Raw genomic sequence first — 55,900 nt, forward strand, 5'->3', positions numbered from 1 at the left:
GTGGCGAGGGAGCTTGCTCCCTCGCCACTACTTACTGGAAGGCGCCTCTGTTCTGCGCGTTACGAATTGAAATCTGATCGTTCAGCGTCCAGAAGTCATACAACACCCCCAGAAAGAACAACCCGCCCGTGACCAGGTACAGCAACCCGCTGATCCACTTCCCCTGATACATCCGGTGTACGCCGAATACCCCAAGGAACGTCAGCAGAATCCACGCGACGTTGTATTCGATGGGGCCGGCGGTAAAGCGCAGGTCTGCTTCACGATCCATGGCCGGAATCAGGAACACGTCGATCAACCAGCCAATACCCAGCAGGCCCAAGGTCAAAAACCAGATCGTCCCGGTCACCGGCTTGCCGTAATAGAAGCGGTGAGCCCCGGTAAAACCGAAAATCCACAGCAGGTAACCGATCACTTTGCTGTGCGTGTCTTGTTGTGAAACGGGTTGTCGATAGGTGTTCATGGATGACCTCGATTCACGCGATAGAGAAATATTCTTGAATTCTTTGTGACTTTTTTACAGGCAGCCGACATACGGCAAATGCTACCTTCACTTCCGTCAAAGCCCTGTACCGCCTGACTTGTGTCAGACAATTGCGTCCTTTTTCCGCTTATTTGGTTCCGTTGACCCCAAGGTTGAATCGACCAACGGCCTCGGAAGGGACAAAAAAGCTGTTATAAAGTTGCGCGCTAACCCATACGAGCCTTGCCTAATGCGTCCATTTTTCAAGACATGGCTAACCATTTGCCTATTATTGCCTCTGGCCGCCCACGCCACCAATCGTGAGCAACGTCTTCCGAACGTTAATGGTTACACCCCAAAATCCCATGTTTCTGCTCCTTCGAGCAAAAACCAACAGACGGTAAAACGCTCCACCCAACTGAGCCGCGCCAACGGCAAGCTGGTTCCGCCGATGGCGACCAAGGAAAGCAGCAACGTGTTGAGCCGCGCGGTAAACGTGCTCGGCACACCTTATCGTTGGGGTGGCAGCAGCCCAAGTAAAGGGTTCGATTGCAGCGGCCTGGTGAAATACGCGTTCAACGACGCGACCTTCGACCTGCCACGCACCTCCAATGCCATGGCCAGCGGTCACGGTGAGAAAGTCGATCGCAACGAACTGAAGCCAGGCGACCTGATCTTCTTCAACATCAAGAGCCGCCGGGTCAACCATGTGGCCATCTACCTGGGCAACGACCGCTTCATCCACGCACCACGCCGTGGCAAGTCGGTAAGCATCGACACCCTGAAGAAGCCGTATTGGGATAACCACTACGTGGTTGCCAAGCGGGTTCTGCCGAAAGAACCGAATCAACTGCGCGTCGTACAGCGCTGATCCGATTGTGGCGAGGGGGCTTGCCCCCGTTGGGCCGCGGAGCGGCCCCAAAACCTGCCACCAAGCGTTACTAGAAAGACCGCGTCGCCCGAGTTTGCGACTGCTTCGCAGCCGAACGGGGGCAAGCCCCCTCGCCACAGGTCGCGCTCCAACCCTCAAAAATTATCCGGCGACCGCGCCTTCTCCCGCGCATGCTCGCGACTGATCACACCCTTGGTCACGAGATCCTTCAGGCACATATCCAGCGTCTGCATCCCCAGCGACCCACCGGTCTGAATCGACGAGTACATCTGCGCCACCTTGTCTTCACGGATCAGGTTACGGATCGCCGAGGTGCCGAGCATGATTTCGTGGGCGGCAATCCGCCCGCCGCCGATTTTCTTGATCAGTGTCTGGGACACCACCGCCAGCAACGACTCGGAGAGCATCGAGCGCACCATCGATTTCTCGTCACCCGGAAACACGTCCACCACCCGGTCGATGGTTTTCGCCGCCGAGGTGGTGTGTAGCGTGCCGAATACCAGGTGGCCGGTCTCGGCGGCGGTCAACGCCAGCCGAATAGTCTCCAGGTCACGCATTTCCCCCACCAGAATCACGTCCGGGTCTTCACGCAGGGCCGAGCGCAGGGCCGTGGCGAAGCTGCGGGTATCGCGATGGACTTCACGCTGATTGATCAGGCATTTGCGCGATTCGTGGACGAACTCGATGGGGTCTTCGATGGTGAGGATGTGGTGATGGCGATGGTTGTTCAGGTAATCGATCATCGCCGCCAGCGTGGTGGACTTGCCGGAGCCGGTCGGGCCGGTCACCAGCACCAGGCCCCGGGGCGCTTCGGTAATCTTGCGAAACACGTCCCCCATGCCCAGATCGTCCATGCTCAGGACCTTCGACGGAATGGTCCGGAACACCGCGCCCGCGCCACGATTCTGGTTGAAGGCATTGACCCGGAAACGCGCCACGCCGGGCACTTCGAAGGAAAAGTCGGTTTCAAGATGCTTCTCGAAGTCCACCCGCTGGAGGTCGTTCATGATGTCGTAGATCAGGTCATGCACTTCCTTGTGGTCCAAGGCCGGCAAGTTGATGCGTCGCACATCGCCATCGACACGGATCATCGGTGGCAGGCCGGCGGACAGGTGCAGGTCGGACGCGCCTTGTTTGGCGCTGAAAGCCAGCAGCTCAGTGATATCCATAGCGCTCCTCAATTCCAGTAGAATGCCGCGAACCTTCAGACCGCTGGCGCCTCTTGATGTCCACGATAGCAGACAACACTCTTCAGGTTAGTTCACGCATCCAGGCAGCAGCCAAAGCCGCCCACCGCGATGAGAACAGCATCCAGCTATTGGCCGTGAGCAAAACCAAGCCCGCCGAGGCCCTGCGTGAAGCCTATGCCGCCGGGATCCGCGACTTTGGCGAAAACTACCTGCAGGAAGCCTTGGGCAAACAGCTCGAATTGGCCGACCTGCCCTTGATCTGGCACTTCATCGGCCCCATTCAATCGAACAAGACTCGTGCTATCGCCGAGCATTTCGACTGGGTGCACTCCGTGGATCGTTTGAAAATCGCACAACGCCTGTCCGAACAGCGCCCTGCCGATTTGCCGCCCTTGAACATCTGCATCCAGGTCAACGTCAGTGGTGAAGCCAGCAAATCCGGCTGCACCCCGGCCGACCTGCCCGGCCTGGCCGATGCCATCAGTGCGCTGCCGCGTTTGAAATTGCGCGGGCTGATGGCGATTCCCGAGCCGACTGAAGATCGCGCCGCCCAGGACGCCGCCTTTGCTGCCGTGCAGAGCCTGCAAGCCAGCCTGAACCTGCCACTCGACACACTTTCCATGGGCATGAGCCACGACCTCGAGTCGGCCATCGCCCAGGGCGCCACTTGGGTCCGTATCGGTACGGCTCTGTTTGGCGCCCGCGATTACAGTCGACCATGAACATGGCTGACTCACCTCTCTATAAGGACCTGACATGAGCAAGACTCGTATTGCCTTTATCGGAGCCGGCAACATGGCCGCCAGCCTGATCGGCGGCCTGCGCGCCAAAGGTCTGGACGCCGCGCAGATCCGCGCCAGCGATCCGGGCGAAGAAACCCGTGCCCGCGTGAAAGCCGAACACGGCATCGAAGTGTTTGCCGACAACGCCCAAGCCATTGAGGGCGTGGACGTGGTCGTGCTGGCGGTCAAGCCACAGGCGATGAAAGCCGTTTGCGAAGCCATTCGCCCAAGCCTCAAGCCGAACCAGCTGGTGGTGTCGATTGCGGCCGGCATCACCTGCGCCAGCATGAACAACTGGCTGGGTGCCCAGCCGATCGTGCGCTGCATGCCCAACACCCCGGCGCTGGTGCGCCAGGGTGTGAGCGGTTTGTACGCCACGGCCCAAGTGAGCGCCGAGCAACGCCAGCAGGCCCAAGAGCTGCTGTCGGCAGTCGGCATCGCTTTGTGGCTGGACGAAGAACAGCAACTGGACGCGGTCACCGCCGTTTCCGGCTCTGGCCCTGCGTATTTCTTCCTGCTGATCGAAGCCATGACCGCCGCTGGCGTGAAGCTCGGCCTGCCACCCGAAATCGCTGCACAACTGACCGTGCAAACCGCGCTGGGCGCTGCACACATGGCAGTCGCCAGCGATGTCGACGCCGCTGAACTGCGTCGCCGCGTGACCTCGCCTGCGGGCACCACCGAAGCGGCGATCAAAGCGTTCCAGGCCGGCGGCTTCGAAGCCCTGGTGGAAAAAGCACTCGGCGCCGCCGCGCACCGCTCGGCCGAGATGGCCGAACAACTGGGCAAATAAGGAGCCTTACATGATTGGATTGAACACTGCGGCGATTTACGTGCTGCAAACCCTCGGCAGTCTGTACCTGCTGATCGTGCTGCTGCGTTTCGTGCTGCAACTGGTGCGCGCAAACTTCTACAACCCGCTGTGCCAGTTCGCCGTGAAAGCCACCCAGCCACTGCTCAAGCCACTGCGCCGGATCATCCCGAGCCTGTTCGGCCTGGACATGTCCTCGCTGGTGTTGGCAATCCTCGTGCAACTGGCGTTGATGGCCCTGACCCTGCTGCTGACCTTCGGCACCACCGGTAACCCGCTGCAATTGCTGATCTGGTCGCTGATCGGCGTAACGGCGCTGTTCCTGAATATCTTCTTCTATGCCCTGATCATCAGCGTGATCCTGTCCTGGGTCGCGCCGGGCAGCCACAACCCCGGCGCCGAGCTGGTGAACCAGATCTGCGAGCCGGCCCTGGCGCCGTTCCGCAAGATTCTGCCAAACCTCGGCGGCCTGGATATCTCGCCGATCCTGGCGTTCATGGTGCTCAAGCTGATCGACATGCTGGTGATCAACAACCTCGCAGCCTTGACCATGATGCCGCAGATCCTGCGCCTGCTGATCTGATCCGGTGAGCTACTTTCGCTGGGACGGTGATGACCTGATTCTGGAATGTCACCTGCAACCTGCGGCCCGCAGCGATGATTTTGCCGGGCTGCACGGTGATCGCCTGAAGATCCGTCTGACGGCGCCGCCGGTCGAGGGCAAGGCCAATGCGTACCTGATGGCGTTTCTGGCCAAGGCGTTCGGGGTTTCCAAGAGCCAGGTCAGCCTGATCAGCGGCGAGTTGAACCGGCAGAAGCGGGTGCGGATCTGTTCGCCGAAGAAGCTGCCGGATTTGCCGGATCTGGTGCGCCCGGCCTGACCTCAATGTGGCGAGGGAAAATCAGGCCCGGCCTTTGCTTGCCGCTAGCCACAGCGGTCTTTAGACTTACGCCTCATTTCAATGAGAGCAGGGTCGATGCCAGCTGCCTTCCCCCCCGATTCTGTTGGTCTGGTGACGCCGCAAGTGGCGCACTTCAGTGAACCCCTGGCCCTGGCCTGCGGTCGTTCGCTGCCCGCTTATGACCTGATCTATGAAACCTATGGCACGCTGAACGCCACGGCGAGCAATGCCGTGCTGATCTGCCATGCCTTGTCCGGTCACCATCACGCCGCCGGCTTCCACAGCCCCGACGACCGCAAACCCGGTTGGTGGGACAGCTGCATCGGCCCCGGCAAACCGATCGACACCCGCAAATTCTTCGTGGTCAGCCTGAACAACCTCGGCGGTTGCAACGGCTCCACCGGCCCCAGCAGCGTCAATCCGGAAACCGGCAAGCCGTTTGGCGCCGACTTCCCGGTACTGACCGTGGAAGACTGGGTGCACAGCCAGGCACGCCTTGCCGACCTGCTCGGCATCGGCCAATGGGCGGCGGTGATCGGCGGCAGTCTGGGCGGCATGCAGGCCTTGCAGTGGACCATCACCTATCCGGATCGCGTGCGGCACTGCCTGGCGATCGCCTCGGCACCGAAACTGTCGGCGCAGAACATCGCGTTCAACGAAGTCGCACGCCAGGCGATTCTTACCGACCCGGAGTTCCACGGCGGTTCATTCCAGGAATACGGGGTGATCCCCAAGCGCGGGCTGATGCTGGCGCGAATGGTCGGGCACATCACGTACCTGTCCGATGACTCCATGGGCGAAAAATTCGGCCGCGGTCTGAAGAGCGAAAAGCTCAACTACGACTTCCACAGTGTCGAGTTCCAGGTCGAAAGCTACCTGCGCTATCAAGGCGAGGAGTTTTCCGGACGTTTCGACGCCAACACCTACCTGCTGATGACCAAGGCGCTGGACTACTTCGATCCTGCGGCGAACTTCGACGATGACCTGGCGAAAACCTTCGAAGGCGCGAAAGCCAAGTTCTGCGTGATGTCCTTCACCACCGACTGGCGTTTCTCCCCTGCCCGCTCGCGGGAGCTGGTGGACGCGCTGATGGCGGCCAGGAAAGACGTCTGCTATCTGGAGATCGACGCTCCGCAAGGCCACGATGCCTTCCTGATTCCGATCCCGCGTTACTTGCAGGCCTTCAGCAATTACATGAACCGCATATCGCTTTGAGGAAGACATGAGAGCCGATCTGGAAATCATCCAGGAATGGATCCCCGCCGGCAGCCGCGTGCTCGACCTCGGCTGCGGTGACGGCGAGCTGCTGACCTGGCTGCGTGACCACAAGCAGGTCACCGGCTATGGCCTGGAAAACGACCCGGACAACATTGCCGAGTGCGTCGCCAAAGGCATCAACGTCATCGAGCAGGACCTGGACAAGGGCCTGGGCAACTTTGCCAGCAACAGTTTCGACATCGTGGTCATGACCCAGGCCCTGCAAGCCGTGCATTACCCGGACAAGATCCTCGACGAAATGCTGCGGGTCGGTCGCCAGTGCATCATCACCTTCCCCAACTTCGGCCACTGGCGCTGCCGCTGGTACCTGGCGAGCAAGGGCCGGATGCCGGTTTCGGAGTTTCTGCCGTACACCTGGTACAACACGCCAAACATTCACTTCTGCACCTTCGAAGACTTTGAAGCGCTGTGTCGCGAACGTGAAGCCAAGGTCATTGATCGACTTGCCGTGGATCAACAGCATCGACACGGGTGGGCCAGTAAGCTATGGCCTAATCTGTTAGGTGAGATCGGCATCTATCGCGTCAGCAGCCCCGGTCTGCCGGACCACAAGGTCGCGGTCTGAATCACGACACTTCGAGGAGAACGATCATGGGTCGTCTAGCGCTGTTTGTACTTACTGCCTGCCTGAGCGTCACCGCCATGGCCGCCGACGTCATCAAAAGCGAACGCCAGGAAACATTTGGCGATGTGACAGTGCACTACAACACCTTCAACTCGACTTATCTGACACCGGACATCGCCAAGGCTGCCGAGCTGATCCGCAGCAAGAACCAGGGCGTGATCAACGTGTCGGTGATCAAGGACGGCAAACCGCAAACCGCACAAGTCAGCGGGACGGTCAAAGACCTGACCAGCCAAAGCGTCCCATTGCAGTTCAAACAGATCACCGAAACCGGCGCGGTCTACTACATCGCCCAGTATCCGGTGCCACAGCAGGAAATCCGCACCTTTGAAATCAAGGTGCAGACCGGTGACAAAATCAACACCATCAATTTCAACCAAGAGCTCTTCCCCGGCGAATGATCAATTTCACGCAACTCGTACTGGCCAGCCATAACGCCGGCAAACTCAAGGAACTCCAGGCCATGCTGGGCGAATCGGTGCACTTGCGCTCGATCGGCGAGTTCAGCAGCGTCGAACCTGAAGAAACCGGCCTGTCGTTCGTCGAAAACGCCATTCTCAAGGCCCGCAATGCCTCGCGTATTTCCGGCCTGCCGGCCTTGGCCGACGATTCGGGGCTGGCAGTGGATTTCCTTGGCGGTGCGCCGGGTATCTATTCGGCCCGTTATGCTGATGGCAAAGGCGATGCGGCGAACAACGCCAAACTGCTCGACGTCATGAAAGACGTGCCGCAAGCCGAGCGCGGCGCGCAATTCGTCTGCGTGTTGGCGCTGGTGCGTCATGCCGACGATCCGTTGCCAATCCTTTGCGAAGGCCTGTGGCATGGGCGCATCCTGACCCAGGCCAGCGGTGAGCACGGTTTTGGCTACGATCCGCTGTTCTGGGTGCCGGAGCGCGAGTGCTCCAGCGCCGAGCTTAAGCCCAGCGACAAGAACCAGATCAGTCACCGCGCCCGTGCAATGGATCTGCTGCGCCAGCGTCTGGGCTTGAAATGACCATTGAATCGTCCGCGTCGCCGCTGATCTTCGGCGGCGCGCATTCGCCTCGGGCCGCTTTGCCTGTGCTGCCGCCCTTGGCGCTGTACATCCACATCCCGTGGTGTGTACGCAAATGCCCTTATTGCGACTTCAACTCCCACACCGCCAGCCCAGTGCTGCCGGAACAAGAGTATGTGGACGCCCTGCTCTCCGACCTCGATCAGGACCTGCATGCGGTCTATGGCCGCGAACTGAGTTCGATCTTCTTTGGTGGCGGTACGCCGAGCCTGTTCAGCGCCGAGGCGTTGGGCCGTTTGCTCAAGGGTGTCGAGCAACGTATTCCGTTTGCCAGCGACATAGAAATCACCCTGGAAGCCAACCCAGGAACGTTCGAGCAGGAGAAATTCCGCGCTTACCGGGCGCTGGGCATCAATCGCCTGTCGATCGGTATCCAGAGCTTTCAGGAAGAAAAACTCAAGGCGCTGGGGCGGATCCACAACGGCGATGAAGCCGTGCGTGCCGCCGACATGGCGCGCCAGGCTGGCTTCGACAACTTCAATCTGGACCTGATGCACGGTTTGCCCGATCAGACGCTGGACGATGCCCTGAGCGACCTGCGCCAGGCCATCGCCCTGAAGCCGACGCACCTGTCCTGGTATCAGCTGACCCTGGAGCCGAACACGGTGTTCTGGAACCAGCCGCCGACGCTGCCGGAAGATGACGCCCTGTGGGACATTCAAGAGGCCGGCCAGGCGCTGTTGGCCGAGCACGGTTACGCGCAGTACGAAGTCTCGGCCTATGCCCAGCCCGGCCGTCCGGCGCGGCATAACCTCAATTACTGGAGTTTCGGCGACTTCATCGGCATCGGCGCCGGTGCCCACGGCAAGCTCAGCCATCCGGACGGGCGCATCGTACGCACCTGGAAGACTCGCCTGCCGAAGGATTACCTCAATCCGGCCAAAAGCTTCAAGGCTGGCGAGAAAGCGCTGACCAACGAAGAACTGCCGTTCGAGTTCCTGATGAACGCCTTGCGCCTGACCGAGGGCGTCGAAGCGCGGTTGTATACGGAGCGCACCGGGCTGCCCCTGGAAAGCCTTGCCGAAGGCCGCCGAGAGGCCGAACAAAGTGGCTTGTTGCAGGTCGAACCGTCACGTCTGGCAGCCACGATGCGCGGACAACTCTTTCTCAATGACTTGCTGCAGACTTTTCTGACATAAGGAAATCGAATGGATCTGGTACTCGACCTGCTCGCCACCGTGTCCCGCTGGAGCCGTAGCAACCTGTCGGAAATCTCTCTGGCACTGGTGGGCTGCCTGCTCGTGCTGTTTGGCGCCGACCTCAAGGGCTGGGTCGACCAACGCCTGGGCAGCATCGCCGGCGCCTTGCGCATCCCGCTGATGGCCCTGCTGTGCATGGTCGGCAGCGGCGTAGCACTGATCTATGCCACGCCATGGATCATCAAAGGCTTGAGCCAGTTCAACAACTACAGCCTGGCGCCGGTGTTGTTGGTGGTGCTGGTGTTGATCGGGGTTGTGGCAGACCGCCGCTGACTTCGAATAACACACAAAAAAATGTGGGAGCGGCGCACCGCCGCTCCCACATTTTGTATTGCGTTACGGCTTAGGACTGCTTTTCGAACTTCAGATCCCACACGCCATGCCCAAGACGTTCGCCGCGGCGTTCGAACTTGGTGATCGGGCGTTCGGCCGGGCGCGGCACGCACTTACCGTCTTCGGCGAGGTTGCGATAGCCCGGGGCGACGTTCATCACTTCCAGCATGTACTCGGCGTACGGTTCCCAGTCGGTGGCCATGTGCAACACACCGCCGACCTTCAACTTGCTACGCACCAGTTCAGCGAACGATGCCTGAACGATACGACGCTTGTGGTGACGGCTCTTGTGCCACGGATCCGGGAAAAACAGCATCAGGCGGTCGAGGCTGTTGTCGGCGATGCAACGGTTGAGCACTTCGATCGCATCGCAATCGTAGACACGCAGGTTGGTCAGGCCCTGAGTCAGCACGCCATTGAGCAGCGCGCCAACACCCGGACGGTGAACTTCAACGCCAATGAAATCCTGCTCCGGCGAGGCCGCGGCCATTTCCAACAGCGAATGGCCCATGCCGAAACCGATTTCCAGCGAGCGCGGCGCCGAACGGCCGAACACCTGGTCGAAATCCACCGGCGCATCGGCCAGAGGCAGCACGAACAGCGGAGCGCCCTGCTCCAGGCCGCGTTGCTGGCCTTCGGTCATGCGCCCGGCGCGCATCACGAAACTCTTGATGCGGCGGTGTTGGCGCTCTTCGCCTTCTTCCTGCTGGATAGGCGTGTCGTTTGATTCAGTCATCAATGGCTCTTACTTGATCAGACCATCCAGCGGCGAGGAGGCGCTGGCATAGAGTTTTTTCGGCATGCGGCCCGCGAGGTAGGCCAGACGACCTGCCACGATGGCGTGTTTCATGGCTTCAGCCATCATGATCGGCTGCTGGGCATGGGCGATGGCCGAGTTCATCAGCACCGCTTCACAGCCCAGCTCCATGGCGATGGTGGCGTCGGAGGCAGTACCGACACCGGCATCCACCAGCACCGGAATTTTCGCCTCTTCGAGGATGATCTGCAGGTTGTACGGGTTGCAGATCCCCAGGCCCGAGCCGATCAGACCAGCCAGCGGCATGACTGCGATACAGCCGATTTCCGCCAGTTGACGGGCAATGATCGGATCATCGCTGGTGTACACCATCACGTCGAAGCCTTCCTTGACCAGCACTTCGGCGGCCTTGAGGGTTTCGATCACGTTGGGGAACAGGGTTTTCTGATCCGCCAGCACTTCCAGCTTCACCAGGTTGTGGCCGTCGAGCAGCTCACGGGCCAGGCGGCAGGTGCGCACGGCTTCAATGGCGTCGTAGCAACCGGCAGTGTTCGGCAGGAAGGTGTAGCGATCCGGCGACAGGACTTCGAGCAGGTTCGGTTCGCCCGGGTTCTGGCCGAGGTTGGTCCGGCGCACGGCGAAGGTGACGATCTCGGCACCCGAAGCCTCGATGGCCAGGCGGGTTTCTTCCATGTCACGGTACTTGCCGGTGCCTACCAGCAAACGCGACTGGTAAGTACGACCGGCCAGGACGAAGGGCTTGTCGCTACGAACGATGCTCATGGGAAATCCTCTGTTGGGGTGAGGTTCTTGCAGAATGATTCTGTGGCCGCTCGGGCCGGGCGGCTAGCCGCCGCCGATGGCGTGTACCACTTCGACCGAGTCGCCGTCGTTCAGCGTGGTTTCAGCGTGCTGGCTGCGCGGGACGATATCCAGATTGAGCTCGACCGCCACCCGGCGCCCGGTCAGTTCCAGACGGGTCAGCAGGGCCGCAACGGTTTCACCGTCGGGCAGTTCAAGGGATTCGCCGTTCAACTGAATGCGCATGCCGAATGCCGCCATCATTTTTAGGGGCTGGCATTCTAGCCCGATCAGACTTGGCGACCCAAGCCATTCGTCACGAAATGGACTGCGTGGTCAGCTCAGCCGCCAGGCGGCTAGCCCCAGGCAAACCCAGCCGACCAGAAACGCGAGACCGCCGAACGGTGTAACGATCCCAAGCTTGCTGACGCCAGTCATCGTCAACAAATACAGGCTGCCGGAAAACAACACAATGCCAATGGCAAACGAGGCGCCGGCCCAGGTAATCAGACGACCGGGAATCTGCGTGGCCAGCAATGCAACACCCAGCAACGCCAGGGTATGCACCAGTTGATAAGTGACGCCCGTGTGGAAAATCGCCAAATACTCAGGCGTCAGGCGGTTTTTCAGGCCGTGGGCGGCGAATGCGCCCAAGGCAACGCCGGTGAAACCGAAGAAAGCGGCTAGCATCAGAAAGCTACGCAGCATGAAGAACTCCAGTCAGACTCGATCAGCAGGGTCTGTATAATGGCCGGCTCAACGGGTTCGGCCAAGCCATCTCTATGCTGCAGTTAATTTTCCGTCGTTTCACAAAGGCCCTGCTCTGGTTCGCGGCCGGCAGTGTTTTGCTGGTTCTGCTGTTTCGGGTGGTGCCGCCACCAGGAACGGCGTTGATGGTCGAGCGCAAGATCGAATCCTGGATCGACGGCGAGCCCATCGATCTGCAACGCACCTGGAAACCCTGGGATGAAATCTCCGACGACCTGAAAGTCGCGGTGATTGCCGGTGAAGACCAGAAGTTTGCCGAGCATTGGGGCTTTGATTTCAGCGCGATTCAGGCGGCGTTTGCACATAACGAGCGCGGCGGCTCGATTCGCGGCGCAAGCACCCTGAGCCAGCAAGTGTCGAAAAACCTGTTTCTGTGGTCTGGCCGCAGCTGGCTGCGTAAAGGCCTGGAAGCCTGGTTTACCGGGCTGATCGAAGTGTTCTGGCCCAAGCAGCGGATTCTTGAGGTATACCTCAATAGCGTCGAGTGGGATGAAGGTGTGTTCGGCGCCGAAGCGGCGGCCCGGCATCACTTTGGCGTGGGCGCTGGTTCGCTGTCCCGGCAGCAGGCAAGTTTGTTGGCCGCGGTACTGCCGAACCCGCGGGTGTGGAGTGCCAGCCATCCGACTTCTTACGTTGCAAGGCGGGCGGGGTGGATTCGCCAGCAGATGAATCAGTTGGGCGGGGACAGCTATCTGGTCGGCCTCAACGATTCCCGCCGGGCGCCATGGGCTCAATGACACCGAAGATCCCACAAAGTCGACGCTAAACCGGAAATTGGGCAGAAACAAAAACGCCCCGATCAATGATCGGGGCGTTTTTTATTGCCTTCGCGCGGGTTACGCAGCGATCGACAACTTGAGCTTGTTCATCGCGCTCTTCTCGAGCTGACGAATACGCTCGGCCGACACGTTGTACTTCTGCGCCAGGTCGTGCAGCGTGGCTTTTTCTTCTGCCAGCCAGCGCTGGTAGAGAATGTCGCGGCTGCGGTCGTCCAGCACTTCAAGCGCTTCGTGCAGGTTGTGGTTGGAGTTGTCGCTCCAGTCGGCATCTTCCAGTTGACGGGCCGGGTCGTACCGGTGGTCTTCCAGGTAGTTGGCCGGCGATTGGAAGGCACTGTCGTCGTCCGCTTCCGCGGCCGGGTCGAAGGCCATGTCATGGCCGGTCAGGCGACTTTCCATCTCGCGCACTTCCCGCGGCTCTACGCCGAGGCTTTCCGCCACACGGTGGACTTCCTCGTTGTTCAGCCAGGCCAGACGTTTCTTCTGGCTGCGCAGGTTGAAGAACAGCTTGCGCTGAGCCTTGGTGGTCGCGACTTTGACGATCCGCCAGTTGCGCAGGATGAACTCGTGGATTTCCGCCTTGATCCAGTGCACCGCAAAGGACACCAGGCGCACACCCATTTCCGGGTTGAAACGCTTGACCGCTTTCATCAGGCCGACGTTGCCTTCCTGGATCAGGTCAGCCTGGGCCAGGCCGTAACCGGAATAGCTACGGGCAATGTGTACGACAAAACGCAGGTGGGCGAGCACCATCTGCCGAGCCGCCCCCAAATCCTGCTCATAATAGAGACTCTCGGCCAGTTCACGCTCCTGCTCCGGCGTCAGCAATGGAATGCTGTTCACCGTGTGCACATAGGCCTCCAGGTTCGCACCCGGGACCAGAGCATATGCAGGTTGCAAAGAATTGGTCATACGAAAAAACCTCCGACTTACATAACTCGTGCAGTTCAGCACTGCGAAAATTGACCGGAAACCAAAAAACAAGTTCCCATAAACGCTGAAAGGTCAATACGAGCAAAATGATATTACTTTGGCGCAAGCTCCCGCAGGTGGCGTGCGACTGCAATCCATGCACCGATATACCCCAACAGCACCGCGCCAAGCAAGAGCGACAGACCGTCGGCAACTGGCACTCCGGCCAGCGCAAAATCACTGCCGTACAAACCGGCCAGTCCAACCACCGCGTCGTTCAGCCAGTTCAGGCCGAACGCCAATACGCCCCAGGAAAGAATCCCCGCACCGAAGCCATATAGCGCGCCCATGTACAGAAAGGGCCTGCGCACATAACTGTCCGTGCCGCCGACGAGTTTAATCACTTCTATCTCTGTGCGGCGGTTTTCAATATGAAGACGAATGGTATTGCCTATCACCAAAAGTAATGCAGAAACCAAAAGCACGGTCAGACCGAAGACAAAACGGTCGCCCAGCTTGAGGATGGCCGCCAGACGCTCGACCCAGACTAGATCAAGTTGCGCCTGTTGTACCTTCGGCAACTCGGAAAGTTTTTGTCGTAATGCTTCAAGCGCAGGCTTGTCGACCTCTTTCGGAGTCACCAGAACCACGCCTGGCAGCGGGTTTTCCGGCAGTTCCTTAAGGGCTTCGCCCAGACCGGACTGCTGCTGGAACTCTTCCAGTGCCTGATCGCGGCCCACGTATTCGGCATCCGCTACCCCCGGCATGCCTTTGATCTGCTCACGCAACGACTCACCCTCGGCAGGGCTGGCCTCAAGTTGCAGGTACAGGGAAATCTGCGCCGCACGCTGCCAGGAGCCACCGAGACGCTCGACGTTATTCAGCAAAAGTGACAGCCCCATCGGCAAGCTCAGGGCCACCGCCATCACCATGCAGGTGAAAAAGCTGCCGATCGGGTGCTTGCCCAAGCGACGCAAGCTGTCCAGCAAACTGGCACGATGACTTTCGATCCAGGCGCGGAACAGCGTGGCGAAATCCGGGCCATCGTCATCGTCGCGTTTTTTCTTCTGCTGTGGTTGCGGGTCGGCGGCCTTCGGGGCCACACGCTCGGAAACCTTGGGGCTACGTGTCGCACTCATACGCCGGCCTCCCCGTCGCCGATCAATCGACCACGCTGCAGGGTCAGCATGCGATGACGCATGCGGGCAATCAGCGCCAGGTCGTGACTGGCGATCAGCACGCTGGTGCCCAGACGGTTGATGTCTTCGAACACGCCCATGATTTCTGCCGCCAGACGCGGGTCGAGGTTACCGGTCGGTTCATCCGCCAGCAGCAAGGCCGGGCGGTGAACGATGGCGCGAGCGATGCCGACGCGCTGTTGCTGGCCGGTAGACAGGTCGCCAGGGTAGAGATCGGTTTTGTCCGAGAGTGCCACGCGCTCCAGGGCCGAGTCCACGCGCTTGACGACCTCGGCCTTGGACAGGCCAAGGATCTGCAACGGCAACGCGACGTTATTGAACACCGTGCGATCGAACAGCAACTGGTGGTTCTGGAACACCACGCCGATCTGTCGGCGCAGGAACGGAATCTGTGCGTTGCTGATGGTGCTCAGGTCTTGCCCGGCCAGCAGCAATTTGCCGGTGGTCGGACGTTCCATGGCCAGCAACAGCCGCAACAAGGTGCTTTTACCGGCGCCGGAATGGCCGGTGACAAACAAGAATTCGCCCCGACGGACTCGAAAGCTCAGCTCATGCAAGCCGACGTGACCGTTCGGGTAGCGTTTACCGACCTGTTCGAAACGAATCATGAACGCTCCCGCTCGGCAAACAATGCCTGGACAAAGGGTTCTGCTTCAAAAGTACGCAAATCGTCGATGCCTTCACCAACGCCGATGTAACGGATCGGCAAGCCAAACTGCTTGGCCAGGGCGAAAATCACCCCACCCTTGGCGGTGCCGTCGAGTTTGGTCAGCGCCAGGCCGGTCAATTCGACGGTCTGGTTGAATTGCTTGGCCTGGTTGATGGCGTTCTGGCCGGTACCGGCGTCGAGCACCAACAGCACCTCATGAGGCGCGTCGGCATCGAGCTTGCCGATCACCCGGCGAACCTTCTTCAACTCTTCCATCAAATTGTCTTTGGTGTGCAGGCGACCGGCGGTGTCGGCGATCAACACATCAATGCCACGGGCCTTGGCGGCCTGCACAGCGTCGAAAATTACCGAAGCCGAGTCGGCGCCGGTGTGCTGGGCGATCACCGGGATCTTGTTGCGCTCGCCCCAGACCTGCAGTTGCTCGACCGCTGCGGCGCGGAAGGTGTCACCGGCGGCGAGCATGACTTTCTTGCCTTCCAGTTGCAGCTTCTTCGCCAGCTTGCCGATGGTGGTGGTTTTGCCGGCACCGTTGACGCCGACCACCAGAATCACGAACGGCTTGTTCTGCGAGGTGATTTTCAGCGGCTGCTCGACCGGTTTGAGCATCGCTGCCAATTCGGCTTGCAGGGATTTGTACAGCGCGTCGGCATCGGCCAGCTCCTTGCGGGCGACTTTCTGAGTCAGGCGCTGAATGATCACCGACGTCGCTTCGACGCCGACATCGGCGGTCAGCAGACGGGTTTCGATGTCTTCGAGCAGTTCGTCATCAATGGTTTTCTTGCCGAGGAACAGGCTGGCCATGCCCTCGCCAATGCTGGCACTGGTCTTGGACAGGCCTTGCTTGAGACGGGCGAAGAAACCGGCTTTGGTCTCTTCGGTACGCACAGGCTCGACTGGAGTTTCGAGGGGCGCAACCGGTGTGGCGGCAACAGGAGCGATGACGGGTGCAGGCGCAGGCGCTGGAGCAACCGGAGCAACCGGAGCAACAAATGCTGGCACTGCCGGCTCTGTAACCACTGGAGCAGGTTCGGCCACGAACACGGGCGCAACGGCTGCCGGTGCAACGACTGCCGGCTCAACCACTGGCGCCCGAACCGGCTCCGGAGCAAACGCAGTCGGGGCCGGAATCGGTGGCGTGATGTGCGGCGCTTGCTCATCTTCAACCAACGCCACCGGCTCTTCCGCTACCGGCAAAGTCAGCCACGGCGTAGCAACTGGCGTCAGCGGCAATGGGGCCGCGACTTCGGTTTCAGGTACGAGCGCGGCCGCAGGTTGCAGCACCGGCTCGGCAATCGGCGCAGGCTTTTGCTCTATAACCGGTGCCGGGGTTGGCACAGAAAGTGGCTGTGGCTGTTCGACAACGGGTTCCTGCGGCTTTTTGCGCAGCCATCCGAACAGGCTTTTCTTCTCACCAGCCGCAGCTGGGGTCTTCTTGTCGTCGTTGGAACCAAACATGGAGGACGGCTATCTCACGGTAGCGACGCGCCAAAAGGCGCCTCGGCAAATAAATAATTCGATGCTGAACAGACTGCGATTCATCCAGCTTGTTCACGCGCAACATTTTGTCGAGGAGCCAACGGCGCCTCAAAGGTCGACTAATACGAAGGACTGGAACGGCATCGTCGGCGAAAACGCAGAGTTTAGCTGACAAACTCAAAGCTTCTGCCGGTAACCCATACAACCTGCAAGCCGATCAAAGGCTTGATAGGCGTGGCCGCCAGTAAAACGGATCAGTATCCTAGCACCCTCTCGCCCGCCGACGCTAAGACCAAGCGGGCAGCCCAACAGGTTTAAAAACGAATGAATGCTCTAGCCCGCCGCGCTGCAGGCCTGCTGCTCAGCACAGTTTGTCTGCCCCTCTCGGCCCTGGCTGCCGATCCACAACCGACCCACGAATTCACCCTCGACAACGGCCTGAAGGTTGTCGTGCGCGAAGACCATCGTGCGCCGGTCGTCGTTTCCCAGATCTGGTACAAGGTCGGCTCCAGCTACGAGACCCCGGGCCAGACCGGGTTGTCCCACGCGCTGGAACACATGATGTTCAAGGGCAGCGAGAAAGTCGGCCCCGGCGAAGCCTCGCTGATCCTGCGCGACCTCGGCGCCGAGGAGAACGCCTTCACCAGCGACGACTTCACCGCGTATTACCAGGTGCTGGCCCGCGACCGTCTGGGCGTGGCCTTCGAACTGGAAGCCGACCGCATGGCCAACCTGCGCCTGCCGGCCGACGAGTTCACCCGCGAAATCGAGGTGATCAAAGAAGAGCGTCGCCTGCGCACCGACGACAAGCCGATGTCCAAGGCCTACGAACGTTTCATGGCCATGGCCTACCCCGCCAGCGGTTACCACACGCCGACCATCGGCTGGATGGCCGACCTCGACCGCATGAAAGTCGAAGAACTGCGCCATTGGTACCAGTCCTGGTATGTGCCGAACAACGCCACTCTGGTGGTGGTCGGCGATGTGACCCCGGACGAAGTCAAAACACTGGCCCAGCGTTACTTCGGCCCGATCGCCAAGCGCGACGTGCCACCGGCGAAAATCCCGCTGGAGCTGGCTGAGCCCGGCGAACGCAAGATCACCCTGCATGTGCAGACCCAATTGCCGAGCCTGATGCTGGCCTTCAACGTGCCGAGCATTGCCACCGCCGAAGACAAACGCTCGGTGAACGCCCTGCGCTTGATTTCCGCCCTGCTTGACGGCGGCTACAGCGGCCGCATCCCGACGCAACTGGAACGCGGCGAAGAGCTGGTGTCCGGCGGGTCGTCGAGCTACGACGCCTATACCCGTGGCGACAGCCTGTTCACCTTGTCGGCTTCGCCGAACACCCAGAAAAATAAAACCATGGCCCAGGCCGAAGCCGGCCTGTGGAAACTGCTCGAACAACTGAAAACCACCGCGCCATCCGCTGAAGAACTGGAGCGGGTACGAGCGCAGGTCATTGCCGGCCTGGTTTTTGAGCGTGACTCGATCACCAGCCAGGCCACCGCCATCGGACAGTTGGAAACCGTCGGCCTGTCCTGGAAACTGATGGACACCGAACTCGCCGACCTGGAAAGCGTGACCCCGCAAGATATCCAGAAGGCCGCCAAGCTGTATTTCACCCGCGAACGTCTCAGCGTCGCCCATGTACTGCCACAGGAGACGACTCATGAGTGAGCGTAAAAAGTCGCGTCTGGCCCTGATTGGCCTGATCGCTGTTGCACTGATCGGGTCTGCCGCCTTCTATCTGTCAAAACCCGACGAGTCCAACGCCAGCGAAGCCCTCGACAAGGCCAAGTCCAGCCAAAAGCTGCAATCGCTGGCCGAACTCGACGGCAAGGCCCCAAGCCATCGCTCGCTGAACGTGCAGACCTGGAATACCGCCGAAGGCGCCAAGGTATTGTTCGTCGAAGCCCGTGAACTGCCGATGTTCGACATGCGCCTGATCTTCGCCGCCGGCAGCAGCCAGGACGGTGATGCACCCGGCCTGGCATTGCTGACCAACGCCATGCTCAACGAAGGTGTGGCCGGCAAAGATGTCGGCGCCATCGCTCAGGGCTTCGAAGGATTGGGGGCTGACTTCAGCAACGGCGCGTACAAGGACATGGCGCTTGCCTCCCTGCGCAGCCTCAGTGCCGTGGACAAACGCGAGCCTGCCTTGAAGCTGTTCGCTGAAGTCGTCGGCAAGCCGACCTTCCCCGCCGACTCGTTTGCGCGCATCAAGAACCAGATGCTCGCCGGCTTCGAATACCAGAAACAGAACCCCGGCAAACTCGCCAGCCTGGAGCTGATGAACCGCTTGTATGGCGATCACCCGTACGCACACTCCAGCGACGGCACAGCCAAGAGTATTCCCCCGATTACCCTGGCGCAGTTGCGAGCCTTCCATCAGAAAGCCTACGCCGCCGGCAACGTGGTGATTGCGCTGGTAGGCGACCTGTCGCGCACCGAGGCCGAGGCAGTTGCCGCCCAGGTGTCCGCCGACCTGCCCAAAGGCTCGGCCCTGGCGAAAATCGAACAACCGACCGACCCCAAGCCCAGCATCGGCCACATCGAGTTTCCGTCCAAACAGACCAACCTGATGATCGCGCAACTGGGTATCGACCGTGACGATCCGGATTACGCAGCGCTGTCCATGGGCAACCAGATTCTTGGCGGCGGCGGTTTCGGCACCCGGCTGATGAGCGAAGTGCGCGAGAAGCGTGGCTTGTCGTATGGCGTGTATTCGGGTTTCAGCCCGATGCAGGCTCGTGGCCCGTTCATGATCAACCTGCAAACCCGCGCCGAGATGAGCGAAGGCACCCTGAAACTGGTGCAGGATGTGCTCGCCGACTACCTTAAGACCGGCCCCACCGAGAAAGAACTCGACGACGCCAAGCGTGAACTGGCCGGCAGCTTCCCACTGTCCACCGCCAGCAACGCCGATATCGTCGGCCAGATCGGTGCCATGGGTTTCTACAACTTGCCTCTGAGTTACCTGGAAGACTTCATGCAACAGTCCCAGAGCCTAACCGTCGAGCAAGTCAAAGCCGCACTGAACAAACACCTGAGCACGGATAAACTGGTCATCGTCAGCGCTGGCCCGACCGTGCCACAAAAGCCGTTGCCGGCCCCAACTGACAAACCCGCCGAGCAACCGCTCGGGGTTCCGGAGCATTAATGGCCACTCGCCCAAAAAAACCTGTCCATAACGTGCATAACGGTGTGAACCAACTGCGCATCATCGGTGGCGAATGGCGCAGCCGAAAGCTGAGCTTCCCGGATGCCCCAGGCCTGCGCCCGACGCCGGACCGGGTGCGTGAAACCCTGTTCAACTGGCTCGCGCCTTACGTCGCCGGGGCCAAGGTACTCGATCCGTTTGCCGGCAGCGGCGCGCTGTTCCTGGAAGCCTTGTCCCGTGGCGCGGCCATGGGCCAGGCGCTGGACGCCAGCAACATCGCGGTGTCCAGCCTGAAAGAACATCTGGGCACCCTGCGCTGCACCAACGGCCAGGTACAGACTGCCGACGCCTTGCGCTATCTGGAAACCCAACCGGCCACGGCGTTCGACCTGGTATTCCTCGACCCGCCGTTCAATCAGAATCTGTTGCCTGTTGTTTGCACTCTGCTCGAAGAACGTCATTGGCTGGCCGACGATGCGTGGGTCTACACTGAAAGCGAAAGCGCACCGTCGATATTGGGTTTGCCAGAAAATTGGCGCCTGCATCGGGAGCAAAAATCGGGACGGGTGTACTACGCGTTGTGGCAACGTATGGCAGGGATCGCCGGCTAGTCCGGCCTGAGAAAACGGTGCGAAGCTCAGTCAGCTAACGCTGCGGGTACGCGCCGCAGCATCGAGAGCAATCGTGTCCCATCTGCCAGAACGTTTCACCCCTGCCTTCACGCCCGCCTACGGCCTGGGTAATCCGCACTTACAAACCTTGTGGGGACCGCTATGGCGCAAAACCACGCATATCGAGCGTGAGCGCGAGCGATTGTGGCTTGAAGATGGCGATTTCCTTGACCTGGACTGGCACGGCCCCCACAGCGCGAATGCACCGTTGGTGCTGGTATTGCACGGCCTGACCGGCTCGTCGAATTCGCCTTATGTGGCCGGCATGCAGAAAGCGCTGGGTGCACAGGGTTGGGCCAGCGTCGCGCTGAACTGGCGAGGTTGCTCCGGCGAGCCCAATCTGTTGCCGCGCAGTTACCATTCCGGGGCCAGTGAAGATTTGGCGGAAACCATCAGGCACCTGCGCACCCAACGCCCCCTCGCGCCGCTGTATGCGGTTGGTTATTCCATGGGCGGTAACGTGTTGCTCAAGCATCTGGGTGAAACCGGCAGCAACAGCGGTGTACTCGGTGCGGTGGCAGTGTCGGTGCCGTTTCGCCTCGATCACTGTGCCGATCGTATCAGCCAGGGTTTTTCCCAGTTCTACCAAGCGCATTTCATGCGAGAGATGGTCGCCTACATCAAGAACAAACAACGCAGATTCCAGCATGAGGGCCATGAGGTTGGCCTGGCGGCATTGGAGGCGCTGGGCTCTTTGGAGAACTTGCGCACCTTCTGGGATTTCGACGGCCGGGTCACCGCGCCGCTCAATGGTTTCGCCGATGCCGCGGATTACTATCGTCGCGCTTCGAGTCGTTATTTCCTTGGAGAGATTCGCACGCCGACCCTGATTATCCAGGCGGCTGACGATCCGTTTGTGTTTCCGCATAGCCTGCCGCAAGCCGACGAATTGTCCGCCAGCACTCAATTCGAGCTGCAGGCCAAGGGCGGGCATGTCGGTTTCGTCGAGGGCTCGTTCAGGCAACCGGGTTACTACCTGGAACGGCGTATTCCCCAATGGCTGGCCGCCACAGGGCGCAAGTAAACAGTGGAAGTCGATCAGGGCGAGTCGATCCACTTCTGGCAAACGGCACCGCTGGCCGGGGTCGAGTTGTTGTCCGCGCGCTACATCGAACACCGTTTCGCCCCGCATGTGCATGACGGCTATGTGATCGGCATGATCATGGCCGGCGCCCAGCGTTATCGCTATCGCGGTGCCGAGCATTTGGCGGGCAGCGGCACGCTGGTGCTGATCAACCCGGATGAACTGCACACTGGCCACAAAGGTACGGAAGACGGTTGGTTGTACCGGGCGTTTTATCCCGACAGCGGGCAAATTCTCTCGCTGCTGGAAGAGCTAGAACTGCCGAGCGACACCTTGCCGGTGTTTGGCGCCACGCTGTACCGCGACCCGGATCTGGTGAGGGGGTTCTGCCAACTGCATCGACTGCTGGAAAGTCCATCCACGGCCCTGCAGCAGCAAACGGTCTGGCGGGAAATGATGTTGTCGCTGTTGCAACGCCACGCAGCTGTTCCGATCGCCGGCAAACCCGGCAAGGAACACCGCGCGGTGACCTTGGCCAAAGAACGGCTGCAATCGCAATTGGCGGCGCCGCCCTCGCTGGAAGAACTGGCGGCGACGGTGAACCTGTCCCCTTTCCACTTCGCCCGGGTGTTCCGCCGCACCACCGGCATGCCGCCGCACGCCTGGCTGATGCAGCAGCGTATCGCTCGGGCACGGGCGTTGTTACAGGACGGCTGTCTGCCGCTGGAAGTCGCGACGCAACTGGGTTTTGCCGACCAGAGTCATCTGAGTCGGCAATTCAAGCAGGTTTATGGCGTTGGACCGGGAGCGTATCGCAGCGCGCGGCAGTTACCCGGTTGATGACAGCAAAGATCCAAATGTGGGAGCAAGCCAGCCCCCACATTGGCTCTGCGCTTACTCGCCGGTGGCGACGCCTCGCGCAGGGTCGTTGATCCACTCGCTCCACGAACCGGCATACAACGCCCCCAACGGATAACCCGCCAGGCACAGGGCGAACAGGTTGTGGCAGGCCGTCACGCCGGAACCGCAATACGCGACCAGCTCCGTCGGCGAACGATCACCGAGCTTCGCGGCAAACCGCTGCTTGAGCTGATCGGCGGGCAGAAAACGTCCGTCGCTGCCCAGGTTTTCGGTGAACGCGGCGCATTGTGCGCCGGGGATGTGCCCGGCAATCGGATCGATCGGTTCCACTTCGCCCTTGAAGCGCGGCATGGCGCGGGCGTCGAGCAAGGTCAACGCGGGCTGGCCGAGACGTTTCTGGAGCTGTTTGGCGCTGAGCACCAGCGAAGCATCCGGCGTCCCGGTGAAGGTGCCGCGATTAATCGACGGCGGATCAAGACTCAGGGGTAATCCGGCGGCATGCCAGGCTTTCAGCCCGCCATCGAGAATGAACACACCGTCGCGCTTGCCCAGCCAGGCCAGCAACCACCAGGCCCGCGCCGCGTAGGCGCCTGGACCGTCATCGTACAAAACCACTTCGCTGTCGGCATTGATGCCCCAGGCTTGCAGGCGCTCGATCAGCTTTTCGGGTTCAGGCAACGGATGACGCCCGGTAACCCCCTTGACCACCGCCCCGCTCAGATCACGCTCGAGATCGGCAAAACTCGACCCGGCAATATGCCCTTCGGCATAACTGCGCTGACCATAATCCGGGTCTTCGAGGGCAAAACGACAATCCAGAATCACCAGCCCCGGGGTCTCCTTTTTCAGGTCCAACGCTTGCGGGCTGATCAGTTGCGCAATGGGCATAACGGGCTCCTGTGATGTTGTCGATCTTGAATCCTAATGCACTTCTTCCAGCGCCTGGGCCAGTGGCACGTAAAATTCGTCGAACAGCGCATTTACCGCGTCGCGCGATTGATCGGTGACGAACCCGGCCTCAAGCACCAACACCTGATACACGCCGCGCTTAATAGCCTGTTCGCTCAAGTGGTTGGAGTTTTCCCGCGTGGTGCACAGAAACCGCACCCACGACGTGAGGATGATCCAGGCGTTCAGCGTCAGGGACTCGATCTGAACCTTATCCATGTTCAGGATGCCAGCGGCGACGAACCCTTCGTAAATGGCGGTGCCCTGGATCAGGCAGCGCTGGGAAAAGCGCCGGTAACGGGCGGCCAGCTCGGGATCGCTGTCGAGCAAGTGCTCGAGGTCGCGATGCAAAAAACGGTAACGCCACATGGCGGCGAGCAATTCCTTGAGGTAGAAGCGCTTGTCTTCGACCGTCGCGGCGCGGCCCTGGGGTGGGCGCAGGAAGCTGTCCACCAGGCTTTCGTACTCACTGAACAGCACAGCGATAATCGCCTGCTTGTTGGGGAAGTGGTAGTACAGGTTGCCCGGAGAAATCTCCATGTGGGCAGCAATGTGGTTGGTGCTGATGCTGCGCTCGCCCTGCTGATTGAACAGCTCCAGGCTGTTCTGCACGATGCGCTCGCTGGTTTTGATCCGAGGGGCCATGGCTTGAGCTTTAATTCAGAGTGCGGTGACGGGCATCTTACGACCTATCCGTGGGTGGATAAAACAAAGCTGCGTCAGGATGTCATTTGACTTTTTAGAGCATGGACTCTAAAAATCCCCTCATTACAATAAATCCGGAGCCGACCATGCCTGCTGACATCGCCTACCTGAAGAACTTGCAGCAGCCTCTGGACGAGCTCCAAACCCTGTTCGATGCTCAACGCGCCGCGTATGCAGGCAACCCGATGCCGCCGGCAGCTCAGCGCCAACAATGGCTAAAGGCACTGCGGGACCTGTTGAGCAATGAGCGCCAGGCCTTGATCGACGCCATCAGCCAGGATTTCAGCCACCGCAGCGCCGACGAAACCTTGCTCGCCGAATTGATGCCCAGTCTGCAGGGTATTCACTACGCCAGCCAACACCTCAAAAGCTGGATGAAGGCCTCGCGGCGTAAAGTCGGCATCGCCTTTCAACCCGCGTCGGCCAAAGTCGTTTATCAACCGCTGGGCGTAGTCGGGGTGATCGTGCCGTGGAACTACCCGTTGTATCTGGCCATCGGGCCACTGGTGGGGGCGCTGTCGGCGGGTAACCGGGTGATGCTCAAACTCAGCGAATCGACCCCCGCCACCGGTTTGCTGCTCAAGGAATTGCTGGGGCGGATATTCCCTCAAGACCTGGTTTGCGTGGTGCTCGGCGAGGCCGACATCGGCGTGGCGTTCTCCCGGTTGCGCTTCGATCACCTGCTGTTCACCGGCGCCACCAGCATCGGCAAACACGTGATGCGCGCCGCCGCCGAGAACCTGACTCCAGTGACCCTCGAACTGGGCGGCAAGTCCCCGGCCATCGTTTCCCGCGATGTGCCGCTCAAGGATGCCGCCGAACGCATCGCTTTCGGCAAGACCCTCAACGCCGGGCAAACCTGTGTCGCCCCGGACTACGTGCTGGTGCCCGAAGACCGCGTCGGCTCTTTCGTCGAAGCCTATCGCCAGGCAGTTCGCGGGTTTTATCCGACCCTGGCCGACAATCCGGACTACACCGCCATCATCAATGACCGACAACTGGCGCGGCTCAACGGCTACCTCAGCGACGCCACCAGCAAGGGCGCGCTGCTGATTCCGCTGTTCGATCAGGGCCAGGGCCGGCGCATGGGTCATAGCCTGCTGCTCAACGTCAGTGACGATATGACGGTGATGCAGGACGAAATCTTCGGCCCGCTGCTGCCAATCGTGCCGTACAAGGACCTCGATGAAGCGTTTGCCTACATCAACCAACGGCCTCGTCCGCTGGCGCTGTATTACTTCGGCTACGACAAGCGCGAGCAAAACCGCGTTCTCCAGGAAACCCATTCCGGCGGCGTATGCCTCAATGACACCTTGCTGCACGTTGCCCAGGACGACATGCCGTTCGGCGGCATCGGTGCCTCGGGCATGGGCCACTACCACGGCCATGAGGGCTTCCTGACCTTCAGCAAGGCCAAGGGTGTGCTGATCAAACAGCGCTTCAACGCGGCGAAGCTGATCTATCCACCGTATGGCAAAGCCATTCAGAAACTGATCCAGAAGCTGTTTGTCCGCTAACGATCAACACCGCCGGGTAATAACAATAATGAGCCCAAGCCTGTCCGACACACCCGCGCTGTCACGGCGCAGCCTGCTTAAATTCAGCCTGGGCGCCAGCGCCTTTCTGGCCACGGCCGGATTAGGCGCCAGCCTCAGCGGCTGCTCGTCGAGCACGGCGGCCAACGGTTTCGCGACTCTGCGCAGCGGTGACCTGTTGTTTCTGCGGGCACTGATCCCGGTAATGCTCGACGGCGCCGTGATCGTCGAGAAGATGCCGGCCGCCGTCGAAGGCACCCTCAAAAGCCTGGATTACAGCCTCGATCACCTGTCTGCGGAAATGCTCAAGCTGACCCGGCAATTGTTCGATGTGCTGGGGATGGGCATCACCCGCGGCCCACTGACCGGGATCTGGGGCAGCTGGGAAAACGCCAGCGGCGAAGATATCCGACACTTTCTCGACCGTTGGGAAAACAGCTCGCTGAGCTTGCTGCGCATGGGCCATAGCTCGTTGCTGCAAATGGTGATGATGGCGTGGTACAGCCGAGCGGAATCTTGGGTGCATTGTGGGTATCCGGGGCCGCCTACGGTCTGAAACCGTGGCGTCCCTTTCGCGGGCAAGCCGCCTCACCATCGCACCCAAAACATAACAACAAGAGACCCCGAACATGCCCGTACCCGATCCGTTTCGCGAAGGCCTGGCCCGTGGCTGGAAAACCTATAACGGTTCGCAATTGCCCCAGGACCTGACCCTCGAAGCGGATGTGGCGATCATCGGCAGCGGTGCCGGCGGCGGAACCACCGCCGAAATTCTCAGCGCAGCAGGCTACAAGGTCTTGCTCATCGAAGAAGGCCCACTCAAGACCAGCAGCGACTTCAAGATGCTCGAAGATCAGGCCTACACCAGCCTCTATCAGGAAGGCATCGGGCGCATGAGCAAGGATGGTGCGATCACCATCCTCCAGGGCCGGGCGGTGGGCGGTACCACACTGATCAACTGGACTTCGAGCTTTCGCACCCCGGATCCGACGCTCGAACACTGGGCCAAAGAACATGACGTCGTAGGCCACACACCGGCCGAGATGGCGCCCTGGTTCGAGAAAATGGAACAACGCCTGGGCGTCGCCCCGTGGCGGGTGCCGCCCAACGCCAACAACGACGTCATCCGCAAAGGCTGCGAAAAACTCGGCTACGCCTGGCATGTGATCCCGCGCAACGTGCGCGGCTGCTGGAACCTCGGCTACTGCGGCATGGGTTGCCCGACCAACGCCAAGCAATCGATGCTGGTCACGACCATCCCGGCGACCCTGGAAAAAGGTGGCGAGCTGCTCTATCTGGCCCGCGCTGAAAAGCTGTCGATCAAGGACGATAGGGTCACGGGTCTGCACTGTGTGGCGATGGATGAGCGTTGCGTTGCCCCTACCGGACGCACAATCACGGTCAAGGCACGGCATTACGTGCTGGCCGGCGGCGGAATCAACAGCCCGGCGCTGCTATTGCGTTCAGAGGCGCCGGATCCGCATGGGCGACTGGGAAAACGGACGTTCCTGCATTTGGTCAACATGTCCGCCGGGCTGTTCGACGAGGTGATCAACCCGTTCTACGGCGCGCCGCAGTCGATTTATTCCGACCATTTCCAGTGGCAGGACGGCATCACCGGCAAGATGTCCTACAAATTGGAGGTCCCACCGCTGCACCCGGCGCTGGCCACCACCCTGCTCGGTGGCTTCGGCACGGAAAACGCCCGGCACATGGAGAATCTGCCACATACCCACGCGATGCTGGCGTTGCTGCGAGACGGTTTTCACCCGGACAGCCCCGGCGGCAATGTCGAATTGCGCAGTGACGGCACGCCGGTGCTCGACTATCAGGTTTCACTGTATGCCTGGGACGGGTTGCGCCGGGCGTTCCATAGCATGGCCGAGATCCAGTTCGCCGGTGGCGCCAACGCCATGATGCCGATGCATGCCGACGCCCGTTACGTCAGAACCCTCACCGAAGCGCGTGCCTTGATCGATGGATTGAGCCTTGAGCTGTATCGCACGCGTCTGGGCAGTGCTCATGTAATGGGCGGTTGTGCCATGGGTGAAGACCCGAAAAACGCCGTGACCGATAGCCTCGGCCGACATCACCAACTGCACAATCTATCGATTCACGACGGCTCGCTATTCCCCACCAGCATTGGTGCAAATCCACAATTGTCGGTCTACGGACTGACGGCACAACTGGCGAATTCACTGGCCCAGCGTTTGAAAAACCCATGAAAACGAGGAATATTCCCATCGTCTATAGTGCTTTCTTACCCAACAGGCGACTTGGCCGACCGGGAAGGCTGCGATACCATCCGACTCCCCAACGGACTCCCGCCAGGACGACGCGATGAACCGAGTGTTGTACCCAGGTACCTTCGACCCTATTACCAAGGGCCATGGCGATCTGGTCGAACGCGCCTCGCGCCTGTTCGATCACGTGATCATCGCCGTCGCCGCCAGCCCGAAGAAAAACCCGCTGTTTCCCTTGGAACAACGTGTGGAGCTGGCCCGCGAGGTCACCAAACATTTGCCGAACGTTGAAGTCGTCGGCTTCTCGACGCTGCTCGCGCATTTCGCCAAAGAGCAGAACGCCAATGTATTCCTGCGTGGTTTGCGCGCGGTGTCGGACTTCGAATATGAATTCCAGCTGGCCAATATGAACCGCCAACTGGCACCGGATGTGGAAAGCCTGTTTCTTACCCCGTCCGAGCGTTATTCGTTCATTTCCTCGACACTGGTCCGTGAAATCGCGGCCCTGGGCGGCGATATCACCAAGTTCGTCCACCCGGTGGTGGCCGACGCCCTCACCGAACGCTTCAAAAAGTAGGCGCTGCCGAAGGCTGCGATCTGCTGCACTTGATCGCGCCCGCGTGCACTGCGGGCGCCAATGCGGCACAATTGTGCGCATTGGTTTATTGCGCCAGGGCCTGCCGCCCCGGCTGGAGTTAGCATGTCCCTGATCATCACCGACGATTGCATCAACTGCGACGTCTGCGAACCCGAGTGCCCGAACGCCGCTATTTCCCAGGGCGAAGAGATCTACGTGATCGACCCGAACCTGTGCACGCAATGTGTCGGCCACTATGACGAACCGCAATGCCAGCAGGTCTGCCCTGTGGATTGCATTCCACTGGACGAGGCCCATCCGGAAACTGAAGAACAGTTGATGGAGAAGTACCGGAAGATTACCGGTAAGGCTTGAAAGCCTGGAAAGATCGTCCGAAGGCGGCCCGAACCTTCGGACGATCTTTTTTATGCCTCACTCCCGCTGCTCAAACCCTTCCCCGACGCACCCCAGACACCGCACAAACGCCGCTTTCGCCGGGTCGACCACCAGCGCCTGCCCTGCATCGCCAATGCCGCCGCCCAACGCGGTAAATGGCAGCGACACCACAAACGCCCCGGCACCGATCACTGTCGCCACCACCAGCAACGGTCGGGCAATCAGCAGATCGCCAAGCATGGCGTAGGCCGGTGGATTCTGGATGGTGTAACGCGGGTCGCCGCTGCCGTTCTCAGTAGCCAGCGTGGGCGCAGCGATGCTCAGCAGCAGCGTGACGACAAAGGTTCGAAACAGATTCATGGCACGGTCCTTCGGCTAGGCAGTGAGAACACTGACTATAGACCGTAGCCGATATCAGCTCTGACAGCGCGGACAAAAGACACTGGCGCGCTGCCCGAGTTTGACTTCCCGCAGCCCCGTGCCACAGACCTTGCAGTGTTCACCACCACGGCCGTATACGAACAGCTCCTGCTGGAAGTACCCCGGCTGGCCGTCGCCGCCGATAAAGTCCCGCAACGTGGTGCCGCCCCGTTCGATGGCGAGCGCCAGGATGCGCTTGATCTCGATCGCCAGCTTCAAATAACGCCCCCGGGAAATGCTCTTGGCCTCGCGGCGCGGGTCGATGCCGGCAGCAAACAGCGCTTCGGTCGCGTAGATATTGCCGACGCCAACCACCACCGCGTTGTCCATGATGAACGGCTTGACCGCCATGGATCGCCCGCGGGACAGCTGGAACAGACGTTCGCCATCGAACAGATCGGTCAACGGCTCCGGCCCCAGACGAACCAGCAGTTCGTGATTCAGCGGGTCCAGACTCCAGAGCATCGCCCCGAACCGACGCGGGTCTGTGTAACGCAGGGCCAGGCCCGATTCCAGCTCGATGTCCACATGCTCATGCTTGGCCGCCGGCAAGCCGGCTTCCACCAGCCGCAGATTCCCCGACATGCCCAAATGGCTGATCAACGTGCCGACTTCGGCATTGATCAGTAAATACTTGGCCCGCCGTTCCACCAGCATGATGCGCTGGCCCGACAGCCGCACATCCAGGTCTTCGGGGATCGGCCAGCGCAGACGGCGCTCACGCACGATCACCCGGCTGACGCGCTGGCCTTCCAGGTGCGGTGCAATTCCGCGGCGGGTGGTTTCGACTTCCGGCAGTTCTGGCATGGGGCTCTCGAATCAGGCGAGGTTCGACACTCAACGTGTGGCGAGGTCGCGAATTTCTTGTTTCTGGGTTTCGAAATCGTATTCCGATAGACCGATGTAATCGAGCACCAGATGCCCGACATTGTTCCATTCGTGGTCTTCAGACTGGTTGCCCAGCACCCGATAGGAAGCACAAATGTGCTCGGCCATCTTCAGGATTGCCAGCAGGTTCTTCAGCGGCGTATTGCGGCACGACTCATCGCTGAAAATGGCCAGGGCATTGTGATGGTTGGCAATGGCCTGGGTGACATGTTCCGGCAGACGCCAGGACTTGGCGGTGTAATACCCGACCACGGCGTGGTTGGTGTTGTATTGCTTGTTCTCGGTATCCACCACGCGGCATTCGGCGCTGGCGTTGGCATAGGCCTGTTCCAGCACTTTCATGTAATCGGGGAATTTCTTGAGCATCAGCGGAATGCCGCAATCGTGGAACAGGCCCAGCGCATAAGCTTCATCGCCGGCCTGGACACCGACGCGCTTGGCCAGGCTCAGGCAGGTCATCGCCACGTCCTGCGCCGTGTCCCAGAAACGGTTGAGGGTGACGATGGTCTCGTCGTTCAGCTCGCCCTTGATCGACTGCGCGTTGATCAGGTTGATGATCGAACGACTGCCCAACAGGTTTACTGCACGCTGGATCGCGGTGATCTTGTTACTCAAGCCGTAGTACGGCGAATTGACGATTTTCAACAAAGCGCCCGAAAGGCCTGGGTCCTGGGAGATCAGTTTGGCGATCACCTCCAGGTCCGGGTCGGGCATATATTGCTCCATCTGCAGATCCACCATGATCTGCGGCTGGGCCGGCACACTGATGCCTTGCAGGGACTGTTGAATCTGTTCAGAAGACAGCTCTTGGGACATAAGTACGCACTCCGGGTCAGGCGGGGATTCTAACCCTTAAAAAGATCGATCCGACAGCCAGTCAAACTCAATCCATATGTGTGCGGGCCCGCGATGGCGCCATGCGCGTTTCATCGTCCGTCAAACCCGCCACTCCCTCAACACGCTATACTCCCGCTCTTTTTTCCGGAGCGACGTCATGTCCCTGCCTAGCCTGCGCCTCAAAGCCAACGCCGACCGACGCCTGCGCAACGGTCACCTGTGGGTCTACAGCAACGAAATCGATGTAGCCGCCACCCCATTGCACGGCTTCAAGGCTGGCGATCAGGCGATCCTCGAAGCCGCCGGCGGCAAGCCGCTTGGCATCGTTGCCATGAGCCCGAACAATCTGATCTGCGCCCGCCTGCTGTCGCGCGACATCAAGTTGCCGCTGGACAAATCGCTGCTGGTGCATCGCCTGAACGTCGCCCTGTCGCTGCGCGATCGCCTGTTCGACAAGCCGTTCTATCGTCTGGTCTATGGCGACTCCGACCTGCTGCCAGGCCTGGTGGTCGACCGTTTCGGCGACATCCTGGTGGTCCAGATCGCTTCGGCGACCATGGAAGCTCACAAAGATGACGTGATCGCGGCCCTGACCCAAGTGCTCAAGCCAAGCGGCATCCTGTTCAAGAACGACTCCGCAGCCCGTGACGCCGAAGGCCTCAACCGTTACGTCGAAACCGTGTTCGGCCTGGTGCCGGAGTGGGTGGCGCTGGAAGAAAACGGCGTGAAGTTCGAAGCGCCGGTCATCCAGGGCCAGAAAACCGGCTGGTTCTATGACCACCGCATGAACCGCGCGCGTCTGGCACCTTATGCCAAAGGTAAACGCGTACTGGACTTGTACAGCTACATTGGTGGCTGGGGCGTGCAAGCGGCCGCCTTCGGCGCCAGTGAAGTGTTCTGCGTCGATGCGTCGGCCTTCGCCCTCGACGGCGTCGAGCGCAACGCCGCACTGAACGGTTTCGCCGAAAAAATGACCTGCATTGAAGGCGACGTGTTCGAAGCCCTCAAAGAGCTGAAAGCCAGCGAAGAACGTTTCGACGTCATCGTGGCCGACCCTCCTGCATTCATCAAACGCAAGAAAGATATGAAAAACGGTGAAGGTGCCTACCGTCGCCTGAACGAACAAGCCATGCGCCTGCTCAGCAAGGACGGCATCCTGGTCAGCGCATCGTGCTCGATGCACCTGCCGGAAGACGATTTGCAGAACATCCTGCTGACCAGCGCCCGTCACCTGGACCGCAATATCCAGATGCTGGAGCGCGGCGGACAAGGCCCGGATCACCCGGTTCACCCAGCCATTGCCGAAACCCGCTACATCAAGAGCATTACCTGCCGTCTGCTGCCAAACAGCTGAGTACGCCGGTTTGACGGGGAGCCGACAGGCTCTCCGTCAGCCATTCTGACGCTGCGACATCTCCTCTCCCGCCCCATCGTCTTACTCTTGCAGTCCTACAAACTTGCAGGACGTTTCCCTGCACATTTGATTTGAAAGAATATAACTTACAAACTTTCTCCAACCCCAAGACTGCTCCGACAAAATTACTGGAATATTCCTACTTGATCTCCCCTTGATAAGAGTCCATTAAAGCCTATGATTGAGTTGTCACCTCGAAGTGACACTCACTATCAAATGACAAGGAGTCAACAACATGAAAGCAATTACTCTGGAAGCTAACAAAATCGCCAACCTGGCTTTTCTGGTTGCACCAAAAGCCCGCTAAGTAAATGAGACGCTGGGGAGTGCCGGCTACCCAGCGTGTTCTATGGCACCCGTCCAGAGCGAACCGCCCACCATGCAGATAAACCCATATCTATTCATACTTCCTCGCACGCCCGGCCAAATAGTCTGGGATTACAAAAATCACAAACAATTTGAACTAAGTCTTGAATACTCAAGCAGACTTACGCAACTAATCAACAACCCCGAACTTTATAACGACAGCAACATAGTTGACACTCAACTCCTGAACGCAGGAATACTGACAACATCAATACAAGGTACTGTTGAATGGGGCTGGGATGAACTGTCGAAGATATTCCATATCGGTACCAAAAACATCCCCTGCAAACATGTCCCTCAGGATATTCATGAATGGTCCAGACACTACCTGGACCACTGCACCGAAGTGCTGGCCGCTCCTGCGCCGAGCAACCGGCCCACAGAACGCCAGGCGCGGGAGCTGATTGGCCTGCCAAAGCCTTCCTGCCTGCCGGAAGGGTCTCTTGCCAACGTCCTGATCGGCCGAAAAACCTGCCGCACCTTCACGGACGCAGCAGTTTCACTGGAAGCTATCGGCACGCTGCTTTACCTGTCCCTTGGCTACTTGCATGAGCGCGAAAACGATGTCGACGAAACCCTTGTCGAAGGTCTCGATGCCCGGCGCAGCAGCCCATCCGGTGGCGGGCTGAATGCCTGCGAAGGCTTTCTTCATGTACACAACGTCAGCGGCCTGAAACCCGGGCTCTACGCCTATCATCCCACCGACCACGCCTTGAGTTTCGTCAACCCGACACCTGACTCACCACTGGGGCAGTTGCTGTGTGGACAGCACTTCATCAACAACCTGCCCGTGGGCCTGTTCATCACCAGTCGGTTCGACAAGCTGTGGTGGAAATATGAACACTCGCGAGCCTACCGAATGGCCTTCGTGGAAGCAGGGCATATCTCGCAAACATTCCAACTGGTGGCCACTGCACTGGGGTTGAACACCTGGCTGACGGGGGCGCTGGCCGATGATCAGGTCGAGGTCTTGCTGGGGATCGAGAACAGCGCGGAACAACCTTTGTTTTTTGTCGGCTGTGGCTACAGCGACGGACAAGTGATGTGCAAGGAATTGAAAGATCTTCTGAGCAGTCGGGAGCCGCAACAATGACCACTCCCATCATTGCCCCGTTGGAGCAGCCCGTGTCCTGGGCTCATCGTTACACCCTGGGCGACTGGAATACCCGTGCGTCAGTGCGCACCAGCGAACACGACTATCTATTACCACCAGACCTGGAACAGCAACTGGAAACGCGCCACTGGTTTCCTCCAGGCTTCCTGGCTTACCTGACTCACCCGGCCATCCAGGCGGCAGGTCAAACCGTCATCCATCGGTTGTCGGCCAATCATCTGGTGTACTTCCTCGACTACACCACCTTGCTTGAGCACCGCATCGTCAACCGCTCCGTGGAAACCATCATCCATGATGAACTGAACGTCCACATTCCCGCACGAATGAAGACCGCCGCGCTTCAGCTTTATACCGACGAGGGTTATCACGCCCTGTTTTCCAACAGCCTTGCCGAGCAAGTAGCCAGTTTCTACGGGATCAGCCGACGTCCGGTCATGCCCCACCGCATCATGCGATTGAACGCCCTGCTTGACGGCGCCCCGGAAAGATACAGGGCGCTGGCCTGGTTCCTCGTCGGGTTCGTGTCGGAGACGATCATTGCCAAGGAGCTGCTCGATGTCTGCCGTAACGACCTGGTTTCCAGCGTCCAGGCAATGCTCAGGGATCATCTGGCGGACGAGGCGCGCCATAGTCGCTATTTCTCTGAAGTGTTCCATTACCTGTGGCTGACGCTGAACAGCCCTCAACGCACGTTTGTCGCCAAAGCGCTGCTGGACATCATCCGGATGTTCTTCGAAGCCGATGAGCGATGGATGCGCGAAAGCCTGCTCAGCGCGGGTCTTGGCGAGACCACCATCACGGAAATTCTTGGCGGACTGACCAGCCCCCAAGCCACCCATCAACGGGCGCGATCCGGTGCTGGCGCAACGCTTCAGGCGTTAACAAAGGCTGGTTTCTTCGACTTGCCCTCCAACCAGCAACTGTTCATGAAGGCAGGGCTTATCGATGGCTGAAGGACAATCCGCGGCGACCGTCAAACAACGTCGGGGGGCGGTCAGCCTGTTGTTGGCCATGGTGCTGCTTGGCGTGTTCCCGCTGGATGTCCTGCTGCCCTCTTTCCCGGCGCTCGCCGAACACTTTCGCAGCACGCCCGCCGACATTGCGCTGTCGATCAGTCTGTTTGCCGTCGGCATAGCGGTCTCCCAACTGCTGATCGGGCCGCTGTCGGATGTGATCGGGCGCAAAGGGCTGTTGCTTGCCGGAATAACCGTTTCGATGCTGGGCGCAGTGGGCTGCACACTGACCACGGACTATGTTCACTTCCTGTTGTTCCGTGTGATTCAGGCACTCGGCTGCGGGTGTTTCGTGCTGTCACAAGCATTGATCCAGGACCTGTTCGAGGGCGAGGAGCGTGACCGGTTGCGGATCCTGATGGTGACTGCCACCGGCGTTTTCATCTCGGTCTCACCGTTGGCCGGCACGTTCCTGCAAGCCACGCTGGGCTGGCAGGGCAGCTTTGTGGTGTTTATCGCACTGGCTGGAATAGTACTGCTCAAGGCCTGTTTTTTTCTCGAAAACACTCGGCCTGCGGCAACCAGGGCGCTATCGAATATCTTCCAGCCCTACCGCCGGGTCTTGTGCGATGTCGACTTTCTGTCCTACTGGCTGATTTCAGCCTTTGCTTTCGCCTGCCATTTTTCCTTCATCGTGATTTCGCCGCTGATTTTCATGGATCGACTGCAGCTATCGGCCTATGACTTCTCCCTGGTCCTGCTGGCATACGGCGGCGCCTACATTATCGGCGGCATGGTTGCGACGCTGCTGGGTAAACGTCTCAGTCCCGGCCATCAAGTCATCAGCGGGCTGAGCCTGATCCTGCTGTCCGGCCTGATCATGCTTTACCTCTCAAGCCACTTTGCGTTGTCCCCGATCACCGTCCTGGTACCGATGCTCATCTGTACCGCCGGCACCACCATTGCCCGACCGGCCGCCACGTCCAAAGCCATGAGCCTGTTCCCTGAAAATGCGGGAACTTCGGCGTCGGCCGGCAGTACGGTGATTTTCATCTGTGGCGGGTTGATCAGTGCGCTCATCAGCCTGAGTCCGGCCAACCTGCAATCCACGCTGGGATACAGCTTTATCATCCTGAGCAGCGTGGCGCTGGTACTCAACAGTCGTATCCATAGCCGAGCCAAGAGCCCGGGAGCCAGCCCAAGCGTCGAATAATCCTGCCAGTCGTCATCCCACACGCCCCGTCAGCACTGGATCAACGTTTTCCGGCATTCCCTCCTGACGCCAGCGGTGTAGAATCGCGAGATTCATCGCCAGTCATCCCCCGGCGGGTTTATGAGCTCAAGCTGAAGCGCGCGGCGATCCCGCAAAGTTATCGGCAACTTCCGGACACACGGCCATTTCTGAGTGTTCCAGACGTCAATAGAAGCTCACTTCCCTTTTGATACCTGATTTGCCGCCCGGAGTGCTCCATGCCTGATTACCGCTCGAAAACATCCACCCACGGTCGCAACATGGCCGGTGCTCGCGCACTGTGGCGCGCCACGGGGATGAAAGATGACGACTTCAAGAAGCCGATCATCGCTATTGCCAACTCCTTTACCCAATTCGTACCGGGCCATGTGCACCTGAAGGATCTGGGTCAACTGGTCGCACGTGAAATCGAACGGGCCGGCGGCGTAGCCAAAGAATTCAACACCATCGCCGTGGATGACGGCATCGCCATGGGCCACGACGGCATGCTCTATTCGCTGCCGAGCCGCGAGATCATCGCCGACTCCGTCGAATACATGGTCAACGCCCACTGCGCCGACGCCATTGTCTGCATTTCCAACTGCGACAAGATCACCCCTGGCATGCTGATGGCCGCCTTGCGCCTGAACATCCCGGTAATCTTCGTGTCCGGCGGCCCGATGGAAGCCGGCAAGACCAAACTGGCCAGCCACGGTCTCGACCTGGTCGACGCCATGGTGATCGCCGCCGACTCCAGCGCCTCTGACGAGAAGGTCGCCGAGTACGAGCGTAGCGCCTGCCCTACTTGCGGTTCCTGCTCCGGCATGTTCACCGCCAACTCGATGAACTGCCTGACCGAAGCCCTTGGTCTCGCATTGCCGGGCAACGGTTCGACCCTGGCCACCCACAGCGACCGCGAACAGCTGTTCCTGCAAGCCGGCCGCACCATCGTCGAGCTGTGCAAGCGTTACTACGGCGAGAACGACGAGTCGGTGTTGCCGCGCAACATCGCCAACTTCAAGGCGTTCGAAAACGCCATGACCCTGGACATCGCCATGGGCGGTTCCACCAACACCATCCTGCACTTGCTGGCCGCGGCCCAGGAAGCCGAGATCGATTTCGACCTGCGCGACATCGACCGCCTCTCCCGCCATGTACCGCAACTGTGCAAGGTCGCGCCGAACATCCAGAAGTACCACATGGAAGACGTGCACCGCGCCGGCGGGATCTTCAGCATCCTCGGCTCCCTGGCCCGTGGCGGCCTGTTGCACACCGACCTGCCGACCGTACACAGCAAGACCATGGCCGAAGGTATCGCCAAGTGGGACATCACCCAGACCAACGACGAAGCGGTGCATCACTTCTTCAAGGCTGGCCCTGCGGGCATCCCGACGCAAACCGCGTTCAGCCAGTCGACCCGCTGGGAAACCCTGGACGACGACCGTGAAAACGGCTGCATCCGCAGTGTCGAACACGCTTACTCGAAAGAAGGCGGCCTGGCCGTTCTGTACGGCAACATCGCGCTGGACGGTTGCGTGGTGAAAACCGCCGGTGTCGACGAGTCGATCCACGTCTTCGAAGGCAACGCGAAGATCTTCGAAAGCCAGGACAGCGCCGTACGCGGCATCCTCGCCGACGAAGTGAAGGCTGGCGACATCGTGATCATTCGTTACGAAGGCCCGAAAGGCGGCCCGGGCATGCAGGAAATGCTCTACCCGACCTCTTACCTGAAATCCAAAGGCCTGGGCAAAGCCTGCGCCCTGCTGACCGACGGCCGTTTCTCCGGCGGCACTTCGGGCCTGTCCATCGGCCACGCTTCGCCAGAAGCCGCTGCCGGTGGCGCGATCGGTCTGGTGCAGGACGGCGACAAGGTCCTGATCGACATTCCGAACCGCTCGATCAACCTGTTGGTCAGCGACGAAGAACTGGCCGCGCGCCGGGTCGAGCAGGACAAGAAAGGCTGGAAGCCGGTGGAAAAGCGTCCACGTAAAGTGACCACCGCTCTGAAAGCCTATGCCCTGTTGGCGACCAGCGCCGACAAGGGTGCCGTGCGTAACAAAGCGATGCTCGACGGGCTGTAATACTTAACCGTCGAACAAAAAAATGCCCCGCCAAGTGCGGGGCATTTTTTTGATCGTTCCCACGCAGAGCGTGGGAACGAGATCACAGCGCTTACTGAATCTCTTCCGGTTTGACGATCACCCAGTTCTTGTCCGCCGTCACCGCCAACCCTTCTTTCGCCTGGGCCGCTGCGTGCTTGGCCATCATGCCGTTAATCTGGGTCATGTACTTGTCTTTGCGGTTGACCCACAAATGGATGCCGCCCTTGGACACGTCGACGCTGTGGAACAGCATGTAACCGTCGCTGCTCGGCGTATCACCACCCACCAGGACCGGTTTTTTCCATTCATCGATGTAGGTCAGGATCGCCGCTTGCTTGCCGGCCATCCAGGTTGCCGGAGTCCACAGGTACGGGGTCAACTCGAGGCCAAGGTTGGCCTTCTCGTCATACTTGCCCGCAGTGATCTGCTTACGCGCCGTGGTCAGTTCACCAGTCTTGCGGTCCTTGAGCATCGTGGTCACACCGATCACGTTCTGCGGTTTGACGTTGTAGCCGTACTTCGGATCGGCAGCGACCATGCGCACCAATTCTTCGGAGGCAGCGGTCATCACGTAGACCTCAATGCCATTTTCCATCAGCTTGTTGTAGAGCTCGGCCTGGCCGGTGAAGACTTTCGGCGGCTGGACGTCGATGGTCTTGACCACATCGCCGTCGTAATAAGTGCTCGGCACCGGTTTGCCAGACGCCATCAGCTCATCGACGTAGCCCTTGAGCTCTTGAAGCGTGAAGCCGGAAAACACTTGGGCGACCCATGGATAGCAGACCATGTCGTCGATTTCGCAGAGACGATAGTAGTAGCTGAACAGGCTCTCCTTGTGGTCGGCGGTGTCTTTGAACGGGATCAGTTTCAGCGAGGGGTCGAGGCTCTCGCGGGTGATCAGGCCCTTGTTTTCCATGAACGGCAACAATGACTCTTCGAGGTCGTAGCGGTAACTGGTGTTGTCCATGTCGAACACCGCGAAGTTACCCTTGTTGGCATTGGCCGCGATCATCGCGTCCAGCGCCTTGGCCTGATCCGCTGGCCAGTGCTTCAGGTCGGTAGCGAACGCCTGGCCGGCAAGGCCAAGACTCAAACCCAATCCAAGTGCAGCAGCAAGAAATTTCGGTGCAAGCTTCATCGGCGTTTCTCCCCGGTTCAAAGAAATCGACGCTAACAAATAAGTGTGACAGTCCTCGCCTGCCCGCGACCGCTTGCATCCTGATTCCGTCAGCGGCATTCCTTATAGCGGCATTGGCTTATTCCAAAAACGACAGTTGACCGCTGTTTTTGATATTAAATCATTACATATCAAGCTGTTAGGCTTCCCGGTTCGCAGTCACACACGAAGGTGGCTGGCACAAGTCTATGGAGCCTCTATGAATCTGCCGCTGATTCTCAATCTGCTGGTGTTCCTCGCCTTGCTCTTTGGCCTGGCGCAAACCCGTCACACCACCTGGAGCCTGGCGAAAAAGGTGTTGCTGGCGCTGGTGCTGGGCGTGGTATTCGGTATCGCCCTGCACACGATTTATGGTGCGGGCAACCCGGTGTTGAAAGCTTCGATCGGTTGGTTCGATCTGGTGGGCAACGGTTACGTGCAGTTGCTGCAGATGATCGTGATCCCGCTGGTGTTCGCCTCGATCCTCAGTGCCGTGGCCCGTCTGCACAACGCTTCGTCGCTGGGCAAGATCAGCTTCCTGACCATCGGCACGCTGCTGTTCACCACCGCCATCGCGGCGCTGATCGGTATCGGTCTGACCAACCTGTTCGGCCTCACCGCCGAAGGTCTGGTCGCCGGCACCCAGGAAATGGCTCGTCTGCAAACCATCCAGACCGACTATGCGGGCAAGGTCGCCGACCTGAATGTGCCGCAACTGTTGTTGTCGTTCATCCCGCAGAACCCGTTCGCCGACCTCGCTCGCGCCAAACCGACGTCGATCATCAGTGTGGTGATCTTCGCCGCATTCCTTGGGGTCGCGGCGCTGCAACTGCTCAAGGATGATGTCGAGAAAGGTCAGAAAGTGATCAACGCCATCGACACCCTGCAAGCCTGGGTGATGCGTCTGGTGCGCCTGGTGATGAAGCTGACCCCATACGGCGTGTTGGCGCTGATGACCAAAGTGGTCGCCGGCTCCAACCTGCAAGACATCATCAAGCTCGGCAGTTTCGTGGTGGTGTCGTACATCGGCCTGGGCCTGATGTTTGTGATCCATGGCGTGCTGGTGTCGGCCGCCGGGATCAACCCGTTGCGCTTCTTCCGCAAGATCTGGCCAGTGCTGACGTTCGCCTTCACCAGCCGCTCCAGCGCCGCCACCATTCCGCTGAGCATCGAAGCCCAGACCAGCCGTTTGGGTATTCCACAGTCCATCGCCAGTTTCGCTGCCTCGTTTGGCGCGACCATTGGCCAGAACGGCTGTGCCGGTCTGTACCCGGCAATGCTGGCGGTGATGGTTGCGCCAACCGTGGGCATCAACCCGCTGGCCCCGTTGTGGATCGCGACGTTGGTGGCGATTGTGACGCTGAGTTCGGCCGGGGTGGCCGGGGTTGGTGGCGGTGCAACCTTCGCCGCGCTGATCGTGTTGCCGGCCATGGGTTTGCCGGTGTCACTGGTGGCGTTGCTGATTTCCGTTGAACCGCTGATCGACATGGGTCGCACGGCGTTGAACGTCAGTGGCTCGATCACCGCTGGGGCGATCACCAGCCAGATCATGCAGCAGACGGATAAAGCGCTGTTGGACGCAGATGAGCATGGGGCGTTGGCTCAGGCTTGATTGGCGCCTGATGGATCGCTATCGCGGGCTTGCCCGCGATGCGCTCAGGCCTTCTCCCAAACCTCAAAGCTATACGCCGGTTTGTCGCCTTCTGCCGGATTCGGAACATTCGACACCAGCTTCCACTGGTTCACATCAAACTCCGGAAACCACGCGTCCCCTTCCGGGCTCAGCGCCACGCGCGTCAGGTATAGCCGATCGGCCTGCTCCAGACCTTGCGCATACAACTGCGCACCACCAATCAACATCAACTCATTGGCACCCTGCTCCAGCGCCCATTCCTCGGCGCGAACCACGGCCGCCTCCAGTGACGGATAAACCTCCGCGCCTTCCAGCTGCAGATCCGCCTGGCGACTGACCACGATGTTCAACCGGCCCGGCAGCGGACGACCGAGGGAATCCCAGGTCTTGCGCCCCATGATAATCGGCTTGCCGAGGGTGGTGGCCTTGAAGTATTTGAAGTCCCCCGGCAAGTGCCAGGGCATGCTGTTGTCGACGCCGATCACACGGTTTTCACCGAGGGCTGCGATCAGGCTGAGGGGGAGTGATTTAGTCATGCCGGCGAGGATACCAGAGCCTCCCTTACCCCGATAAGCGTCACAGCGGTTATGCTCATCGCTCAATGAAGCGACGGGATGCCGCGTGACTGAACTGACGCCCCTGCAAAACCTCTGGCTGAGCGAAACCATACGCCTGCGTGAAGAACACGCCGGGCCCCTGGATGATCTGGAAGCCAACCGAGTCGCCCGTAGCGCCGGCGGCGACCTGCCGACGCGCATTCAATGCCGCGCCCGGTGGCTGGCCGAGCGCGACGGGCAGACCCGCGCCCTCAAACACTGGCTGCAAGGCGCGCGACTGGCGTTGATCGTGCTCGCCGTGCTGGCCGTGATCAGTGGCGCCGGCCTGGCGTTTGCCGCGCTGGGCGACGGCCAGTCCCCGGTCAATGTGTTCTGGGCCTTGGGCAGCCTGCTGGGGCTGAACCTGATTCTGCTATTGAGCTGGGCCCTGGGCCTGGTGTTCGCCGGCGAACAGGGCGCCGCTCTCGGACGCTTGTGGTTGTGGCTCAGTGAAAAACTCGCCCGCGATGCCAACGCCGCGCAACTGGCGCCGGCCCTGCTGCTGTTGCTGCAACGGCAGAAACTCAATCGGTGGGCGTTGGGTGTGCTGGTCAACGGCTTGTGGTTGTTGGCGATGCTCAGTGCCTTGGTGATGCTGCTGACGCTGATGGCGACCCGGCGCTATGGCTTCGTCTGGGAGACCACCATTCTCGGCGCCGACACCTTCGTCGCCATGACCCAGGCCCTCGGCGCCCTGCCGGCCTTGCTCGGTTTCAGTGTGCCCAGCGTGGAGATGATCCGCGCCAGCGGCGATGCCGCGCTGAACATCGAAAGCGCCCGCCAGGCCTGGGCGGCGTGGCTGGTGGGCGTGCTGCTGGTGTACGGCGTGTTACCGCGTTTGCTGCTCGCATTGTTCTGCCGGTGGCGCTGGAAAACCGGCCAGGCAGCCTTGCATCTGGACTTGAACCTGCCAGGTTACGCCCAACTGCGCGAACGGCTGATGCCCACCAGCGAACGCCTGGGTATTAGCGATGCCGCGCCTGAGCAACTTCACCGGGTTGAAAACGCGGCCAGCGATCTGCAAAGCGATGGCGCACTGTTGGTGGCCATCGAGCTGGACGATCAACGCCCCTGGCCACCGCAGCTGCCGAAAAGCGTCAACGACGCCGGCATCCTCGACAGCCGCGAATCCCGGCACAAACTGCTTGAACAACTGAGTCGCTTTCCCCCGGCCCGGCTGGCCATCGCCTGCGATCCACGGCGTTCGCCGGACCGTGGCAGCCTGGCACTGATTGCCGAACTGGCTCGCAGCGCCACCGCCACCCGCGTGTGGTTGCTGCAAGCGCCGCCCGGCGAAGCGCTGGATGCCGAACGCCTGGGCGACTGGCACGTTGCGCTGCAACAACTGGACTTGCCATTCGCCGATTGCGCGCCGTTGAGCTGGCTGGAGACGGGTCATGACTGATGCCTGGAAACGGCCATTGAAACTCGCCGTGGTCGGCCACACCAACGTCGGCAAAACCTCGTTGCTGCGAACGCTGACGCGGGATGTCGGCTTCGGTGAAGTCTCCCATCGCCCCAGCACCACGCGCCACGTCGAAGGCGCGCGATTGTCGGTAGACGGCGAGCCGTTGCTCGATCTGTTCGACACGCCGGGCCTGGAAGATGCCATCGCCCTGCTCGACTACCTCGAGCGCCTGGAGCGACCCGGTGAACGCCTCGACGGCCCGGCGCGGCTGGCGCGCTTCCTTGAGGGCAGCGAAGCCCGGCAGCGCTTCGAACAGGAAGCCAAGGTGTTGCGACAATTGCTCGCCTCCGACGCCGGCCTCTATGTGATCGACGCTCGGGAGCCAGTGCTGGCCAAGTACCGCGACGAACTGCAAGTGCTGGCCAGTTGCGGCAAACCGCTGCTGCCAGTGCTGAATTTTGTCAGCAGCGCCCAGCAGCGCGAACCGGATTGGCGTGAAGCCCTGGCGCGGTTGGGCTTGCATGCCTTGGTGCGGTTCGACAGCGTCGCGCCGCCGGAAGATGGCGAACGCCGACTGTATGAAAGCCTCGCGCTGCTGCTGGAAAACTCCCGCGAACAACTGGAACGCCTGATCGCCGATCAGCAGGCCCAACGCCTGGCCCGTCAGCAGAGTGCAGCGCAGTTGATTGCCGATTTATTGATCGATTGCGCCGCCTGCCGCCGCAGTGTCGCCAGCGAGGCGGAGCAGGAACAGCAAGCGATCAGCGAACTGCGCAAAGCGGTGCGTCAGCGTGAACAACGTTGCGTCGAAGCCTTGCTCAAGCTCTACGCCTTCCGCCCACAGGACGCGGCGGCCAGTGACCTGCCGCTGCTCGATGGTCGCTGGGGCGATGACCTGTTCAACCCGGAAACCCTGAAACAACTCGGTGTACGGGTCGGCGGTGGCATCGCGGCTGGCGCGGCGGCCGGGGCCGGCGTCGATTTGCTGGTGGGCGGCCTGACCCTCGGCGCGGCGGCACTGGCCGGAGCGATTGCCGGCGGCGCCCTGCAAACCGCCCGCAGTTACGGCAGCCGCCTGCTGGGCAAGATCAAGGGCCAGCGAGAACTGACTGTCGACGACAGCGTGCTGCGGTTGTTGGCCCTGCGTCAGCGACAACTGTTGCAAGCCCTGAACCAGCGCGGGCACGCGGCGATGGACAGCATTCAGGTCGCCACACCACAGGACAAAACCTGGCGCGAAGGCAAACTGCCGGAAGCGCTGAACAAGGCTCGAGCACATCCGCAGTGGTCGTCGCTCAATCCTCATTCGAAGGTGAATCAGGCGGAGCGGCAGGAGCAGGTTGAGGTGTTGGCGCAGCAGCTCTAACCAACGATCGTCAGCGCCAATCCAGTTTCAGAAACTCTTTGGCCAATGCCTTCACACGGCTACGATCGGTCCTGTTCGCTCGCCCGTCATTGTCCACATCCGAGCTCAACACCCACTCAAAAACCCCATCGTTATCCAGATCGCGGACCGCAGCCTTGTAGGCAATCCTCGGTCCGTCATGAAAATGCAGTCGTACCGTCTCAGGCGTACCGTCAGCGGATGGATTCTGCGAGAAGATGCGCAAGTGCCGCTCCTCAGCTTCATCCGCGTTATACCAGGCGCATTTCAAGTACGTTTTGCCAAACGACTTGAGCTGTTGACGATCCGCGTCCGTCGCCTCGCGCTGCAACTGTTCACCTTCAAAGAACTGGAAAACGACGGTATCTGCCGAGCCCTTCCCGCTTCGATCCTGTGCAATAACTTTCAAAAAATGCATCCATGCGCTCCTTTGCGAAAAGGCCAGATTGATGCTTCGACGCGCGTTGATCCATAAACCGATTCCCTATCGTGTGTCAGACAACTCAGCGCAGAACGCCGGACAACAGGCCCGCAGCCTTGCGTTTCAAGACGTCGAGGTCCATCACCGGCACGTCCATGTCCTTGGCGCGCTCATCCCACTGACGCATCCGCAGACTGACCTCGCACAATGGATCGCGCTCAAAAGCCTCAGCCTCTTCAGCGCTCATCACCCCGCCCTGATACTCCAGCGTCCGCCGACTGGCTTCACTCAAACGCTCGTAGTACCCAGGCTCTCTGAGCGTCAGATAACGCTTGGCCTGCACGTGATATTCCACCAGCCGCGCCATGCGTTCGCTGAAACCGGCCCGACGCAAATAATCAGCGCCCAAACGCTCATGGCTGACCACCCCGAAGCCACCCATGCTCTCGACCCCCTCGGCACAGAGATGCCCGATGTCGTGAAAGAACGCCGCCAGCACCACTTCATCATCGAAGCCCTCGGCCATCGCCAGTTCGGCCGCTTGCGACATGTGCTCGATCTGCGACACCGGTTCACCGATGTAGTCGATATCGCCAAACCGTTCGTACAGACCGAACACCTCGGCGATCACTTGCTGATGTCGGTCCATCACCTGTCTCCCAATAAGCTGGCGACATTACGTTCCGCCAACGCCGGCCCGACGCTCATGCCGACACCGGTGTGCATCAGCGCCACGCTCACACCCGGCATCGGCCGCAGAAAGGAGAACGGGCCAGGACCGCGTGAACCGTAAACACCCTGCCAGCGCTCGACCACTTGGACCTTGCAGCCCAACGTCTGCTCGGCCAGTTCGAGCATCCAGTCGTCCACCTGTTCGGCATTGAACGGTGATGAATCGCTGCCGTAATGGTGGGAGTCGCCGATGATCAACTCACCGTACGGTGTCGGGCTGATCAGCAGGTGAATGCCGTTTTCATACAGATGAGGAGTGTCGCGCAAAATCTGCGCCTGTACCGCCGCGGCTTCCGGCAGATCGGCGAAGGCGCCGTAGTGCACGCAACTCAGACCGGTGAGCAGTGCGTGTTGCAGGTTGAGGTTGATCTGCGGCCGGGCGCGGAGCATTTGCAGGCGGCAGATTTGCGGGTTGAGTTCGGCAATCGGCTCGGCCAGCAAAGTTTGATAATCGTGGCCGGAGCAAACGATGATCTGCTCGGCGCTGAAGGTGCCGGCGGTGCTGTGCAAGCGGCCCGGCTCGATGTCGCGCACCAGGGTGGTAAAGTGAAACTCGACGCCCAACTCACGGCGCAGGTAGTCGATCAATGCCGGAATCGCCTCGCGGGAATACAGCTGTTGGTCGTCCATGCCGTGCAACGCGACGCGGTGATGGCTGAACTGACCGCCGTATAAATCCCGCAATGGGTTGCCGCGCAACAGCTCGACACGGTAACCGTGCTCCACGGCACGCCCGGCGCAGAAGGCTTCCAGCAGGTGTTCTTCCGCTTCGGTACGCGCGAACAGGTACGAGCCGTTGCGCTTGAGGTGCAGGCCGGCAAGTTCTGCCCATCGGCCCCAGATGTCGCGGCTGGCCTTGGCCAGTTCCAGCATTGGTCCCGGTGGTTGGCCGGTGACCAGTGCCTGGCCGAAGTTGCGCACCGAAGCGCCCAATGGTGTGGCGCTGCGTTCGAAGACTTTGACCTTGAGGCCGCGCCTGGCGGCGGCATAGGCGTGGGACAGGCCGAGAATGCCGGCGCCGACGATCAGCATGTCGCTGTGGTGTGTCATGAAGATAATCCCGCTTTTTGTGGCGAAGAAGCTTGCTCCCGCTGGGGCGCGTAGCGCCCCCCCTCTCTATCTGAAAAGAAGGGGCCTGCTGCGCAGTCCAGCGGGAGCAAGCTCCCTCGCCACAAGGTGTGAGTCCGTTACTTGGCAGCCACTTTCTCGGACTTGCCGTCATAGCGCTTGCGCCATTCAGTCAGGATCTCGTCGCGATTCTTCGAGGCCCAGGCAAAGTCGTTCTTGATCAGGCGCTGCTCATAGTCCGCCGGCAATTCGGTCTGTGGCTTGGCGATACCCGGTTGTGCGAGCACTGCGAAGTTCTCTTTATAAAGCTCCATCGCCGCCGGGCTTGCAGAGAAGTCGGCCAGTTTCTTCGCTGCTTCTTCATGCGCGGTGCCTTTGATCACGGCAGTCGCTTCGATCTCCCAGCCCAGGCCTTCTTTCGGCAGGATGATGTCCAGCGGCGCGCCTTGGCGCTTCAGTTGAACAGCCGGGTATTCGAAGGAAATACCGATCGGGAATTCACCGGCAGCGGCGAGCTTGCACGGCTTGGAACCGGAGTGAACGTACTGGCCGATGTTCTGGTGCAGGTCGTCCATGTACTGCCAGCCCTGCTTCTCGCCGAAGGTTTGCAGCCAGGCGCTGACGTCGAGGAAACCGGTGCCGGACGAGGCCGGGTTGGGCATGACGATCTTGCCTTTGTACTCAGGCTTGGTCAGGTCCTGCCAGCTCACGGGTTTGCTCAGCCCCTGCTTTTCGGCTTCGACAGTGTTGAAACAAATGGTCGCCGCCCACACGTCCATGCCGACCCAGGCCGGTGGGTTGGCGGCGTCGCGGTAGTTGCCGCCGATTTTTCCCAGGTCCTTCGGCGCGTAGCTTTGCAGCATGCCTTGCTGATCGAGGATCGCCAGGCTCGATGCCGCCAGGCCCCACACTGCGTCGGCTTGCGGACGGGCTTTTTCGGCCAGTAGCTTGGCGGTGATGATGCCGGTGGAGTCGCGCACCCACTTGATCTCGACGTCCGGGTTGGCCTTCTCGAAGGCTTCTTTGTAGGTCTTCAGTTGTTCGGCTTCGAGGGCGGTGTACACCGTCAACTCGGTTTTCGCAGCGAAGGCGTTCAGGCTGAAAGCGGTGAGGACAGCAGCGGCCAGGGCCAAGGGCTTGAACATGGTGCAATTCCTGTGTGAGTTGAAGGTGTGAATCAAAGACCGGGCGCGGTCTGCCGCCAGGCCTGGGAGCGGCGCAATAAACCGCGCGAGGCCCAGGCCAGCAGCAGGGACACGCCCGCCGAGGTGAACAGAATCAGGGTCGACATCGCCGCCGCGCCGCCGACGTTGCCGGCGTCGTCCATGTTCAGCACCGCCACCGCCGCGAGGATGGTGTCAGGGCTGTAGAGGAAGATTGCCGCCGAAACGGTGGTCATGGCCGAGACGAACAGGTAGCGCACGATGTCCAGCAACGCCGGCAGGCAGATCGGCACGGTGACTCGCAGGTAATGCCGATACAGCGGCGCCTTGAGTGACAGCGCGGCGGCTTCGAACTCGGCGTCGAGCTGGCGCAGCGCGGTGGTCGCGGTCATTTGCGCAGTGGTCAAATAGTGAGCAATGGTGCAAACCACCAGCAGCGTCATGCTGCCGTAGAGCACATGCAGCGGATTGCCGCTGAGGTTGAAGAAGAAGACGTAACCCAGGCCCAGCACCAGCCCCGGCACCGCCATCGGTACGAAACTGAGCATGCGCAGTGTCAGATTCAGCCCGCGCTGGCCACGGGTTTTCTCCATCAGGTAGGCGCCGGTGAAGATCAGCACGCTGCCGATCAACGCCGTGCACAACGCCATCTTCACGCTGTTGCCATAGGCCAGCCAGCCGCCGCCCGCGGTGTCGTTGAACTGGTAATGGTTGAGCGACAGCGACAGGTTGTACGGCCAAAATTTCACCAGCGATGAGTACACCGCCATGCCGAACACCAGCAGCAACACCGCGCAGATCAGCAGCACGATGGCCAGATAACAACCGTCGCGCAGCCTCGACGGCATTGGCTGAAAGACTTGCGCCCGACCACTCATGGAATCGCCATGACGCCGACGCAGCCAGGCGTCGACACCAAAGCTGAACAGCGCCGGCAGCAGCAGAACCATGCCGATCAGTGCGCCGCGACCGAATTGTTGCTGGCCGACCACCGCTTTGTAGGCTTCCAGCGCCAATACCTGATAGTCGCCACCGACCACCACGGGCACACCGAAGTCGGTGATGGTCAGGGTGAACACCAGACAGAACGCTGCGAACACCGCCTGACGCGTCGCCGGCCAAGTGATGCTGCGAAAGGCTTTCGCCGGGCTCGCGCCCATGCTGGAGGCGGCATCGAACAGTCGCGCATCCGCCAGGGACAGCGCTGACAGCAAAATCATCAAGGCGTGCGGGAAGGTGTAGATGACCTCGCCGAGCACAATGCCCCAGAAGCCGTAGATGTTGTCCGAAAACAGACCGCGCAACAGGCCCTGATTGCCGAACAGATAAACCAGCGCAATCCCCGGCAACATCGACGGCGCCATCAACGGCAGCAGCGATGTACCGCGCCAGATGCCTTTGCCAGGAATCAACGTGCGTTGCAGGGCGTAGGCAAACAGGTAGGCCAACGGTACGACCATCGCCGCCACGCTGAGGGAAACCTTCAGGCTGTTACCCAGCAACCAATGGAAATTCGCACTGGTCAGCAATTCACCGGCAGCCACCAGACCACCGCCCTGCCCGGCCTGCGAACTGAACCCGCGCCAGAAGATCGCCAGTAACGGCATCAACACTGCCACACAGAGCAACACCAACAACAGCAGCTTGCCGCCGACCACGAACAGCCGGTCGCCGATCTCGGCACGGGAGGCCTGCCGAACCTGCTTGTGCGGTATCGGCAGCGCGACGTTCGCGCTCATCAGGCGAACACCTGCAGGCTACGCGGCGGCAAGGCGACCATGATCTGCTGCGCACCGAGACGCGGCATCGCTTCCGGCGCCAGTTCCGCCAGCAATGCATGACCCGGCAGCTGATCGAGTTCGAAGCTCATGCGGCAACGATTGCCGAGGAAAGTGATTTCGCGAACCTTGGCCGGGAACAGGTTTTCTTCATGCACCAGCGGGTTGACGTTGATCGCCTCGGGGCGGCAGAACAAGCGGCCCGACGCGGTTTTCGCACTGCCTTCGGCCAGGCGCATGTGCATCCCGCCGACCAGGGCATGACTGTCGCTGCTACGGCGGAACGGCAGCCAGTTGCCCTGACCGACGAACTCCGCCACAAACGGTGTGGCCGGGCGGTCGTAGATGTCCTGCGGTGTGGCGTACTGCTCGACCTTGCCGTTGTTCATCACGGCGATGCGGTCGGCCATCAGCATGGCTTCGTCCTGATTGTGCGTGACCATCAGGGTGGTGATGCCGAGGTTGCGCTGCAATTGGCGCAACTCGGTGCACAGATGCTCGCGGACCCGGGCATCGAGCGCCGACATCGGTTCGTCCAGCAGCAACAAGGAAGGGGCCGGCGCCAGAGCCCGGGCCAGCGCTACGCGTTGCTGCTGACCGCCGGACAACTGGCCGGGGTATTTTTTCTCGCTGCCGGTGAGGCCAACCAGCTCCAGCATCTGACCGACACGCTTGCGCACCTCATCGCGACCGCTGCCGGCGAGGCCGTAGGCGATGTTCGCTTCGACGGTGAGATTGGGAAACAGCGCGTAGGACTGGAAGAGAATGCCGTAGTCCCGGGCCTGAGGCGCCAGGTGGGAAACGTCGCGATCACCGAGGTATAACTCGCCGCTGTCCTGGCGCTCAAGGCCGGCGATGCAACGCAGCAAGGTGGTCTTGCCACAGCCCGACGGCCCCAGCAGACACACCAGTTCACCGGCTGCCACGTCGAGGGAAACGTTATCCAGCGCGGTGAACGCGCCGAAGCGTTTCTGCACGCCGCGCACTTTCATCGGCGCACCGGGGTTGGTCAGGGCAGTTGCGATCGAGTGGTTCATGGACAGGCCTCATCAAGCAGATGAGGGCCATCCTAGGTTTGCAATGCGTCCGTCATGTGGCAACGAGGCAAAAACGGCCGATAGTGGTATTCGGGGATTTTAGTTGGATGGAACGAACAGTGAATAACCTGTGGCGAGGGAGCTTGCTCCCGCTGGGTTGCGAAGCGGCCCCAGAAAATGGGCCTGCTGCGCAGTCCAGCGGGAGCAAGCTCCCTCGCCACAGGGATCTACGCGGGGGCCATTTCCTGCGCCAGTCCGAGAAACGCCGCCGGCAGCCGGGCGCCTTTTCGCTCCTTGAGGCAGTACAGGTACTCGGGAATCTGCGGCGCATTCTCGAGGGTCAGCACCCGCAATTGCGGATCGTGCGGCACTTCCTGCCGCGCGATGATGCTGATGCCGATGTTGCGCAGCACCGCTTCACGAATCGACTCGCGGCTGCCAATCTCCAGCAGCGGCCCGAAACTCACCCCGGCACTGGCCAGCAACTCTTCGGTCAAGCGCCGGGTGGTCGAGCCCGACTCGCGCATCAACAAGGTGTGCCCCGCCAGCGCACTGAGCGGCACATGGTCATGCACCGCCAGAGGATGATTACGATGCACCGCCAACACCAGTGGATCACTGCCTAGCACCCGGCGGATCAGCCGCGCATCGTCGAGCAACTGCGAGGACGCGGCAACATCGACCCGGTAATCCTCCAGCGCTTCGAGCACCTGCTGGGAGTTGCCGATTTCCACCGACACCTCCACCTGCGGCAAGCGCTCGCGAAAGGTCTTCACCAGATCGAGGATGTAATACGGCGCCGTGGCGGCGATGCGCAACGTGCCCTGGACCTGACCGCTGTTACGCAGGAAGAACTCGATATCGGCTTCCTGCTGCAGCAGTGCCTTGACCATCGGCAACAGCCGCGCACCTTCGTCGCTGACGCTGAGGCGGCGGCCGCCACGGTAGAACAGCTCAACCGAATACTGGCTTTCCAGGTGCCGGATCTGGGTCGTCACCGTCGGTTGGCTCAGGCCGAGCTTTTTCGCCGCCAGGGTAATGCTGCCCAGCCGGGCCACCATGTAAAACGCCTTCAGCTCGGCACTCAGCACACCCGTCCCTCATCTTCTATTTGCGCAACAGGCGCAAACCGTTGAACACCACCAACAGGCTCACGCCCATGTCGGCGAACACCGCCATCCACATGGTGGCGATCCCGGCGAAGGTTACCCCAAGAAAGATCGCTTTGATGACCAATGCCAGGGCAATGTTCTGTTTGAGGATATTGGAGGTCTGCCGCGACAGGCTGATGAAGGCCGGGATCTTGCGCAGATCGTCGTCCATCAGGGCGACATCGGCGGTTTCGATGGCGGTGTCGGTCCCGGCGGCCGCCATGGCGAAACCGATCTCGGCCCGCGCCAGTGCAGGAGCGTCGTTGATGCCGTCGCCGACCATCCCCACGCGATAGCCCTGGGCATACAGCGTTTCGATGGCCTGCAGCTTCTCGCTCGGCAACAGATCGCCTTGCGCCTGATCGATGCCCACATGGGCGGCGATGACCTCAGCGGTGTGAACGTTGTCACCGGTCAGCATCAGGGTTTTGATGCCCAGTTCATGCAACTGCTGGATCGCTTCGCGACTGGTCGCTTTCACGGTGTCCGCGACGGCAAACAAGGCCAGCGGACCCGACTTGTCGAGCAACAGCACCACCGACTTGCCCTGTTTCTCCAGCGCAAACAGCTGCTCTTCCAACGCTGGAGAACACAGCCCCAGATCTTCCACCAGACGGTGATTGCCCAAGTGGTAGAGCTCACCATTGATCTCGCCGCGCACACCTCGCCCCTCCAGGGCGTGGAAGTTATCCACAGTCAGCGGCGCGCGCTGGTTATCCACAACTGCCGCGTTGGCGATGGCCAGCGACACCGGGTGATCCGAGCGACCAGCCAGCGCCGCCGCAAGGGCCGGGGCTGTTTGATCGGCGGTCGGGTCGAGGGACAAATAGTCGGTCTGCACCGGTTTGCCATGCGTGAGGGTGCCGGTCTTGTCGAGGGCCAGGTAGTCGAGTTTGTAGCCGTGCTCCAGGTAGACGCCGCCCTTGACCAGAATCCCTTTGCGCGCCGCTGCCGCGAGGCCGCTGACGATGGTCACCGGGGTGGAAATCACCAAGGCGCATGGGCAGGCGACCACCAGCAACACCAGCGCCCGATAGATCCAGTCGAACCACAGCGCATCCATGAACAGCGGCGGGATCACCGCCACGGCGAGGGCCAGGATGAACACCGCCGGTGTGTAGATTTTCGAAAAGCTGTCGACGAAACGCTGGGTCGGCGCCCGCGCGCCCTGGGCCTGTTCGACGGCGTGGATGATCCGCGCGAGGGTCGAGTGGTCGGCCGCTGCGGTCACGGTGTATTCCAGTGAACCGGACTGGTTGATGGTGCCGGCGAACACTTTGTCGCCGATGGTTTTTTCGACCGGCAGGCTTTCACCGGTGATCGGCGCCTGGTTGATGGTCGAGCTGCCAGACAACACTTCGCCGTCCAGACCGATCCGCTCACCGGGACGCACCCGCACCCGTGCACCCAGTTCGATGCTTTTCACCGGTTGTGCGACCCAACTGCCGTCGGCTTGCTGCACCGTGGCTTGCTCAGGCGCCATCTGCATCAGTCCGCCGATGGCGTTGCGCGCCCGGTCCAGGGACCTGGCTTCGATCAACTCGGCGACGGTGAACAGGAACATCACCATCGCCGCTTCCGGCCACTGGCCGATCAGGACCGCACCGGTCACCGCGATGCTCATCAGCGCGTTGATGTTCAGATTGAGGTTTTTCAGGGCGATCCAGCCCTTTTTATAGGTACCCAGGCCGCCACTGAGGATTGAGATCAGCGCAATCACCGCCACCACCCAAGTGGGCGCCGCGTTAGTGAAGTGGATCACTTCAGCCGCCAACGCACCAACGCCGGACAGCGCCAATGGCCACCAAGGTTTTTTCTCTGGCACAGGTATTGGCGCTTCGACGCCTTGCTCCAGCGGCTCGGCGTGCATGCCGAGGGACTTGATCGCCTCGATGATCGGCGCGGTGCCTGGCAGGTCATGGGTCACGCCCAACACCCGGTTGATCAGGTTGAACTCCAGTTGCTGCACGCCCGCAAGCTTGCCGAGTTTGTTCTGGATCAGCGTCTGCTCGGTCGGGCAGTCCATGGCCTCGATGCGGAAGCTGCTCAGCCGCGCGCCGGCGGTCGGTGTCTCGCTCAACTTGATCAGCGATGGCGCCTCTTTGGAGGAACAGCAGGCATCGCCGTGGCCGCCATGATCATGGCTACCATGGGCATGCTGGGGCGCAGGCTGCAGCTTGTGGCTGTGATCGTGATCGTGATCGTGATCGTGATCGTGATCGTGATCGTGATCGTGATCAGCCTCGGGTTTGTGGGTGTGAAGAGAATCGCTCATTGGTCGCGTCCATGAAGGTGCCTGTTGCCAAGTAAAGACCCTGTAGCCACTATAGGGTCAAGCACCCTTTTGGAGATCGACGCGATGAAAATAGGAGAACTGGCGAAACTCACCGACTGCGCCGTAGAAACCATCCGCTACTACGAGCGCGAAAACCTGCTGCCGGAACCGGCCCGCAGCGACGGCAATTACCGCGTCTACACCCAGGCCCACGCCGAACGCCTGACTTTCATCCGCAATTGCCGCACCCTCGACATGACCCTGGAGGAAATCCGCAGCCTGCTGGCCCTGCGCGACAGCCCGCAGGATCAATGCGAAAACGTCAACGCGTTGATCGACGAACATATCCATCATGTGAAGGCACGAATCGACGGTTTGCTGGCCTTGCAGACACAACTGCTCGACCTGCGCCAACGCTGCAGCGAAGGGCCGGATATCGATCAGTGCGGGATTTTGCAGCGGCTGGAGGTGAGTGGCGGGGTTGTGGCGACGGAGGTTGAGCATTCCCATGTCGGCCGAAGCCATGGGCATTAAGAATGCCTTCGCGGGCAAGCCTCGCTCCTACAGGTATCGTGTGAACCTGTAGGAGCGAGGCTTGCCCGCGAACACCGCGAAGCGGTGCCAGACTCAGACCGCCATCGGCGCCGTCATCGGAGCGTGGTGCTCGTAGCCTTCGAGCGAGAAATCACTTGGCTCGATCAGCTCCAGCCACTCCGGCTGGTACACACCGGTCTTGGCGAACTCCGGCACGCGATCGGAGATCTTCAGCTTCGGCATGGCGAATGGCTCGCGCTTGAGCTGTTCGTTGAGCATGTCCAGGTGGTTTTCGTAGACGTGGGCATCGCCAATGAAATAGGTGAACCAGCGCGGCGTGTAACCGGTCAGGCGGCCGATCAGGCTCAGCAGCGCAGCGCCTTCGGTGAGGTTGAACGGCGTGCCCAGGCCCAGGTCGTTGGAGCGGATGTAGAGGGTCAGGGAGATTTCCCTGGTCTCGACATTCGGGTGGAATTGGTACAGCAAGTGGCACGGCGGCAGGGCCATCTCATCGAGCTGCGCAACGTTCCAGCCGTGGAACAGGATGCGACGGCTGCCCGGGTCCTTGATGATGGTGTCGACGCACTGGCGGATCTGGTCGATCGCCTTGTACAACACCACATACGCCTGGCCATCTTCTTCGCCTTCAGCAATCTGCCGATAACCCTGGCTCAGGGTCTGCTCGATGGCGGCCTGGTTGCTGACCGGGATTTGCTTATACGCCGGCCATTTGCGCCATTGCACGCCGTAGATCTCGCCGAGGTCGTCTTCGCCCTGACGGAACGGGTTGGCCAGCCACTGGGCGTTTTCGTTGGCGTTCTGGTCCCAGACCTTGCAACCCAGCGCACGGAATTCAGCGGCGTTGTTCACCCCGCGCAGAAAACCGCACATCTCGCCGATGGCCGACTTGAAGGCCATCTTGCGGGTGGTGATCGCCGGGAAACCTTCCTGCAAATCGAAGCGCAGCATCGCACCCGGAAAGCTGATGGTGTTCACGCCGGTGCGGTTGGCCTGTTTGGTGCCGTTCTTGATGACGTGGGCGACCAGATCGAGATATTGCTTCATGAATTACCTGTGTCCTTGAACCCGGAGCCGTCGCCCCGGGGTTCGATTTTTTTGCGCCTGCTGCTTATGCAGCTGCTGCGGGGGCCACCGGGGCGCGTCGATAAGCCAGCCAGATCAGGAATAGACCGCCGACGATCATCGGTACGCACAGCACTTGGCC

Annotated in this window: 58 protein-coding genes (1 of these 58 running past the window's edge); 31 read left to right on the plus strand and 27 right to left on the minus strand. The window is 60.6% G+C overall.

The features are described from left to right. Positions 1-31: 31 nt before the first annotated feature. Positions 32-463: a TM2 domain-containing protein gene (locus tag F475_RS01070; protein ID WP_018928709.1), complete on the minus strand. Its 432-nt coding sequence runs from the start codon at positions 461-463 to the stop codon at positions 32-34. A 250-nt stretch (positions 464-713) separates the two neighbouring features. On the opposite strand from F475_RS01070, the gene F475_RS01075 reads away from it, so the two are divergent. Beyond that, positions 714-1,334, plus strand: a complete 621-nt coding sequence (locus tag F475_RS01075) for a C40 family peptidase (protein WP_018928708.1) — start codon at positions 714-716, stop codon at positions 1,332-1,334. Between the two features lie 155 nt (positions 1,335-1,489). Here the strand turns inward: F475_RS01075 and F475_RS01080 are convergent, their stop codons facing one another. Next, on the minus strand, positions 1,490-2,524 hold the full coding sequence (locus F475_RS01080; protein WP_018928707.1) for a type IV pilus twitching motility protein PilT: 1,035 nt from the start codon (positions 2,522-2,524) through the stop codon (positions 1,490-1,492). A gap of 56 nt (positions 2,525-2,580) precedes the next feature. On the opposite strand from F475_RS01080, the gene F475_RS01085 reads away from it, so the two are divergent. From F475_RS01085 to F475_RS01130, 10 genes are all read left to right on the plus strand, one after another. Next, positions 2,581-3,267, plus strand: a complete 687-nt coding sequence (locus F475_RS01085) for a YggS family pyridoxal phosphate-dependent enzyme (RefSeq protein WP_111452977.1) — start codon at positions 2,581-2,583, stop codon at positions 3,265-3,267. 34 nt (positions 3,268-3,301) lie between these two features. Beyond that, positions 3,302-4,120, plus strand: coding sequence for a pyrroline-5-carboxylate reductase (proC, locus tag F475_RS01090; RefSeq protein ID WP_018928705.1), 819 nt, complete (start codon positions 3,302-3,304; stop codon positions 4,118-4,120). Positions 4,121-4,130: 10 nt separating this feature from the next. Further along, complete coding sequence (locus F475_RS01095) at positions 4,131-4,721, plus strand: YggT family protein (RefSeq protein WP_019580613.1); 591 nt, start codon at positions 4,131-4,133, stop codon at positions 4,719-4,721. 4 nt (positions 4,722-4,725) lie between these two features. Further along, positions 4,726-5,019, plus strand: a complete 294-nt coding sequence (locus tag F475_RS01100) for a DUF167 domain-containing protein (protein WP_007987815.1) — start codon at positions 4,726-4,728, stop codon at positions 5,017-5,019. Positions 5,020-5,115: 96 nt separating this feature from the next. Further along, complete coding sequence (locus F475_RS01105; RefSeq protein WP_018928702.1) at positions 5,116-6,255, plus strand: homoserine O-acetyltransferase; 1,140 nt, start codon at positions 5,116-5,118, stop codon at positions 6,253-6,255. A 7-nt stretch (positions 6,256-6,262) separates the two neighbouring features. Beyond that, a complete protein-coding gene (gene metW / locus F475_RS01110; protein ID WP_007939351.1) occupies positions 6,263-6,883 on the plus strand; it encodes a methionine biosynthesis protein MetW in 621 nt (206 codons plus the stop codon). A 26-nt stretch (positions 6,884-6,909) separates the two neighbouring features. Further along, positions 6,910-7,344: a DUF4426 domain-containing protein gene (locus F475_RS01115; protein ID WP_018928701.1), complete on the plus strand. Its 435-nt coding sequence runs from the start codon at positions 6,910-6,912 to the stop codon at positions 7,342-7,344. After that, positions 7,341-7,937, plus strand: coding sequence for an RdgB/HAM1 family non-canonical purine NTP pyrophosphatase (gene rdgB / locus F475_RS01120; RefSeq protein ID WP_007939349.1), 597 nt, complete (start codon positions 7,341-7,343; stop codon positions 7,935-7,937). Before F475_RS01115 ends, rdgB begins: the two co-directional genes overlap by 4 nt. Further along, on the plus strand, positions 7,934-9,136 hold the full coding sequence (hemW, locus tag F475_RS01125; protein ID WP_064620952.1) for a radical SAM family heme chaperone HemW: 1,203 nt from the start codon (positions 7,934-7,936) through the stop codon (positions 9,134-9,136). The genes rdgB and hemW overlap by 4 nt, the downstream gene beginning before the upstream one ends. A 9-nt stretch (positions 9,137-9,145) precedes the next feature. Then, positions 9,146-9,469, plus strand: coding sequence for a DUF3392 domain-containing protein (locus F475_RS01130; protein ID WP_018928699.1), 324 nt, complete (start codon positions 9,146-9,148; stop codon positions 9,467-9,469). Between the two features lie 70 nt (positions 9,470-9,539). Here F475_RS01130 and trmB read toward each other — a convergent pair whose 3' ends face one another. From trmB to F475_RS01150, 4 genes are all read right to left on the minus strand, one after another. After that, positions 9,540-10,265 (minus strand): tRNA (guanosine(46)-N7)-methyltransferase TrmB, encoded by a 726-nt coding sequence (trmB, locus tag F475_RS01135; RefSeq protein WP_018928698.1) that lies wholly within the window; start codon positions 10,263-10,265, stop codon positions 9,540-9,542. A gap of 9 nt (positions 10,266-10,274) precedes the next feature. Next, the gene (locus F475_RS01140; RefSeq protein ID WP_007939343.1) at positions 10,275-11,069 is read right to left on the minus strand and encodes a thiazole synthase; all 795 of its coding nucleotides are present in this window, start codon (positions 11,067-11,069) and stop codon (positions 10,275-10,277) included. A gap of 63 nt (positions 11,070-11,132) precedes the next feature. Next, a complete protein-coding gene (gene thiS, locus F475_RS01145) occupies positions 11,133-11,333 on the minus strand; it encodes a sulfur carrier protein ThiS (protein ID WP_007897898.1) in 201 nt (66 codons plus the stop codon). Between the two features lie 90 nt (positions 11,334-11,423). Continuing rightward, positions 11,424-11,795 carry a DUF423 domain-containing protein gene (locus tag F475_RS01150; protein WP_111452978.1) on the minus strand — a complete coding sequence of 124 codons (372 nt, stop codon included), beginning with the start codon at positions 11,793-11,795 and terminating at the stop codon, positions 11,424-11,426. A 74-nt stretch (positions 11,796-11,869) separates the two neighbouring features. Between F475_RS01150 and mtgA the strand changes: the two genes are divergently transcribed. After that, the gene (gene mtgA / locus F475_RS01155; RefSeq protein WP_111452979.1) at positions 11,870-12,592 is read left to right on the plus strand and encodes a monofunctional biosynthetic peptidoglycan transglycosylase; all 723 of its coding nucleotides are present in this window, start codon (positions 11,870-11,872) and stop codon (positions 12,590-12,592) included. A gap of 99 nt (positions 12,593-12,691) precedes the next feature. Here the strand turns inward: mtgA and rpoH are convergent, their stop codons facing one another. The 4 genes from rpoH to ftsY form a co-directional block, all read right to left on the minus strand. Beyond that, complete coding sequence (gene rpoH, locus F475_RS01160) at positions 12,692-13,546, minus strand: RNA polymerase sigma factor RpoH (RefSeq protein ID WP_007897890.1); 855 nt, start codon at positions 13,544-13,546, stop codon at positions 12,692-12,694. Positions 13,547-13,659: 113 nt separating this feature from the next. After that, positions 13,660-14,685 carry a permease-like cell division protein FtsX gene (gene ftsX / locus F475_RS01165; protein ID WP_018928695.1) on the minus strand — a complete coding sequence of 342 codons (1,026 nt, stop codon included), beginning with the start codon at positions 14,683-14,685 and terminating at the stop codon, positions 13,660-13,662. Further along, positions 14,682-15,353 (minus strand): cell division ATP-binding protein FtsE, encoded by a 672-nt coding sequence (gene ftsE, locus F475_RS01170; protein WP_018928694.1) that lies wholly within the window; start codon positions 15,351-15,353, stop codon positions 14,682-14,684. Before ftsE ends, ftsX begins: the two co-directional genes overlap by 4 nt. Continuing rightward, on the minus strand, positions 15,350-16,870 hold the full coding sequence (gene ftsY / locus F475_RS01175; protein WP_111452980.1) for a signal recognition particle-docking protein FtsY: 1,521 nt from the start codon (positions 16,868-16,870) through the stop codon (positions 15,350-15,352). Before ftsY ends, ftsE begins: the two co-directional genes overlap by 4 nt. Positions 16,871-17,215: 345 nt before the next feature. On the opposite strand from ftsY, the gene F475_RS01185 reads away from it, so the two are divergent. From F475_RS01185 to F475_RS01205, 5 genes are all read left to right on the plus strand, one after another. Beyond that, a complete protein-coding gene (locus tag F475_RS01185) occupies positions 17,216-18,571 on the plus strand; it encodes a pitrilysin family protein (RefSeq protein WP_018928691.1) in 1,356 nt (451 codons plus the stop codon). Next, complete coding sequence (locus tag F475_RS01190) at positions 18,564-20,054, plus strand: pitrilysin family protein (RefSeq protein ID WP_111452981.1); 1,491 nt, start codon at positions 18,564-18,566, stop codon at positions 20,052-20,054. Before F475_RS01185 ends, F475_RS01190 begins: the two co-directional genes overlap by 8 nt. Beyond that, on the plus strand, positions 20,054-20,665 hold the full coding sequence (gene rsmD / locus F475_RS01195; protein WP_018928689.1) for a 16S rRNA (guanine(966)-N(2))-methyltransferase RsmD: 612 nt from the start codon (positions 20,054-20,056) through the stop codon (positions 20,663-20,665). The genes F475_RS01190 and rsmD overlap by 1 nt, the downstream gene beginning before the upstream one ends. 73 nt (positions 20,666-20,738) lie before the next feature. Next, positions 20,739-21,749, plus strand: a complete 1,011-nt coding sequence (locus F475_RS01200) for a hydrolase (protein WP_111452982.1) — start codon at positions 20,739-20,741, stop codon at positions 21,747-21,749. 3 nt (positions 21,750-21,752) lie between these two features. Next, positions 21,753-22,589, plus strand: a complete 837-nt coding sequence (locus tag F475_RS01205; RefSeq protein WP_111452983.1) for an AraC family transcriptional regulator — start codon at positions 21,753-21,755, stop codon at positions 22,587-22,589. Between the two features lie 54 nt (positions 22,590-22,643). Here the strand turns inward: F475_RS01205 and F475_RS01210 are convergent, their stop codons facing one another. After that, positions 22,644-23,498, minus strand: coding sequence for a sulfurtransferase (locus F475_RS01210; RefSeq protein WP_111452984.1), 855 nt, complete (start codon positions 23,496-23,498; stop codon positions 22,644-22,646). 33 nt (positions 23,499-23,531) lie between these two features. Then, positions 23,532-24,203 carry a TetR/AcrR family transcriptional regulator gene (locus F475_RS01215; protein ID WP_018928685.1) on the minus strand — a complete coding sequence of 224 codons (672 nt, stop codon included), beginning with the start codon at positions 24,201-24,203 and terminating at the stop codon, positions 23,532-23,534. A gap of 146 nt (positions 24,204-24,349) precedes the next feature. Here F475_RS01215 and F475_RS01220 point away from each other — a divergent pair, with 146 nt between their 5' ends. The 5 genes from F475_RS01220 to F475_RS01245 all read left to right on the plus strand — a co-directional run bounded on the left by F475_RS01220 (position 24,350) and on the right by F475_RS01245 (position 28,993). Then, positions 24,350-25,780: a coniferyl aldehyde dehydrogenase gene (locus F475_RS01220; protein ID WP_111452985.1), complete on the plus strand. Its 1,431-nt coding sequence runs from the start codon at positions 24,350-24,352 to the stop codon at positions 25,778-25,780. Positions 25,781-25,808: 28 nt separating this feature from the next. Further along, complete coding sequence (locus F475_RS01225) at positions 25,809-26,354, plus strand: twin-arginine translocation pathway signal protein (RefSeq protein WP_111452986.1); 546 nt, start codon at positions 25,809-25,811, stop codon at positions 26,352-26,354. 73 nt (positions 26,355-26,427) lie between these two features. Beyond that, complete coding sequence (locus F475_RS01230; protein ID WP_111452987.1) at positions 26,428-28,023, plus strand: GMC family oxidoreductase; 1,596 nt, start codon at positions 26,428-26,430, stop codon at positions 28,021-28,023. Between the two features lie 115 nt (positions 28,024-28,138). Continuing rightward, positions 28,139-28,618 (plus strand): pantetheine-phosphate adenylyltransferase, encoded by a 480-nt coding sequence (gene coaD / locus F475_RS01235; protein WP_007939322.1) that lies wholly within the window; start codon positions 28,139-28,141, stop codon positions 28,616-28,618. A 123-nt stretch (positions 28,619-28,741) separates the two neighbouring features. Next, positions 28,742-28,993 carry a YfhL family 4Fe-4S dicluster ferredoxin gene (locus F475_RS01245; protein WP_003195146.1) on the plus strand — a complete coding sequence of 84 codons (252 nt, stop codon included), beginning with the start codon at positions 28,742-28,744 and terminating at the stop codon, positions 28,991-28,993. A 57-nt stretch (positions 28,994-29,050) separates the two neighbouring features. Here the strand turns inward: F475_RS01245 and F475_RS01250 are convergent, their stop codons facing one another. From F475_RS01250 to F475_RS01260, 3 genes are read right to left on the minus strand one after another with little or no spacing between them, the layout of a single operon-like run. Next, positions 29,051-29,374, minus strand: coding sequence for a multidrug transporter (locus F475_RS01250; protein ID WP_018928681.1), 324 nt, complete (start codon positions 29,372-29,374; stop codon positions 29,051-29,053). Between the two features lie 54 nt (positions 29,375-29,428). Next, the gene (gene mutM / locus F475_RS01255) at positions 29,429-30,241 is read right to left on the minus strand and encodes a bifunctional DNA-formamidopyrimidine glycosylase/DNA-(apurinic or apyrimidinic site) lyase (RefSeq protein WP_111452989.1); all 813 of its coding nucleotides are present in this window, start codon (positions 30,239-30,241) and stop codon (positions 29,429-29,431) included. Between the two features lie 30 nt (positions 30,242-30,271). Beyond that, positions 30,272-31,084 carry an HDOD domain-containing protein gene (locus tag F475_RS01260; protein ID WP_172901221.1) on the minus strand — a complete coding sequence of 271 codons (813 nt, stop codon included), beginning with the start codon at positions 31,082-31,084 and terminating at the stop codon, positions 30,272-30,274. A 232-nt stretch (positions 31,085-31,316) separates the two neighbouring features. On the opposite strand from F475_RS01260, the gene F475_RS01265 reads away from it, so the two are divergent. From F475_RS01265 to ilvD, 5 genes are all read left to right on the plus strand, one after another. Beyond that, entirely contained in the window at positions 31,317-32,513 is a 1,197-nt protein-coding gene (locus F475_RS01265; RefSeq protein WP_017341306.1) for a class I SAM-dependent rRNA methyltransferase, read from the plus strand. A gap of 439 nt (positions 32,514-32,952) precedes the next feature. Next, positions 32,953-34,032, plus strand: a complete 1,080-nt coding sequence (locus F475_RS01270; protein ID WP_064621366.1) for a SagB family peptide dehydrogenase — start codon at positions 32,953-32,955, stop codon at positions 34,030-34,032. Beyond that, complete coding sequence (locus F475_RS01275) at positions 34,029-35,006, plus strand: diiron oxygenase (protein WP_111452990.1); 978 nt, start codon at positions 34,029-34,031, stop codon at positions 35,004-35,006. Before F475_RS01270 ends, F475_RS01275 begins: the two co-directional genes overlap by 4 nt. After that, on the plus strand, positions 34,999-36,219 hold the full coding sequence (locus F475_RS01280; RefSeq protein ID WP_111452991.1) for an MFS transporter: 1,221 nt from the start codon (positions 34,999-35,001) through the stop codon (positions 36,217-36,219). Before F475_RS01275 ends, F475_RS01280 begins: the two co-directional genes overlap by 8 nt. A 257-nt stretch (positions 36,220-36,476) precedes the next feature. Next, on the plus strand, positions 36,477-38,318 hold the full coding sequence (gene ilvD, locus F475_RS01285) for a dihydroxy-acid dehydratase (protein WP_018928674.1): 1,842 nt from the start codon (positions 36,477-36,479) through the stop codon (positions 38,316-38,318). Between the two features lie 91 nt (positions 38,319-38,409). Here ilvD and F475_RS01290 read toward each other — a convergent pair whose 3' ends face one another. Then, positions 38,410-39,477, minus strand: coding sequence for a hypothetical protein (locus F475_RS01290; RefSeq protein ID WP_018928673.1), 1,068 nt, complete (start codon positions 39,475-39,477; stop codon positions 38,410-38,412). Positions 39,478-39,715: 238 nt separating this feature from the next. Between F475_RS01290 and F475_RS01295 the strand changes: the two genes are divergently transcribed. Continuing rightward, complete coding sequence (locus tag F475_RS01295) at positions 39,716-41,107, plus strand: L-cystine transporter (RefSeq protein ID WP_111452992.1); 1,392 nt, start codon at positions 39,716-39,718, stop codon at positions 41,105-41,107. A gap of 44 nt (positions 41,108-41,151) precedes the next feature. On the opposite strand, the gene F475_RS01300 is transcribed toward F475_RS01295, so the two are convergent. Next, positions 41,152-41,664 (minus strand): dihydrofolate reductase, encoded by a 513-nt coding sequence (locus F475_RS01300; protein WP_111452993.1) that lies wholly within the window; start codon positions 41,662-41,664, stop codon positions 41,152-41,154. 85 nt (positions 41,665-41,749) lie between these two features. On the opposite strand from F475_RS01300, the gene F475_RS01305 reads away from it, so the two are divergent. Together F475_RS01305 and F475_RS01310 are read left to right on the plus strand one after the other, a co-directional pair. Then, positions 41,750-43,129 carry a DUF2868 domain-containing protein gene (locus F475_RS01305; protein WP_111452994.1) on the plus strand — a complete coding sequence of 460 codons (1,380 nt, stop codon included), beginning with the start codon at positions 41,750-41,752 and terminating at the stop codon, positions 43,127-43,129. Next, positions 43,122-44,498 (plus strand): GTPase/DUF3482 domain-containing protein, encoded by a 1,377-nt coding sequence (locus F475_RS01310; RefSeq protein ID WP_096479415.1) that lies wholly within the window; start codon positions 43,122-43,124, stop codon positions 44,496-44,498. Before F475_RS01305 ends, F475_RS01310 begins: the two co-directional genes overlap by 8 nt. Before the next feature lie 10 nt (positions 44,499-44,508). Here F475_RS01310 and F475_RS01315 read toward each other — a convergent pair whose 3' ends face one another. From F475_RS01315 to F475_RS01350, 8 genes are all read right to left on the minus strand, one after another. Then, complete coding sequence (locus F475_RS01315) at positions 44,509-44,934, minus strand: hypothetical protein (RefSeq protein ID WP_064620988.1); 426 nt, start codon at positions 44,932-44,934, stop codon at positions 44,509-44,511. An 85-nt stretch (positions 44,935-45,019) separates the two neighbouring features. After that, the gene (locus tag F475_RS01320; RefSeq protein WP_111452995.1) at positions 45,020-45,586 is read right to left on the minus strand and encodes a phosphonate degradation HD-domain oxygenase; all 567 of its coding nucleotides are present in this window, start codon (positions 45,584-45,586) and stop codon (positions 45,020-45,022) included. Beyond that, positions 45,586-46,719 (minus strand): TIGR03364 family FAD-dependent oxidoreductase, encoded by a 1,134-nt coding sequence (locus F475_RS01325; protein WP_111452996.1) that lies wholly within the window; start codon positions 46,717-46,719, stop codon positions 45,586-45,588. The genes F475_RS01320 and F475_RS01325 overlap by 1 nt, the downstream gene beginning before the upstream one ends. 137 nt (positions 46,720-46,856) lie before the next feature. Continuing rightward, positions 46,857-47,882: a putative 2-aminoethylphosphonate ABC transporter substrate-binding protein gene (locus F475_RS01330; RefSeq protein ID WP_064620991.1), complete on the minus strand. Its 1,026-nt coding sequence runs from the start codon at positions 47,880-47,882 to the stop codon at positions 46,857-46,859. 32 nt (positions 47,883-47,914) lie between these two features. Continuing rightward, on the minus strand, positions 47,915-49,639 hold the full coding sequence (locus tag F475_RS01335; RefSeq protein WP_111452997.1) for a putative 2-aminoethylphosphonate ABC transporter permease subunit: 1,725 nt from the start codon (positions 49,637-49,639) through the stop codon (positions 47,915-47,917). Continuing rightward, complete coding sequence (locus F475_RS01340; RefSeq protein ID WP_064620994.1) at positions 49,639-50,715, minus strand: putative 2-aminoethylphosphonate ABC transporter ATP-binding protein; 1,077 nt, start codon at positions 50,713-50,715, stop codon at positions 49,639-49,641. The genes F475_RS01335 and F475_RS01340 overlap by 1 nt, the downstream gene beginning before the upstream one ends. Positions 50,716-50,942: 227 nt before the next feature. Next, positions 50,943-51,806, minus strand: a complete 864-nt coding sequence (locus tag F475_RS01345) for a LysR family transcriptional regulator (protein ID WP_018928662.1) — start codon at positions 51,804-51,806, stop codon at positions 50,943-50,945. Positions 51,807-51,822: 16 nt separating this feature from the next. Beyond that, the gene (locus F475_RS01350; RefSeq protein ID WP_111452998.1) at positions 51,823-54,141 is read right to left on the minus strand and encodes a heavy metal translocating P-type ATPase; all 2,319 of its coding nucleotides are present in this window, start codon (positions 54,139-54,141) and stop codon (positions 51,823-51,825) included. Between the two features lie 84 nt (positions 54,142-54,225). Here F475_RS01350 and cadR point away from each other — a divergent pair, with 84 nt between their 5' ends. Next, complete coding sequence (gene cadR / locus F475_RS01355; RefSeq protein WP_007897786.1) at positions 54,226-54,675, plus strand: Cd(II)/Pb(II)-responsive transcriptional regulator; 450 nt, start codon at positions 54,226-54,228, stop codon at positions 54,673-54,675. A gap of 93 nt (positions 54,676-54,768) precedes the next feature. Here cadR and F475_RS01360 read toward each other — a convergent pair whose 3' ends face one another. Then, a complete protein-coding gene (locus tag F475_RS01360) occupies positions 54,769-55,740 on the minus strand; it encodes a thymidylate synthase (protein WP_064621000.1) in 972 nt (323 codons plus the stop codon). Between the two features lie 64 nt (positions 55,741-55,804). Beyond that, positions 55,805-55,900, minus strand: the 3' portion of a protein-coding gene (gene lgt, locus F475_RS01365) for a prolipoprotein diacylglyceryl transferase (RefSeq protein ID WP_111452999.1). The gene runs 717 nt beyond the window's last position; 96 of the gene's 813 nt are visible here — the last part of the coding sequence; its start codon lies beyond the right edge, outside the window — the gene reads right to left on this strand; the stop codon is at positions 55,805-55,807.

This window comes from Pseudomonas sp. URMO17WK12:I6, assembly GCF_003253625.1.
Taxonomy (GTDB): Bacteria; Pseudomonadota; Gammaproteobacteria; order Pseudomonadales; family Pseudomonadaceae; genus Aquipseudomonas.

Excerpts from the sequence above, each read along its gene's own strand:
- F475_RS01070 (WP_018928709.1), bottom strand. The coding sequence starts at position 463 with ATGAACACCTATCGACAACCCGTTTCACAACAAGACACGCACAGCAAA.
- F475_RS01075 (WP_018928708.1), top strand. The coding sequence starts at position 714 with ATGCGTCCATTTTTCAAGACATGGCTAACCATTTGCCTATTATTGCCT.
- F475_RS01080 (WP_018928707.1), bottom strand. The coding sequence starts at position 2,524 with ATGGATATCACTGAGCTGCTGGCTTTCAGCGCCAAACAAGGCGCGTCC.
- F475_RS01085 (WP_111452977.1), top strand. The coding sequence starts at position 2,581 with ATGTCCACGATAGCAGACAACACTCTTCAGGTTAGTTCACGCATCCAG.
- proC (WP_018928705.1), top strand. The coding sequence starts at position 3,302 with ATGAGCAAGACTCGTATTGCCTTTATCGGAGCCGGCAACATGGCCGCC.
- F475_RS01095 (WP_019580613.1), top strand. The coding sequence starts at position 4,131 with ATGATTGGATTGAACACTGCGGCGATTTACGTGCTGCAAACCCTCGGC.
- F475_RS01105 (WP_018928702.1), top strand. The coding sequence starts at position 5,116 with ATGCCAGCTGCCTTCCCCCCCGATTCTGTTGGTCTGGTGACGCCGCAA.
- metW (WP_007939351.1), top strand. The coding sequence starts at position 6,263 with ATGAGAGCCGATCTGGAAATCATCCAGGAATGGATCCCCGCCGGCAGC.
- F475_RS01115 (WP_018928701.1), top strand. The coding sequence starts at position 6,910 with ATGGGTCGTCTAGCGCTGTTTGTACTTACTGCCTGCCTGAGCGTCACC.
- rdgB (WP_007939349.1), top strand. The coding sequence starts at position 7,341 with ATGATCAATTTCACGCAACTCGTACTGGCCAGCCATAACGCCGGCAAA.
- hemW (WP_064620952.1), top strand. The coding sequence starts at position 7,934 with ATGACCATTGAATCGTCCGCGTCGCCGCTGATCTTCGGCGGCGCGCAT.
- F475_RS01130 (WP_018928699.1), top strand. The coding sequence starts at position 9,146 with ATGGATCTGGTACTCGACCTGCTCGCCACCGTGTCCCGCTGGAGCCGT.
- trmB (WP_018928698.1), bottom strand. The coding sequence starts at position 10,265 with ATGACTGAATCAAACGACACGCCTATCCAGCAGGAAGAAGGCGAAGAG.
- F475_RS01140 (WP_007939343.1), bottom strand. The coding sequence starts at position 11,069 with ATGAGCATCGTTCGTAGCGACAAGCCCTTCGTCCTGGCCGGTCGTACT.
- thiS (WP_007897898.1), bottom strand. The coding sequence starts at position 11,333 with ATGCGCATTCAGTTGAACGGCGAATCCCTTGAACTGCCCGACGGTGAA.
- F475_RS01150 (WP_111452978.1), bottom strand. The coding sequence starts at position 11,795 with ATGCTGCGTAGCTTTCTGATGCTAGCCGCTTTCTTCGGTTTCACCGGC.
- mtgA (WP_111452979.1), top strand. The coding sequence starts at position 11,870 with ATGCTGCAGTTAATTTTCCGTCGTTTCACAAAGGCCCTGCTCTGGTTC.
- rpoH (WP_007897890.1), bottom strand. The coding sequence starts at position 13,546 with ATGACCAATTCTTTGCAACCTGCATATGCTCTGGTCCCGGGTGCGAAC.
- ftsX (WP_018928695.1), bottom strand. The coding sequence starts at position 14,685 with ATGAGTGCGACACGTAGCCCCAAGGTTTCCGAGCGTGTGGCCCCGAAG.
- ftsE (WP_018928694.1), bottom strand. The coding sequence starts at position 15,353 with ATGATTCGTTTCGAACAGGTCGGTAAACGCTACCCGAACGGTCACGTC.
- ftsY (WP_111452980.1), bottom strand. The coding sequence starts at position 16,870 with ATGTTTGGTTCCAACGACGACAAGAAGACCCCAGCTGCGGCTGGTGAG.
- F475_RS01185 (WP_018928691.1), top strand. The coding sequence starts at position 17,216 with ATGAATGCTCTAGCCCGCCGCGCTGCAGGCCTGCTGCTCAGCACAGTT.
- F475_RS01190 (WP_111452981.1), top strand. The coding sequence starts at position 18,564 with ATGAGTGAGCGTAAAAAGTCGCGTCTGGCCCTGATTGGCCTGATCGCT.
- rsmD (WP_018928689.1), top strand. The coding sequence starts at position 20,054 with ATGGCCACTCGCCCAAAAAAACCTGTCCATAACGTGCATAACGGTGTG.
- F475_RS01210 (WP_111452984.1), bottom strand. The coding sequence starts at position 23,498 with ATGCCCATTGCGCAACTGATCAGCCCGCAAGCGTTGGACCTGAAAAAG.
- F475_RS01215 (WP_018928685.1), bottom strand. The coding sequence starts at position 24,203 with ATGGCCCCTCGGATCAAAACCAGCGAGCGCATCGTGCAGAACAGCCTG.
- F475_RS01220 (WP_111452985.1), top strand. The coding sequence starts at position 24,350 with ATGCCTGCTGACATCGCCTACCTGAAGAACTTGCAGCAGCCTCTGGAC.
- F475_RS01225 (WP_111452986.1), top strand. The coding sequence starts at position 25,809 with ATGAGCCCAAGCCTGTCCGACACACCCGCGCTGTCACGGCGCAGCCTG.
- F475_RS01230 (WP_111452987.1), top strand. The coding sequence starts at position 26,428 with ATGCCCGTACCCGATCCGTTTCGCGAAGGCCTGGCCCGTGGCTGGAAA.
- coaD (WP_007939322.1), top strand. The coding sequence starts at position 28,139 with ATGAACCGAGTGTTGTACCCAGGTACCTTCGACCCTATTACCAAGGGC.
- F475_RS01245 (WP_003195146.1), top strand. The coding sequence starts at position 28,742 with ATGTCCCTGATCATCACCGACGATTGCATCAACTGCGACGTCTGCGAA.
- F475_RS01250 (WP_018928681.1), bottom strand. The coding sequence starts at position 29,374 with ATGAATCTGTTTCGAACCTTTGTCGTCACGCTGCTGCTGAGCATCGCT.
- mutM (WP_111452989.1), bottom strand. The coding sequence starts at position 30,241 with ATGCCAGAACTGCCGGAAGTCGAAACCACCCGCCGCGGAATTGCACCG.
- F475_RS01265 (WP_017341306.1), top strand. The coding sequence starts at position 31,317 with ATGTCCCTGCCTAGCCTGCGCCTCAAAGCCAACGCCGACCGACGCCTG.
- F475_RS01270 (WP_064621366.1), top strand. The coding sequence starts at position 32,953 with ATGCAGATAAACCCATATCTATTCATACTTCCTCGCACGCCCGGCCAA.
- F475_RS01275 (WP_111452990.1), top strand. The coding sequence starts at position 34,029 with ATGACCACTCCCATCATTGCCCCGTTGGAGCAGCCCGTGTCCTGGGCT.
- F475_RS01280 (WP_111452991.1), top strand. The coding sequence starts at position 34,999 with ATGGCTGAAGGACAATCCGCGGCGACCGTCAAACAACGTCGGGGGGCG.
- ilvD (WP_018928674.1), top strand. The coding sequence starts at position 36,477 with ATGCCTGATTACCGCTCGAAAACATCCACCCACGGTCGCAACATGGCC.
- F475_RS01290 (WP_018928673.1), bottom strand. The coding sequence starts at position 39,477 with ATGAAGCTTGCACCGAAATTTCTTGCTGCTGCACTTGGATTGGGTTTG.
- F475_RS01295 (WP_111452992.1), top strand. The coding sequence starts at position 39,716 with ATGAATCTGCCGCTGATTCTCAATCTGCTGGTGTTCCTCGCCTTGCTC.
- F475_RS01300 (WP_111452993.1), bottom strand. The coding sequence starts at position 41,664 with ATGACTAAATCACTCCCCCTCAGCCTGATCGCAGCCCTCGGTGAAAAC.
- F475_RS01310 (WP_096479415.1), top strand. The coding sequence starts at position 43,122 with ATGACTGATGCCTGGAAACGGCCATTGAAACTCGCCGTGGTCGGCCAC.
- F475_RS01315 (WP_064620988.1), bottom strand. The coding sequence starts at position 44,934 with ATGCATTTTTTGAAAGTTATTGCACAGGATCGAAGCGGGAAGGGCTCG.
- F475_RS01320 (WP_111452995.1), bottom strand. The coding sequence starts at position 45,586 with ATGGACCGACATCAGCAAGTGATCGCCGAGGTGTTCGGTCTGTACGAA.
- F475_RS01325 (WP_111452996.1), bottom strand. The coding sequence starts at position 46,719 with ATGACACACCACAGCGACATGCTGATCGTCGGCGCCGGCATTCTCGGC.
- F475_RS01330 (WP_064620991.1), bottom strand. The coding sequence starts at position 47,882 with ATGTTCAAGCCCTTGGCCCTGGCCGCTGCTGTCCTCACCGCTTTCAGC.
- F475_RS01335 (WP_111452997.1), bottom strand. The coding sequence starts at position 49,639 with ATGAGCGCGAACGTCGCGCTGCCGATACCGCACAAGCAGGTTCGGCAG.
- F475_RS01340 (WP_064620994.1), bottom strand. The coding sequence starts at position 50,715 with ATGAACCACTCGATCGCAACTGCCCTGACCAACCCCGGTGCGCCGATG.
- F475_RS01350 (WP_111452998.1), bottom strand. The coding sequence starts at position 54,141 with ATGAGCGATTCTCTTCACACCCACAAACCCGAGGCTGATCACGATCAC.
- cadR (WP_007897786.1), top strand. The coding sequence starts at position 54,226 with ATGAAAATAGGAGAACTGGCGAAACTCACCGACTGCGCCGTAGAAACC.
- F475_RS01360 (WP_064621000.1), bottom strand. The coding sequence starts at position 55,740 with ATGAAGCAATATCTCGATCTGGTCGCCCACGTCATCAAGAACGGCACC.